Raw genomic sequence first — 56,548 nt, 5'->3', positions numbered from 1 at the left:
GTTCGCCGTCTTCGCCGGCGGTGACGGCCTCGGCTTCCGCAGCGGTGGTCTCGGCATCCTCTTCGGTGTCATCGGCATCATCCTGGGCGCCTGCTTCCTCGCCCTCGACTTCAAGCAGGTCGAGGACGGCGTGACCTACGGCGCGCCGCGCGAGGAGGCCTGGCTGGCCGCCTTCGGTCTCACCATGACCCTGGTGTGGATCTACCTGGAGATGCTGCGTCTGCTGTCGATCCTTCAGGGCGACGACTGACGCATCCCCGACTCGGGGGGAAGGGCCCGTCCGGCTTCGTGCCGGGCGGGCCCTTCCGCGTGTTCAGGCCCCCTCAGGGGGCGGCGGGTCGGAGGAGTCGGCGGGCCGCCCGCCGCAGGTCGTTCGCTCCTCGCACTCCTTCCCGTCACCGTGCCGAGGACCGCGCCCGTTGGCAGGGGGCCCGGGGCGGCGCGTAGGGTCGCGGGGTGCGTGATACGAGTGAACTGACCGCCGCCGTCGAGCGCTTCGCCGACCGGCTGCGGGCCGCCCCGCAGAGCCGTCTCCAACGGGGCGCGGCGGCCGAAGGACTTGCCCTGGCCCGGAAGCTCGCGGCGCGCGCGCAGCGCGTCGAGGACCCGGAGCGGGAGCCGAGGACCATGCCGGACGCGGGCGTCTTCACCGTGGCCGACCAGCTCGCCGTCGCCGGGAACGATCTGGCCGAAATCCTGCGAACGGCCCCTGCCGACTCCCGTGAGGGGGACCTGGCGGAGGCCGTGGAATGGGTACGTGAGGCGGCCGAGCGCTCGGGGCTCTAGCCGCCCGTGGGGGGCTTGCGGGGACGGTTCCGTGCCGTTGCCGGTCCGTCCTCGCCGGGGTCCTACAGGGACGCGATGACGCGGTCCGCCAGGATGTAGACGTTCTCCTCGTCCGTCTCGCCGTACGAGAAGGTCAGCGCGAAGGCGCCCGAGACGCCCGAACCGCCGAGCAGCACCGGCGTACGGCCGGCGCGCAGGGCCTCCGCCAGGCGCTCCGCGGTCTCGCGGTGGCCCGGGGTCATACAGAGCGTCGTGCCGTCCGCGAAGACGTACACGTCGAGCGTGCCGAGCGGGCCGGGGCGCACGTCGGTCAGCGCCGTGCGGGTGTCCGCCAGTTCCTCGAGGCGGGCCACGGTCCGCTCGTGGTCGGTGACGACGGGCGTCTGCACCGGCACGAAGTCCGGGTGCGAGGGGTGGCGGCGGCGGGCCGCGGCCAGCTCCGCGGAGTCCTCGGGGTACTCGTCGAAGGCGTCGAGCGGGTCGGCGCCGTCGAGCGCGGCGGCCTCCGCCTCCATGGCCTCCAGGGCCATCGCCTCCAGCCCGACGAAGTCGGCCTGGCGCGGCACGAAGAAGGCGCCGTCGTCGCCCGGGCCGCCGAGACCGCCGAGCAGGGACGGGGCGTCGGCCGCGTCCCGGGCCTCCTGCGCGGCCCAGAAGGCCCGCGCCTCGGCGAGCTCGCGCTCGCGCTCCTCGGCCAGCGCCTCCGCGACGGCGGCCCGTATCTCGGCGGCAGGCGTGGCGCGGGCGGCGGGAACGGTGATGCCGCGCCCGGCCGCCAGTTCGCTCCGCAGGGCGGTGACCTGCTTGCGGAGACCGTGGACGGCGTGCAGGGCGGCAGCGCCCACGGCCGTGGCAGCGGCCGTGGTCAGCAGCAGGGCAAGAGGCATGGCGCTCACTGACGTACTCCCGATTCCGAGTCGATCCCCCGACTTCCTACATCAGCTTGTCCTGAGGTGTGGCCCGCTGTCAGTGCATTACGTCACGAATTGGACAGGTATTTGTGCCGGGTGTTTAGTCCCGAAACCACTCTGACCTGGGAAAACGAACTCCCCCGGGACGTAGGTCACATCCTGGGGGAGATTCGGTCACGGCTCGGACGCGAGGCGGTTGACGGGGTCGCCCGTCGGATACTCCCGCAGCCCGGTCAGCAGGCGCGCTCGCTCAGCTCAGTCGCTCGGTCTTCTTGTCGCACTGAGCTGCGCCTCCGCTGCGGCTCAGCTCAGTCGCTCGATCACCATCGCCATGCCCTGGCCGCCGCCGACGCACATGGTCTCCAGGCCGAACTGCTTGTCGTGGAACTGCAGGCTGTTGATGAGCGTGCCGGTGATCCGGGCGCCCGTCATGCCGAAGGGGTGGCCGACGGCGATGGCGCCGCCGTTGACGTTCACCTTGTCCAGATCCAGACCCAGCTCCTGGTAGGAGGGGATGACCTGGGCGGCGAAGGCCTCGTTGATCTCGGCCAGGTCGATGTCGCCGATGGTCAGGCCGGCGCGCTTCAGGGCCTGCTTCGACGCCTCGACCGGGCCGAGGCCCATGATCTCGGGGGAGAGGCCGGAGACGCCGGTGGAGACGATCCGGGCCAGCGGGGTCAGGCCCAGCTCGGCGGCCTTGGTGTCCGACATGATCACGAGCGCCGCGGCGCCGTCGTTCAGCGGGCAGCAGTTGGCGGCGGTGACCAGCCCGTCGGGGCGGAAGACCGGCTTCAGGCCCTCCACGCCCTCCAGGGTGACGCCCGCGCGCGGGCCGTCGTCGGTGGAGACGACCGTGCCGTCCGGCAGCGTCACGGGGGTGATCTCGCGGGCCCAGAAGCCGTTCTTGATGGCCTGCTCGGCGAGGTTCTGCGACCGTACGCCGAACTCGTCCATCTCCCGGCGGCCGATGCCCTTGAGGCGGGCCAGGTTCTCCGCGGTCTGGCCCATGGAGATGTACGCGTCCGGCACGATGCCGTCCTCGCGCGGGTCGTGCCACGTCGCGCCCTCGGAGGCGGCGACCGCCGCGGTGCGGGCCTCGGCCTCGGCGAAGAACGGGTTGTGCGTGTCGGGCAGGGAGTCCGAGTTGCCCTTCACGAAGCGGGACACCATCTCGACGCCGGCCGAGATGAAGACGTCGCCCTCGCCCGCCTTGATCGCGTGCAGAGCCATCCGTGAGGTCTGGAGCGAGGAGGAGCAGTAGCGGGTGATCGTGCAGCCCGGGAGGTGGTCCATGCCCATCTCGACGGCCACGATCCGGCCCAGGTTGTTGCCCTGCTCGCCGCCGGGCAGACCGCAGCCCAGCATCAGGTCGTCGATGTCGCGCGGGTCCAGCTCCGGCACCTTCGCCAGCGCGGCCTGGACGATGGTCGCGGTGAGGTCGTCCGGCCGCAGGTCCTTGAGGGAGCCCTTGAAGGCCCGGCCGATGGGCGAACGGGCGGTCGAGACGATCACGGCTTCGGGCATCACGGCTCCATGAGGGTGCGGAGTGAGCGGACTGAAAGGGAAGTTACCCGTACGTACCGCATGGGGTCACCGGGCGGGGCATGTGATGCGGACCTCTTTTCTAAGCGCTCGCTCAGGCGAGGGGGGCGTCGGTGGCCGCGGGGCCCTCCGCCGGGACCGGCAGCCGACGCCTGCGGCGGTGCTTGAGCAGCGCCCACGGCGCCCGGGCGCCCGTCACCTCGGTGCCCGCCTCCCGGACCGCCTCGGCCGCCGCCTTCGCCACCGGCAGCACGTTCTCCCGGCGCTCCGGCTCGATCCGGTCGGTCTCCGGCCACACGCCGAGCACCGCGCACATCGTCGGCAGGACGGCCATCGCCGCCGTCGCGTACCCCTCCGCCGAGGGATGGAAGTTGTCCACCCCGAACATCTCGCGCGGATTCGCCGCGAACTCGGGCCCGAGGAGGTCCCCGAGCGACACCGTCCGCCCGCCCTGCTCGACCACCACGATCGTCTGCGCCGCCGCCAGCTGCCGGGAGGCCCGCCGGGCCAGCCAGCGCAGCGGCTGGTAGACCGGCTCGATCGTCCCCAGGTCGGGACAGGTCCCGACCACCACCTCCGCGCCGGCCGTCCGCAGCCGCCGCACCGCCGACGCCAGGAGCCGTACCGACTGGGTCGGTGGCATCCGGTGCGTCACGTCGTTCGCGCCGATCATGATCACGCACACGTCCGGCGGGCCCAGCGGCTGGGCGAGCAGCAGCGACACCTGCCGCTCCAGGTCGTCCGAGCGGGCACCGGAGAGCGCCACGTTCCGCAGGACCACCGGCCGCTCCGCCACCGCCGCGAGCCCCGAGGCGAGCAGCGCGCCCGGCGTCTGGCCCGAGCGGCGCACCCCCTGGCCCGCCGCCGTGGAATCACCCAGAAGGGCCAGCCGCAGCGGGTCGTCCGAGCCGAACGCCCTGCCGTACAGACCGTCCGCCCCCGGTGGCAGCGGGGCCGCCCCGCCGCCCACCGTCCGCTTCGCGAGCTGCACCTCGGCGACGAGGACCCCCACCGCGGCCACTCCCAGCAGCCCGATGCTCCCGCCCCCGTACGCCGCACCCGCCGCGATCCGCCGCGCCACCCTCGCCCTCGACATGGGGCCGTCACCTCCTTCAAGCCGTTCAGGGTCTAACTGCCCCGTAACCCGCTCCGACTACGCATACGCTGACCACACCATTACGGAGACCCCGGAGATTACGGTGCAATTCCACGACTCGATGATCAGCCTCGTCGGCAACACCCCGCTGGTGAAGCTCAACAACGTGACAGCGGGCATCCAGGCGACCGTCCTGGCCAAGGTCGAGTACTTCAACCCCGGAGGTTCGGTCAAGGACCGGATCGCCCTGCGCATGATCGAGGCGGCCGAGCAGAGCGGTGAGCTCAAGCCCGGCGGCACCATCGTCGAGCCCACGTCCGGCAACACCGGCGTCGGCCTGGCGATCGTGGCCCAGCAGAAGGGTTACAAGTGCATCTTCGTCTGCCCGGACAAGGTGTCGCTCGACAAGATCAACGTGCTGCGCGCGTACGGCGCGGAGGTCGTCGTCTGCCCCACCGCGGTCGACCCGGAGCACCCGGACTCCTACTACAACGTCTCGGACCGCCTCGTCCGTGAGACGCCCGGAGCCTGGAAGCCCGACCAGTACTCCAACCCGAACAACCCGCGCTCCCACTACGAGACCACCGGTCCCGAACTGTGGGAGCAGACGGAGGGGAAGATCACCCACTTCGTGGCGGGCGTCGGCACCGGCGGCACCATCTCCGGCACCGGCAACTACCTCAAGGAGGCCAGCGGCGGTTCCGTGCAGGTCGTCGGCGCCGACCCGGAGGGCTCGGTCTACTCCGGCGGCTCCGGGCGCCCGTACCTCGTCGAGGGCGTCGGCGAGGACTTCTGGCCCACCGCGTACGACCGGAACGTCACGGACCGGATCGTCGCCGTGTCCGACAAGGACTCCTTCCAGATGACCCGCCGCCTCGCCAAGGAGGAGGGCCTGCTCGTCGGCGGCTCCTGCGGCATGGCCGTCGTGGCCGCCCTGGAGGTCGCCAAGGACCTCGGCCCCGACGACGTCGTGGTCGTGCTGCTGCCGGACTCCGGCCGCGGCTACATGTCCAAGATCTTCAACGACGAGTGGATGGCCGACTACGGCTTCCTGGAGGACACCACCTCCGCCACCGTCGCGGACGTCCTGCGCCACAAGGAGGGCATCATGCCCTCCCTGGTCCACATGCACCCGGACGAGACCGTCGGCCAGGCCATCGAGGTGCTGCGCGAGTACGGCGTCTCCCAGATGCCCATCGTGAAGCCCGGCGCCGGCCACCCCGACGTCATGGCCGCGGAGGTCGTCGGCTCGGTCGTCGAGCGCGAGCTGCTCGACCACCTCTTCACCAAGCAGGCCTCCCTGGAGGACCCGCTGGAGCGCCACATGAGCGCGCCGCTGCCGCAGGTCGGCTCCGGCGAGCCCGTCGCCGACCTGATGGCCGTCCTCGGCGAGTCCGCCGACGCGGCGATCGTGCTGGTCGAGGGCAAGCCGACCGGTGTCGTCAGCCGCCAGGACCTGCTGGCCTTCCTGGCCAACGGCGGCGGGAAGTAGGACGCGGAGCGGGGTGCCGCGGGCGGCGCGGAGCCGTTCGTACAACTGGTACGGGCGCGACACGTACCCGCAGCACCCGCTTAACACGCGTCCGGCACATTGGTCCTTGTCGGCGTCAAGGACTTCCGGAGCGGCTCCCGGGTCTCCATCGACGCCGCGGACGCGGAGACCGGTTCTGACCCGGGCCCGCGTCCATCGCGGGGACCGCCGTCGTCCCGCCCCCCGGTTCCGGGGGTGCGGCGGTCCCCGCGCGACACTTCCCCGATGAGACCGAAGGCCCGGGTCCACCCGCCCCTGTGAGTGGGCTGGCCCTGGGTCCACCTGCCTGCATATCCTTATGCAGAGTCATCAGCGGGTGAATAGGTGGAGGGGGCGGCATGAGCGACAGCCCGGCCGGGCGGCTGCAGGCGCTCTTCGAGGGGCAGCGGCTGACGCCGACCCAACGGCGGATCGCGCACAGCATGGTGCGCCGCGCCGCCGACGTGCCCTTCCTGTCCAGCGTCGAACTCGCCGAACTCGCCGGGGTCAGCCAGCCCTCCGTCACCCGCTTCGCCGTCGCCCTCGGCTTCGACGGCTACCCTGCGCTCCGCCGCCATCTGCGCGAGGTCGCGCCCCCCGAGCCGGACGCCGGCGAGGGCCGGGACGAGACGCTCAACGAGTACCAGCAGGCCGTCCTCGCCGAGATCGAGAACCTCAGGCACCTCGCCGGACTGCTCGCCGACCCCGCCCCCGTCGAACGGGCCGGCCGGCTGCTCGCCCGCTCCCGCCCGCTGCCCGTCCTCGGACTGCGGGCCGCCTCCTCGCAGGCGCGCGGCTTCGCCTACTTCGCCGCGAAGGTGCACCCCGACGTCCGGCTCCTCGACGAGGGCGGATCGATGCTCACCGACCGCGTCGACGCGGCCGTACGGGCCGGGGCCACTGCCCTGCTGTGCTTCGCGCTGCCCCGGCACCCCCGGGAGGTCGTCGAGGCCCTGGAGTACGCGCGGGCGGCCGGGCTCACGGTCGTGACCGTCGCCGAGTCGGCGTTCGCGCCCGTCGCCGCCCACAGCGACCTGCTCATCCCGGCCGCCGTCGGCACCGGGCTCGCCTTCGACACCGCCTGCGCGCCGATGCTGCTCGGCCGGGTCCTTCTGGAGACCATGGCCGACGAACTCCCGGACGCACAGGCGCGCCTGGAGGAGTTCGACGCGAAGGCGGCGGCGCGTGGCCTGTTCGTCGAGTGACGAACAGGGCCGTCACAGCTCCAGTTCGGATTCGATCTTCTTGAGCTGGTGGCGGGCCATCGCCAGGTTGGCGCGGTCCTTCGACAGGGCCAGGTAGAGGAACAGGCCGTTGGTGCCGCGCCCCTTGAGCAGCCGGATCAGGTGGTACTGGCCGCCGAGGGTGATCAGGATGTCCTCGATCTCGTCGTTGAGGCCGAGCAGTTCCATCGCCCGGACCTTGGCCCGGACGACGTCGGTGTTGCCGGCCGCGGCGACGTTCAGGTCGAGCTCCTTGCCGCCGCCGATCGTGCCGAGCGCCATGCCGCTCGTGTAGTCGACGAGGGCCGCGCCGATCGCGCCGTCGATGGAGGCAGCTTCCTTGAGGGAGGTCTCGGTGTTCGCCATGGTCGTACTTCCTTTACGGGATCGATTTCCTAGCCGGTTCGGTTCAGGTCTTTGCGTTCCAGCGCGCCGTCGACGAGTTCGCCTATCCGGACGCTGGACCTCCGGGCCTCCAGATGGAGCCGGCCCACATTGATCCGGGGCTCCGCCAGCAGCGTCAGGACGGCCGAGCCGCCCGCCGCGTACGTGGCGACGTAACCGCTGTCCCCCCGTACGAGCAGCTCACGGAAGCGGCCCTGGCCCGTGCAGTCGGTCAGCCGCTGCCCGACGCCCAGCGCGGCGGCCGTCAGCGCGGCCACGCTCTCCGCCTCGCCGTCCACGGTGTCGTGGGCCAGGACGAGTCCGTCGGCGCTGGCCGCGAGCGCCCCGGTCAGCTGGGGCAGCCGGGCCCGCAGCCGTCTGAGCTCGCCGAGTACCTCGGCTTCTGCCGTCATGAGCTGTTTCCTTTCGGCGCGCAGGCGCAGGGCACGCCTCATCACAGGTGTGCCTCCAGGGCGTCACGGAGCCGGCGCAGCAGGGCGATGTCGGGGTCGGCCACCGGCAGAACCGGTAAGAGGGCCGGCGAGGGCTCGGGGCCGGTGTCGAGCGGGGTCTCGACGAGCCCGGCGGCGGCCAGCCGCCGTACGTCGAGGAGGGTGTGGAAGGCGGGCCGGCCGAGCAGCCGGGCCAGCTCCGCCGGGGTGCGCTCCCCGTCGGCGGCGGCGAGCAGGGCGCGCTGGCGGGCCCCCACCGTCTGCCCGGGGGCGGCGGGGCGCGGCACGACCGGGGCGGTGTCCACGGCGGCGTACGGCCAGACGGCGTCGAGGAGTTCGCGGCGGCGTACCGTCTCGCGCTCGACGGCCTCGGCGGACACCGGCCGCACCGTGCCGAACCAGTGCCCCACCCCGTACCGGAAGCGGGTCGGTCCGCTGGTGGGGGAGAGCGCGAAGAAGGCGGCGTCGAAGACGGCCCCGAGGTGGCAGATCTCCAGCTCGCCGTCGTGCAGCCGGCCGCTGTCGACGAGGAACCGGCCGACCGCGCGGTGCGCCCCGGCCCGGTCGACGGCCTCGTCCCAGCCCTCGCGGGGCAACCGGCCGCCGGTGGTCAGGAGCACGTCGACACCGGGGGACGCCGGGCTCTCGGCGTGCACCACCCGGCCGTCGACGAGATAGAGCGTGCCGTGGTCGCGGAGCAGCGCGCCGGTGGCCTTCTCGGCGGCGAGCCGGACCAGCATGGGGGAGACGGGGGTGGCGACCGCGCTCATCCGAGGACCAGCCTCTCGGCGATGTCGCGGAGCCGGATGCGGGCGAGGGCGAGGTTGCCGGTGTCGCGGTCGAGCCAGAGGTGCAGGAAGACGCTGCTGTCGAAGGAGGTCTCGACGAAGCGGAGCACGTGGTAGCCGGCCCGGGTGGTGACGATCAGGTCCTCGACGGGCGGCCCGGCGGAGGGGGTCTCGCCCTCGGCGACGAAGGAGTCGAACTCGGCGGCGGACCGGGCGAGTTCGGCGGTCTCCGCGGCCGTCGTCTCATGGTCCCCGACGGGGGATTCGCCCGCCGTCCCGAGGGCGAGTCCGCTGGTCCAGTCGACCAGGGAGGCACCGCGGGCACCCGGCAGGGTCATGGCCTCCGTCAGGCACTCGTCGATTCCGGGCACGCGGATTCCTCTCCCGATGCGGCGTGCGAACGTGCGGCAGTGACGGTGACGTTACTGAACGCAGCGCCCCCGGGGAGGTGTTCTGGCATTTTCCATCGGAACATGCCAGTCGTCGGTGGGAATGACCCGGAACCGGCCCGTCGGCCCCGGAACTCCACCGCCCGTGAGCAGGCCCGTCAGCTCCGGGACTCCACCGCCCGGGCGATCTCGGACAGGTCCTTGGCGAGCGCCCTGGCCACGGCCTTCGCGCCGAAGCGGGCCATCAGCCGGCCGAGGACGCCGGGGGTGCGGCCGGCGGAGGGCGTGGCGGAGAAGGTCATCCGCAGGGTGGTGGCCCCGGTCCCGTCCGGCGTGAGGGTCAGCTCGGAGACGTAGCGCATGCCGTGCGAGTCGGCGACCGTGACGTACCGGTCGGGCGGCTCGGACTCGGTCACGGTCATCTCCTCCGTGGCCTCCTTGCCCAGCATCCGCCGGGTCTCGCGCCAGCGCGTGCCCACCCCGAAGCCGCCCTCGGTGAGGACCTCGACCTTCTCGACGCCCGAGAGGACGCGGGGCATCTCCGGCAGGTCGGTGATCGACTCCCAGACCCGCCCGGGGGAGGCGGCGACCCGGCGCTCGACGACGACGGAGGTGGTGCCGGTAGCGGTTCCAGTCATGGTTCCCATGCAAACCGGGGCGGGGACGGGGCGCTACCCGACGGGCGGGATCCGGGTCCGGACCGGCCGGGGCCGGAGGTGCCTGCCCCCGCCCCCCGCTACCGCACCAGCGCGTCCGCCTCCCCGCCGCCCGACTCGGCGACGATCTCCGTGAGCGTCTGCGGCTTCCGTACGGTCGCGAAGGTGACCGCCCCGTCCTCCGCCACCGTGAAGCCGTGCACGCCGGGCCGGGGCAGGCTGTTGTACGCGTAGTGGTGCGCGAAGTAGTACGCGCCGGTGTCCGGGACGGCCACCACGTCGCCGGGCCGCAGCGGGGGCAGGGCCCGGCCGGTGGCGAGCAGGTCCCCGGCGAAGCAGGCGGGGCCCGCCACGTCCTGGACGACCTCCTCCCCGGTGCGGGGCCGGCCCTCGGAGTCGTACGCGAGGACGCGCAGCGGCCAGGCCTCGGGGGCGTAGACCGTACGGGTGGCCAGCTGGACGCCCGCGTGGGTGACGGCGATCGGCCGGCCCCCGGAGGTCTTGGTGTACTCCACCCGGGCGAGGACGGTGCCGTGCTTGGCGAGCAGCGAGCGCCCGAACTCGGTGACGAGCCGGTAGCGGCCGTCGAAGAGCCCGGGGACGGTGCCGGCGAGCAGCCGGGCGTACTCCGCGTACGTCGGGGTCTCCTCGTCGGAGGTGAAGTTCACCGGCAGCCCGCCGCCGATGTCGAGGGTGTCGATCTGCCGCCGGCCGGCCGCGCGGTTGATCTCCTCGGCGAGCGCGTACGCCTCTCCGACCCCCTCGGCCATCAGGGCGAGCGGTACGCCCTGGGAGCCGGTGTGGGTGTGCAGCCGGGTCAGCCAGGGCCGCTCCAGATATGCCTGGACGACGGTCTTGCGGGCGCCCTCGTCGCGGAGCGCCACACCGAACTTGGAGGTGGCGGTCGCGGTCGAGAGCGCCCCGATGGAACCGGCTCCGACCTGCGGGTTCACCCGGAGGCCCAGGGGCGAGGCGGTGGGCGCGGAGGCGACGAGCGCGTCCAGCCTGGCCAGCTCCTGGAGGTTGTCGGCGTTGACGGCGATGCCGAGGGCGAGGGCCTGGCGCAGCTCGGCCGGGGTCTTCGCGGGGGAGTCGAGCACGGTGTGGCCGGGCGGGATCCCGGCGGCGCGCGCGAGGGCGAGTTCGCCGGGGCTGGCGACCTCGACGCCGAGCCCGGCCTCGTGCAGCAGGCGCAGGACGGGGACGAGGGGGCAGGCCTTGACGGCGAAGGCGTGCAGGACGTGGGCGTCGGTGACGGCGGCGAAGGCGCTGGTCAGGGCGGTGGCGGAGGCGCGGATGCCAGCGGTGTCGAGCAGTGCGACGACCGGTTCTGCGGGGGAGAGGAGTCCTTGATCGACGGTGGCTCGGACGGCGAGATCGCGACGGGAGGAGGCCATGAGGCCCATCCCATCACCCCGACTCGCGGGGGTGTGGGGCATCGCCCTGTTGACTACAACTATTCATAGCGCCAGGATGTGAATATCTAAACGACATCCGAGGAGGCACCCCCATGTCAGGACCCCGCCCCGTACGAGCCGCCCGCGGTACGGAACTGAGCGCCCTGGGATGGCAGCAGGAAGCCGCCCTCCGGATGCTCCAGAACAACCTCGACCCCGAGGTCGCCGAGCACCCCGACAAGCTCGTCGTCTACGGCGGCACCGGCAAGGCCGCCCGCGACTGGCGCTCCTTCGACGCCATGGTCCGCACCCTGCGCACCCTCAAGCAGGACGAGACGATGCTCGTCCAGTCCGGCCGCCCGGTCGGCGTCATGCAGACCCACGAGTGGGCCCCGCGCGTCCTCCTCGCCAACTCCAACCTGGTCGGCGACTGGGCCAACTGGGAGGAGTTCCGCCGCCTGGAGCACCTCGGCCTCACCATGTACGGCCAGATGACCGCCGGCTCCTGGATCTACATCGGCACCCAGGGCATCCTCCAGGGCACCTACGAGACCTTCGCCGCCGTCGCCGCGAAGAAGTTCGACGGCACCCTGGCCGGGACGATCACCCTCACCGCCGGCCTCGGCGGCATGGGCGGCGCCCAGCCCCTCGCCGTGACGATGAACGACGGCGTCGCCATCTGTATCGACGTCGACCCGCGCGCCATCGAGCGCCGCATCGAGCACCGCTACCTGGACGTCAGGGCCGACAACCTGGCCCACGCGCTCCAGCTCGCCACCGAGGCCCGCGACGCCCGCCGCCCGCTCTCCATCGGCCTCCTCGGCAACGCCGCCGAGCTGCTCCCGCGGATGCTCGCCGAGGGCGCCCCGATCGACATCGTGACCGACCAGACCTCGGCCCACGACCCGCTCGCCTACCTCCCGGTCGGCGTCGCCTTCGACGACATGGCCGACGCGGCGGCGAAGGACCCGGCCGGGTTCACCCAGCGCTCGCGCGAGTCGATGGCCAAGCACGTCGAGGCCATGGTCGGCTTCATGGACGCGGGCGCCGAGGTCTTCGACTACGGCAACTCGATCCGCGGCGAGGCCCAGCTCGCGGGCTACGACCGCGCGTTCGCCTTCCCCGGCTTCGTCCCCGCGTACATCCGCCCGCTGTTCTGCGAGGGCAAGGGCCCGTTCCGCTGGGCCGCCCTCTCCGGCGAGGCCTCGGACATCCACAAGACCGACAAGGCGCTCCTCGACCTCTTCCCGGAGAACGAGTCGCTGCACCGCTGGATCAAGATGGCCGGCGAGCGCGTCCACTTCCAGGGCCTCCCCGCCCGCATCTGCTGGCTCGGCCAGGGCGAGCGCGACAAGGCCGGCGACATGTTCAACGACATGGTCGGCGACGGCACCCTCGCCGCGCCCCTCGCCATCGGCCGCGACCACCTCGACTGCGGCTCCGTCGCCTCCCCGTACCGCGAGACCGAGGCCATGCTCGACGGCTCCGACGCCATCGCGGACTGGCCGCTGCTCAACGCCATGGTGAACGTCGCCTCCGGCGCCTCCTGGGTCTCCATCCACCACGGCGGCGGCGTCGGCATGGGCCGCTCCATCCACGCCGGCCAGGTCTCGGTCGCCGACGGCACCGAGCTCGCCGGCGAGAAGATCCGCCGCGTGCTGACGAACGACCCCGGCATGGGCGTCATCCGCCACGTCGACGCGGGCTACGACATCGCCGAGCGGGTCGCCGACGAGAAGGGCGTCCGCGTCCCGATGCGCGAGGGCTCCGACGAAGAGGCCTCGGCGTGAGCGACAGCTTCCACGCCATGTGGCGGTCGCTGCGGCCCATCGGCCGCAGCGCCGCCTCGGGCGGCTACCGCCGCTACGCCTGGACCGAGGCCGACGCCGACTGCCGGCTCTGGTTCCGGATGCAGGCCGAGGCCCGCCGCCTGGACGTCGAGACCGACCGCAACGGCAACCAGTGGGCCTGGCTCGGCGACCCCACCGCGGGCGATGCCGTCGTCACCGGCTCCCACCTGGACTCCGTCCCCGACGGCGGCGCCTACGACGGCCCCCTCGGTGTCGTCTCCTCCTTCGCCGCGCTCGACGAACTCCGCTCCCGCGGCGTCTCGTTCAAGCGCCCCCTCGCCATCGTCAACTTCGGCGACGAGGAGGGCGCCCGCTTCGGCCTCGCCTGCGTCGGCTCCCGCCTCACCGCCGGACGGCTGACGAAGGAGCAGGCGTACGAGCTCCGCGACGCCACCGGCACCAGCCTCCCGCAGGCCATGGAGGCGGCCGGGTACGACCCCTCGGGGATCGGCCCGGACCCCGAACGGCTCGCCCGCGTCGGCGCCTTCGTCGAACTCCACGTCGAGCAGGGCCGCGCCCTCGACCTGTCCGGCGACCCCGTCGGCATCGCCTCCTCCATCTGGCCGCACGGCCGCTGGCGGTACGACTTCGCGGGCGAGGCCAACCACGCCGGCACCACCCGTCTTGTCGACCGCCGCGACCCGATGCTCACCTACGCGGAGACGGTCCTCACCGCCCGCCGCGAGGCCGAGCTGGCCGGCGCCGTCGCCACCTTCGGCAAGATCGCCGTCGAGCCCAACGGCGTCAACGCCATCCCCTCCCTGGTCCGCGGCTGGCTCGACGCCCGCGCCGCCGACCAGGACTCCCTGGACACCGTGATCGCGGGCATCGAGAAGGCCGCCCAGGAGCACGCCACCCGGCAGGGCATCGACCTCACCGTCGTACGGGAGTCCTTCACACCCGTCGTGGAGTTCTCGCACGCCCTGCGCGACGAGCTGTCCCGGATCCTCGGGACGACCGGCAAGGTCCCCGTCCTCGGCACGGGCGCGGGCCACGACGCGGGTATTTTGTCCGAATCGATCCCGACCGCCATGCTGTTCGTACGGAACCCCACCGGCGTCTCGCACTCCCCGGCCGAGTCCGCGGCCGAGGACGACTGCGTGGCCGGGGTCCTCGCACTCGCCGACGTACTGGAGGAGCTGGCGTGCCGCTGACGACGTACTGGCTGGAACACGCCTGGCTCGACACGAACGTCGAGCCGGGCGTGGCCCTGGACGTGCTGGACGGCCGCATCACCGCCGTACGGACGGGAGTGGAGGCGCCTCCGCCGGGCGCCGTCGCCCTCCGCGGCCTGACGGTCCCCGGCCTCGCCAACGCCCACTCGCATGCCTTCCACCGCGCCCTGCGCGGCACCGTCCAGGTCGGCTCCGGCACCTTCTGGACCTGGCGCGAAGTCATGTACAACGTCGCCCAGCGCCTCACCCCCGACAGCTACTTCGCGCTCGCCCGCGCGGTGTACGCGGAGATGGCGCTCGCCGGCATCACCGCCGTCGGAGAGTTCCACTACCTCCACCACGCGCCCGGCGGCGCCCCCTACGCCGACCCCAACGCCATGGGCGAGGCGCTCATCGCGGCGGCCGGGGAGGCGGGCATCCGCATCACCCTCCTCGACACCGCGTACCTCTCCTCCGGCTTCGGCGCCGCCCCCGAGCGGCACCAGCTCCGCTTCACCGACGGCACGGCGGAGAAGTGGGCGGAGCGCGTCTCGGCCCTCAAGGACCGGGACGGCGTACGCGTCGGAGCGGCGATCCACTCCGTACGGGCGGTCCCGGCCGACCAGCTGTCCACGGTGGCCCGCTGGGCGGAGGACCGCGGGGCCCCCCTCCACGTCCACCTCTCGGAGCAGACCGCCGAGAACGACGCCTGCCTCGCCGCCCACGGCCGCACCCCGACGCAGCTCCTCGCGGACCACGGGGTGCTCGGCGCGCGCACGACGGGCGTCCACAACACCCATATGACGGACGCCGACATCGCCCTGATCGGCTCGACGGCCACCGGCACCTGTATGTGCCCCACGACCGAACGCGACCTCGCGGACGGCATCGGCCCGGCGGTCGCCCTCCAGCGCGCCGGTTCCCCTCTCTCCCTCGGCAGCGACAGCCACGCGGTCATCGACCTGTTCGAAGAGGCGCGGGCGATGGAGCTGAACGAGCGGCTGCGCACCCGCACCCGGGGCCACTGGACGGCGGCGGCACTCCTCCGCGCGGCGACGGCGGACGGCCACGCGGCCCTCGGCTGGACGGACGCGGGCGCCCTGGGACAGGGAGCCCTGGCCGACTTCACGACGATCGCACTGGACACGGTGCGAACGGCGGGCCCGGTACCGCGCCTGGCGGCGGAGACAGCGGTCTTCGCGGCGACGGCGGCGGACGTCCACCACGTGGTGGTGGCCGGCCGGGTCGTGGTCAGGGACGGCACCCACGTGAACGTACCGAACGCGGGCGAGGCCCTGGCGACGGCGATCGCCACCTTGAGGACCTAGGACCCAGGGCCTGTCACGGTCGGTTGTGGGCATGCGTTCCGCGGGGCGGAACGGGTGGGCACAGCCGGCCACCGGCCCGCACCCGAACGCCCGCCCCTCCCACCGGAGAGCACCATGACGACGCTCATCACGAACATCGCCACCCTCGTCACCAACGACCCGACCCTGGGGGACGGCTCCCCCCTGGGCCTGATCAAGGACGCGGCACTGGTCCTGGAGGGCGAGCGGGTCATCTGGGCGGGCCCGGCGGCACAGGCCCCCGCCGCCGACGAGTCCATGGACGCGGCCGGCCGAGCCGTGATCCCCGGCTTCGTCGACTCCCACTCCCACCTCGTCTTCGCGGGCGACCGCACCGCCGAGTTCAACGCCCGCATGTCAGGCCAGGCCTACGCCGCGGGCGGCATCCGTACGACGGTCGCGGCGACGCGCGCGGCTTCCGACGAGGCCCTGTCGGCGAACGTCGCCCGCTACCTCCGCGAAGCCCTCCGCCAGGGCACGACCACCTTCGAGACCAAGTCCGGCTACGGCCTGACGGTCGAGGACGAGGCCCGCGCCCTCCGTATCGCCGCCGAGCACACCGACGAGGTGACGTACCTCGGCGCGCACATCGTCTCCCCGGACTACGCGGACGACCCGGCCGCGTACGTGGAGCTGGTGACGGGCGAGATGCTGGAGGCCTGCGCACCGTACGCCCGCTGGGTGGACGTCTTCTGCGAGAAGGGCGCGTTCGACGGCGACCAGGCCCGCGCGATCCTGACGGCCGGCAAGGCGAAGGGCCTCCACCCCCGGGTGCACGCCAACCAGCTGACGTACGGCCCCGGTGTCCAGCTGGCGGTGGAGCTGGACGCGGCGAGCGCGGACCACTGCACGCACCTGACGGACGCCGACGTGGACGCGCTGGCGAACGGTTCGACGGTCGCGACGCTCCTGCCGGGGGCGGAGTTCTCCACCAGGGCGGAGTGGCCGGACGCCCGCCGGCTCCTGGACGCGGGCGTGACGGTGGCCCTGTCCACGGACTGCAACCCGGGCTCGTCGTTCACGTCCTCCGTCCCGTTCTGCATCGCCCTGGCGGTACGGGACATGGGCATGACGCCGGACGAGGCGGTGTGGTCGGCCACGGCGGGCGGCGCGGCGGCCCTGCGCCGCACGGACGTGGGCCGCCTGACGCCCGGCGCCCGCGCGGACCTCACGTTCCTGGACGCCCCGTCGCACGTCCACCTGGCGTACCGGCCGGGGGTCCCGCTGGTGACGGAGGTCTGGCGGGCGGGTGTGCGCGTGGTCTGAGTGATCGTCCTGGGCTCCGGTTCATGGGCGACCTGTGCCTCGCGGCTGCGCGGCCACGGGACCGCCGTAGGGCCGTACCGCCCGACCGGGCCCGGGATATCCTGACAATCCATGGAAGCCACCACAGCTCTATGGTCCTTCGCCCTCGTCGTAGGGCTCCTCACCCTCACCCCCGGTCTCGACACGGCGCTGGTCCTCCGCACATCGGCCGTGGGCCATCGCGCGCGGGCCTGGGGCGTCGTCCTCGGCATCCAGACCGGCACGCTGCTGTGGGGCGTGCTCACGTCCCTGGGCGTGACGGCGCTTCTCACCGCCTCCCAGCTGGCGTACGACATCCTGCGCTGGGCGGGCGCCGCGTACCTGGTGTGGATCGGCGTCCAGATGCTCCGCAACACCTTCCGCGGCCTCCCGGCGACGGACGGCGCGGAGGGCGAGGGGCCGACGGACCGCGACTCGCTGGCGGCCGGCTGGCGCCAGGGGACGCTGACGAACCTCCTGAACCCGAAGGTCGGCGCGTTCTACGTGGCGGTCCTGCCGCAGTTCCTCCCGGCGGGCGGCGACCACTTCACGATGGGCCTCCTCCTCACCAGCGAACACATCGTCCTGGGCCTCCTCTGGTCCACGGTCCTGATCGCCTTCGCCCGCCTCCTCCGCGACCAACTCCGCAAGCCCCGGGCCCGCCGCTGCCTGGACCGCCTGACGGGCACGGTCATCGCGGCCTTCGGCGTCCGCCTGGCCCTCTCGAACTGACGCGGCAAGCGACCGGGACCGGTCAGGACCCGTGGCTCAGGACGTTGATCACACGGCCGTCCGGGTCGCGGGTGAAGAAGCGTCGGACGCCCCAGGGTTCGTCGGTCAGGGGGTGCACGATCTCGGCGCCCGTAGCGAGGACCGCCGCGTAGGCCGCGTCCACGTCGTCGACCTCCACGCTCAGATCGGGGACGACCGGGGCCGTCAGGTCGTGGGTCATCAGACTGATCTGGGCCGTGGGGGAGGACGGCGAGGCGAGGGTGGTGATCCAGCCGTGGTCCATCACCGGCTCGAAACCGAGCAGCCCGTAGAACACCCGGTTCTCCTCCGGCGCAGAGGTACGAAGATTGGGCACGGCCCGCCGGACAGTCATCGGGGGCTCCCGTACGTCAGCAGCGGTTCGTAGGGCCGGTTCTCGCCGACGGCCCTCAGCAGTGGTCCCATGGCCGCACCCTAAGTCAGCGGAACTCGTGGACGACCTCGATCCCGCCCACGACGTGCGCGTCGACCTCGTTCCTCACCAGCGTCTCCGCCCTCCCCAGTGCCCCCACCTCCTCCTCCGTCAGGTGTGGGTCCGCCGCCCGGCGGGTCCGGGCCTCTGCGAGGTGGGGGAGTGCCGTCGCTCCCACCCGGGAGACCAGCGCCGCCAGGCCCGCCCGTGCGCCCTGGGCGTACGGTGCCGGTGACACCGCCACCTCCGCCAGGATCAGCGCCGACATCGCGTGGTCCAGGCCCGGCGCGCCCCCCTCCTCCGCCGTCTCCCAGTCCGAGCCCTCCGCGCCCAGCACCTCCGGGACCGGATAGCCGCAGCGGGCCAGCCGGGTCATCACCTCCGCCTCCCGCGTCGCGTCCCCGCCCTCCCGGTACCGCCGCAGCACCCGCGCCCCGTCCAGCGCGTACACATCCGCCGTCCTGCCCCGCCCGACGATCTCCAACTCGCCCACCCCTCCGCCCCCTTGGCCAACCGCTCCCCGCCGTGTCCGTTCCTTCACGGATCGGCCACGGAATGACCGAGTATCCCTGCCCCGGAGCGTTGCGGACGGGTAGCGTCCTGTCCTGGCGGGACTCAGGGGGAGACCGGGGGGTCGGCAAGGTGAGCGCTGTCCGCATGCGGGTCGTCAGGCCGGAGGAGCTGAGCGCCCGCGAGATCGACGCCTGGCGCGAGCTGCGCGCCAAGTCCGGGGCGCCCGCGAATCCGTTCATGGAACCCGAGTTCACCCAGGCCGTCGCCGCCGTCCGGCCCCGTTCCCGCGTCGCCGTCTGGTCGGAGGACGACGAACCCGTCGGCTTCTTCCCTTACGAGAAGGGGCCCTTGGGCCAGGGCCGCGCCATCGGCTTCGGCGTGTCCGACGCCCAGGGTGCCGTCCTCCGGGCCGGTCTGCGGCCCGGCGCCCGGCCCCTGCTCCGCCACTGCGGCCTCGCCGGCTGGGAGTTCGACAACCTGGAGTCCGGCCAGCCCGTCTTCGAGGGCGCCGCCGTCGAGGAGTTCGCCTCGCCCGTGATCGACGTCGGCGAGGGCTACGCCGCGTACGAGGCCCTGCTGCGCGTCCAGTCCCCCAAGTTCCTCCGGACCACCCTCGCCAAGGAGCGCCGCCTCGGCCGCCGGGCCGACGGAGACGTCCGTTTCGTCTTCGACGAGCGCGACCCGGCGGCCCTGCGCACCCTCATGGAGTGGAAGTCCGCCCAGTACCGCAGGACCGGCCGCCGAGACCGCTTCGCCAAGGCATGGATCAGCACCCTCGTCCGCCGCCTCCACGAACTCCGCACGCCCGGCTGCTCCGGCGTCCTCTCCGTGCTCTACACGGGCCCGCGCCCCGTCGCCGCCCACTTCGGACTGCGGTCCGCGACCGTCCTGTCCTGCTGGTTCCCCTCCTACGACCCCGAGTTCGCCAAGTACTCGCCCGGCCTCGTCCTCCATCTGCGGATGGCCGAGGCCGCCGCCGCGGCCGGGATCGGCATGCTGGACCTCGGGCGTGGCGACGCCGAGTACAAGAACGCGCTCAAGACCGGGGAGCTGACCGTGTACGAGGGCGCCGTCGTCCGCCCCGGCGTACGCGCCGCGCTCCACTGGGTGGCACGCGAGCCCTCCCGCCGGGCCCACAGCTTCGTCCGCGACCGCCCGGAACTCGCGGCCCGGGGCCGCGCCACCCTGAACCGTGTCGCCCGGCTGCGGGGCAGCCGTTAACGGCGGGGCGGGGGCCGGGGCCGGGACAAGGGCTTCGGCTGGGGCCTGGGCCGCCGCTGCCTCCACCCCCGTCGCCCTCGCCCTCGCCGTCCGTCCGTCGAGAGACCCCCGATGAGCCTCCCCGCCCCCCGGCCGATCTCCGTCGCCGAGCTCGACCTCGACGCGCCCGACGGCGGCGGCCCCGCCCTCCGGCCCGCTCCCGGCGGGCCGCCCGTCGTGCCCGGTGACGTCTACGCGCTCGTACGGCTCCGGGGGCGGCCCGTCGCCACCGTCATCGGCGCCTACGCCGCCGGCGAGAACCCCGCCGAGGTACTCGCCGCCCTCGCCCGGCGGCGCCTCGCGGACGCCGGACCACCCCGTACCGACGCCGAACGCCTCGCCGCCTCCCACCCGGACGGCGGCCCCACGGAGCCCGCTCCCCGCGCCGCGACCGCCCGCCCCGCAGCGACCACTCCCCGCACCGCCCGCCCCGCAGCGCCCGCTTCTCACCCCGTGGCCCCCCGCCCCGTGCGCCCCGCGCAGGCCGCCCCCCGCCTGTCCGTCGTCCTCGCCACCCGTGAGCGCCCCCGCTCCCTCGCCCGTGCGCTCGACTCGCTGCTCGCGCAGGACCATCCCGACCACGAGCTGATCGTCGTCGACAACGCGCCCCGCACCTCCGGCACCCACGACCTCGTCACCCGGAAGTACTCCGGCCGCGTCCGGTACGTCCGTGAGGACACCCCCGGTCTCGCCGTCGCCCACAACACCGGTCTCGCCGCCGCCCGCGGCGCCGTCGTCGCCTTCACCGACGACGACGTCATCGCCGACCCGCACTGGCTGACCGCCCTCGCCGAGCCCTTCGCCACCGACCCCGGGCTCGGCTGTGTCACCGGTCTGATCCTGCCCGCCAGGCTGCGGACCCCCGCCCAGATCCTCCTGGAGTCCCACGGCGGCTTCGCCAAGGGCTTCGCCCCCCGGCTGTACGACCCCGCCCGGCCGCCCGCCGACGAACCGCTCTTCCCGTTCACCGCGGGCAGTTTCGGGTCCGGCGCCAACATGGCCTTCCGTACCGAGGCGCTCCGGCGGGCCGGCGGCTTCGATCCGGCGACCGGCACCGGGACCCCGGCGAAGGGCGGCGACGACCTGTACGCCTTCGTCGCCGTCCTCACCGCCGGGTTCCGGCTCCGCTACACCGCCGACGCCCTCGTCTGGCACCACCACCGCGACACCTGGCAGGACCTGCGCAACCAGGCGTACGGATACGGGGCCGGGCTCACCGCGTACCTCACCGCGACCCTGGTCCGCAGCCCCCGCCTGCTGCCCGCGCTGCTCGCCCGGCTGCCACGCGGCCTCGCGTACGCCCGGACGATGACCGCCCAGCGCGGCGGGACGGGCGGCGGGACCGGCGAGGGCACCGGCCGAACCGTCACCGGTGTCCCCGGCGAGCACCGCGCCCACCACCACCCCTGGCCCGCCGCCCTCTCCCGGCTGGAGCGGCGCGGCATGCTGTACGGCCCGATCGGATACGCGAAGGCCCGCATACGGACCCGGCGCGGGAAGGCGACCCCATGACGAACGCACCCGGCCGCACCCGGATACCCCTCCCCACCCGGATACCCGTCCTCCTCTATCACGCCGTGATGGAGGACCCGGCGGAGTGGATCGCCGAATTCACCGTCACGCCAAGGGAGTTCGCCTCCCAGCTCGACGCGATCGTCGCCGCCGGGCGTACCGCGATCACCGTCGGCGCGCTCGCCGCGCACTTCGCCACCGGTGCCCCGCTGCCGCCCCGGCCCGTCGTCCTCACCTTCGACGACGGCTTCGCCGACCTCGTCGGGCCGACCGCCGAGGCACTCGCCTCCCGGGGGCTGCCGGCCACCGCGTACCTGACCACCGGGGCCATCACCCCCGGCCGGCCCTGTCTGCTGCCGCCCGCGCCGATGATGACGCTCGCGCAGGCGCCGCGACTGGAGGGGTACGGGATGGAGGTCGGCGGCCACACGGTCACGCATCCGCAGCTCGACACCCTCGCCCCGGGGGCGCTCCGCCGTGAACTGCGGGACTCCAAGGCGGTGTTGGAGGACGTCCTCGGGCACGAGGTGCTGCACCTGGCCTATCCGCACGGCTACAACAGTCCGGCGGTGCGGCGGGCCGCGGCGGCGGCCGGGTACACCTCGGCGGTCGCCGTCCGGCACGCCCTCAGTTCCGGCGCCGACGAGATCTACCGCATCGCCCGGCTCATCCTGCGCCGGAGCCACACGGTCGCGGACGTCGAGCGGTGGATGGAGGGGCGGGGCGCGAAGGCGGCGCCGTACCCGGACTCGCTGCCCACGGTCGGCTGGCGGATGTACCGCAGGGCCCGCGCCCTGATCAAGGGGCCGGAGTTCGCCGGCTGAGTGGGAAGTATGGCAACTCCGGTGATCCATCCGTGAGTTGATAGTCCGAACAGAACCGAAGTACCTTCCTGTACTTCGCCGAAGGGGACAGTCCGTGGGGGAAGAGGCCGTGCAGCGTCAGGGGCCCGCACCGGAGACCGGGAAGGGCGTACCGCCGCAGCCCACAGGAGGCGAGCCCACCGGCGGCGAGCCGGCCGGCCGCGAGCGGACCCGCCGCAAGCCCACCGCCCGCGAGTCGGCGGTCCCGGAGTCGCCCGGCCGCCCACCCCGCCCCACCCGCACGCGCGGCCGAGCCGCCGCCGCCCTCCGCTCGCCCGGTGCCCTCAACCTGCTCCCCCTGCTCCTCGCCGCCGCGCTCTGGCTCTGGGCGCTGCCCCGGATCGACTTCCGGCACATCGCGGAGTTCGGCCTCCTCGACCGCTTCCCGCTGACCTTCTACGCCGCTCTCGCCGTCCTGACCGGCGGCTTCGTCCTCACCCTGCGCCGGGCGGGCACCGCCCCGCTCTGGCCCGCCACCTACTGCGCGGCCATGCTGTTCGCCCTCAAGGCGCCGCCCGCGATCCTCTACGACACCGTCCGCTACGCCTGGGCGTCCAAGCACGACGCCATCATCAGCAGGATGCTCGCCGAGGGCGGCATCCACCCCGGGGCCGAGCTGACGGGCGGCATGTCCGCGTACGACCAGTGGCCCGGCTTCTTCTCCCTCGACGCGGCCCTCGTACGCGCCTTCGGCGTGGACGCCGCCGCCTCCTTCATCAACTGGGCGCCGGTCGCGCTCGGCCTGCTGCTGGTGCCCGTCCTCATCCTGATCTACCGCACGTTCAGCGACGACTGGCGGCTCGTGTGGACCGGGGTGTGGATCTTCCAGCTGGCGAACTGGGTCGGCCAGGACTACCTGTCCCCGCAGGGCTTCTCGTACCTGCTCTACCTCACCGTCTTCGCCGTCGTCGTCCGGCACTTCGTGCTGCCCGGCTTGGCGGGCACGCTGCGCGACCGGGGCACCCTCGACCCGGCGGCCTCCGCCGTCCCGCCGCCCACGACGACCCGGCAGCGGGCCGTCGCCGTGGTGATCCTGCTGCCGCTGATCGCCACCATCAACGCCAGCCACCAGCTGACCCCGATCATGCTGTGCGCCACCCTCTTCGCCCTCTGCCTCACCCGCCGCTACCGCAACATCGGGCTGCTCGTCACCACCGGCCTGGTCATGCTCGCCTGGAACCTCACGATGGGCCGCGAGCTGTTCCTCACCACCCTCGGGACCCTCCGCGAGAAGGCCGGCGACCTGCTCGGCAACTCCCGCCCCGGCTTCGCGGGCGACCCCACAGGACCCGGGCCCGAACTCGTCGGCGACGCCAACATCCTGATGGTCCTGGCCCTCGGCGGGCTCGCCGTCGCCGCCGTCCTGCTCCGCCGCAGACTCGTCCGCAGCGCCCTGCCGCTGCTGCTCGCCGCCGCCGCGCCCCTGCCGATGTTCGCCGTCAACGACTACGGCGGCGAGATGATCTTCCGGGTCTACCTCTTCGGGCTCCCCGGCGCCGCCTTCTTCGCCGCCGCCGCGCTCGTCCCCGCCGCCGGGGCCGCGAGCCGCGCCGCCGTGACCGCCCGCCGGGCGATGTTCGTCGCGCTGCCCGTCACCCTCGTCGCCATGCTCGCCGGCTTCCTGCCCTCGTACTACGGCAAGGAGGGCATGCACTACGCGCCGCCCGCCGAGACCGCGCTCACCCGCCGCGCCTTCGACCGGGCGCCCGAGGGCTCCCTCATCCTCGCGGCGACCGGCGCGTTCCCCGACTCGTACTACCGCTACGACCGGTACGTGCGCTGGTTCTTCACCGAGCAGGAGGTCGACGAGAACCTCCGGATGCTGAAGGACCCGGCGGGCTACCTGGCCGGCGGCATCCCGCAGGACTGCCCGGCGTACGTGATCCTCACCCGCACCCAGGGCGAGGCCGTCATCGGCGAGGGCTACCTCCCCGAGGGCGGCTTCGACAGCCTCAAGGCCGCGCTCAAGCGCTCCCCGCTCTTCCAGGTCGTCGAGGAGAACACGTACGGCGTCGTCCTCCGCTACCGGCCCACCACCGGCGGCTGAACGTCCATCCACCCCCGGACCCCACGTACGAGGAGCAGGTACGCCATGGCTCTCCCCCGCCCGACCCCGCGAGTCCAGCGCCGAGCCGCCCTCGCGGCCTCCGGATGGGTCGCGCTCGCGGCGACCGCCCTCCCCGGCGGCTCCCCGCTGCGCTGGATCCCCGTCCTCGCCTTCGTCGCGCTCGGGCCCGGCCTCGCGCTGCTGCTCCCGCAGCCGACCGGACTGCGCCCCGGCGCCCGTCTGGAGGCGCTGGCGCTCGCCGCGCCCGTCAGCCTGTCCGTGGCCACCCTCGTCGCGACCACGCTGTTCCTCGGCAGGTCCTTCTCGCTCATCGTCTTCATGGGGGTCCTCGCCCTCTTCGTGAGCGTCGCCGCCGTCCTGCCCGGAGTGCCGCTCCCGGCCGCCACGCGCGGCGCCGTCGAACGCGAGGGAGCCAAGTCCTCCCGTACGCACGCGCGTAGGTCCCGTTTCCGCGCGCGAGGAGCCGGCGGCGGGGCCGGGTGACCGCGAGGGCCGGGCACGGCGGTCAGCTCGCCGGGCGCCGGAGCACGCGTCAACCGCCTCAGCCCCGGCCGCCCGACGTCAGGCCGCGGAACGCGCACACCGCCATCGTGCCCCCCGCCAGGCCCAGGAAGAGCGGCAGCGGTGCGGCGGCGAAGGCCTGCTGACCCGCCCAGCCCGCCCAGACGAGCACCCACACCACCCCGGCCGTGACCCGGGAGCCCACCCCGACCACCCGCAGGAGCAGCGCCACCAGGAGCAGGCTCAACGCCTGGAGCGCCACCGGCGTCACCGCCCGCTCCAGGCCCTCGCCCAGGAGTACGGCGCCGGGCCCGCCCGCCTCGGCCGGACGCAGACCGAGCAGCGGTGGCGCGGTGTGCAGGGCCAGGAAGGTGGCGAGCAGCACCATCCCCGCGAACACCGGCCGGAAGACCCGCAGCGCGACGGCCGCGCCCTGGAGGGCGACGAGCAGCAGCCCGGCGGCGAGGGTGACCGGCGGCAGCGCGGTCAGCAGCCCGGTGCCGGAGAGCCGCTCCACGCTCAGCTCGCCGGAGCGGACGAGGGGAAACCAGAACAACCCGACGGCCAGTCCGAGCACGGCCCACAGCCAGAGCGCCGGGCCGGGGGCGGGCCCCCGCCGGGTGGCCGTCCGGCCCGGAGCGTCCTCCGGGCCGTTGGGGGACGGCTCGGTCCGGCCTGAGGCGTCCGCCCCGCTCGGCGACGCCGCCCCCTCCGGCCGGGATACGAACACCGGGATGCCGAACGCCGGCGTCACCGAGTCGTGCGCGCCCCGCAGATAGGCGCTCTCCCGCGCCCAGTTGGTGCCGTAGCCGACCTCGGCGCGCGGCTTCGACCGTACGGCCTCCGGGGCGCGGGGCGCGGGTGCCCGGCCCTGGAGGGCCGCCCGCAGGCCCGGTGCCGAGACCGCCGCCATCAGCGTCATGGACGCCAGGACGGCGACCCCCGCGCCCGCGATGCCCACCCGGCCGAGGAGCAGCGCGGCGCTGCCGAGCACCAGGACGCACATGGCGCCCTGGAGCAGGGCGAGCACGCCCGTACGGCCCTGGACGCGCAGCACCCCTATGTACAGCTCGACCGCGACCCGGGGGAGCGCGGCGGCGGCCAGCAGCCGGAGCACGGCCGTGCCGTGTTCGGCGTAGTCCGGGCCGAACGGCGCGAGGATCACCGGCGCGAGGACGAGGAGGACCAGGACCACCGGGACGAGCAGGAGTGCCATCCGGCGCAGCGCGCCCCTGACCCCCTCGGCGAGGGACTCGGGGCTGTGGGAGGCGTGCGCGGTGAGCGACGAGGCCATGTTGATGGCCATGAACTCCATCGTGCCGCCGACGGTGTAGGCCGTGTAGAAGAAGGCGTTGTGGGCGGCGTCGAAACGGACGGCGACCATCACCGGCAGCAGGTTGATCATCGCGAGGCTGAAGAGCGCGCCGACGGAGTCCCCGGCCATGAACCGGCCGATCTCGCGCAGGCCGGGCGGTTCGCGGTCCCGGTCGGCGCGGGCCTGCCGGGGGATGAGCCGCCGGAAGACGAGCCAGGCGAGCGGCACCACGGACAGGGCGATCGCCGCCGACCAGGACACGAAGACGCCGAGCACCGGCAGGGCGGCGGCGAGGACGACGAGCAGGACGAGCTTGCCGAGCGAGAAGACGGCGTTGCCGACGGGGACCCAGACCGCCCGTCTCAGCCCGGTGAGGACGCCGTCCTGGAGGGTGAGCAGGGCCCAGCCGACGCAGGAGGCGGTGAAGAACAGGCCGGCGGAGAGGGTGCCGAGAGGGGCGTACGTGGGCCCCCACCAGTCCAGGGTGAGCAGGAAGACCCCGCAGGCGACGGCGACGACCACCGTGCTGACCAGGTACACGCGCAGGACGAGCGGTCCGGTGGCGCGGCCGGCCCGGGGCACGTACCGGACGACGGCGCCGATCATCGTGGTCGCGGTGAGGGAGGCGAGGAGGCGCTGCGCGGCGATGGCGGCGGAGCCCTGGCCGACGGCCTCCTCCGAGTAGTAGCGGGCGGCGACCAGCCAGAAGCCGAGGCCGAGGGCGGCGGAGACGCCGGTGGAGAGCATGAGGGCGTAGGCGTTGCGGAACATGGAGCTCTCGTCGGAAGGACCCGAGCCGTGACCGTCCGTACCGCCGCGGTCCGGGCCGTGGCCGCCCGTGCCGTGACCGCTCGCGCCGGGGTCACCCGTACCGCCGCCGTCCGCGCCGTGGCCGCCCGTGCCTCCGTCGTCCCTGCCGTGGCCGCCCGGATCCGCGTCCGCCCCCCGCTCCCCGTCCCGCAGCCGCACCGTGTCGGTCACCTCGCGCCTCCGGGGGGCTTTGAGGGCCCGGCCGGGCGGATGCCCGCGGCGCGCAGCGCGGCGAGGGACTCGTCGGCGCGGCGCGGGTCCACCGGCAGGGCGTGCCGGGCGAACCAGGCGGCCGGTTCCGGTGCGGGGGACGGCTCGGTGAAGACCTCGCCCGCGTAGTGGTCGAGCGGAGGGTCGTAGAGGTAGCCGGTGGTGATCCGGCGCCGGGCGAGCGCGGCGACGGCCGCGTCCCGGTCGTCGACGAGCAGCGGCACCCGGAACAGCGGCTGGACCTCCTCGCGACTTCCCCCGTGGCCCCCGCCGTACTCGGTGGCGAGGAGGCGCTCCGTGCCCGCCCGGTGGGCGTCGAGCACGCCGTCGAGGCCGGCCAGTCTGCGGGTGGTGCGGCGGAGGCGGCCGGGGCCCGGCCGGAGCCGGTAGTCGTGCATGTCGACCCGGACCCAGGAGTGGAAGGGGTCGAGGGCGGGCGCGGCCGGCAGGGCCTGCTTCAGCGCGTCGGCGCGGAGCGGCATCCGGATCTCCGGCCGCTCCTCCAGGCCGAGCCGCCGCAGCGTCGCGCGGGCCGCCCCGACCAGGCGCAGCCCGCGCACGGTGGCCTCGGCGTACGGCCGTACCAGGTGGGCGAGTTCGGCGGAGGTACGGGTCGGGTGCAGCAACGCGTCCCGGGCGGCGGCGAGTTCCCCGCGCAGGGCCGGGTCGGCGAGGGTGAGGAAGCCGCCGGTCTTGGCGGCGGTGTGCTTGGAGAGGCTGAACACGGAGGCCTCGCCGTACGTGCCGACCGGGCGCCCGCCGACGGTGGAGCCGATGGCGTGGGCGGCGTCCTCGATCAGCGGGATGCCGAGCCGGTCGCACCGCTCGCGCAGCTCGGGCGCCGGGTCGGGGTTCCCGTACAGATTGGTGGTGAGGACGGCGGAGAGGTCCCGCCAGACCGTCCCGGGCACGGCGGACGGGTCGACGGAGCCGTCGCGCGGGTCGAGCGGTGCCTGTACGGGGCGGAGCCCGGCGGCGAGGACGACGAAGAGGATGACGTCGTCGTTGACCGGTGACATCAGGACCCGGCCGCCGGGCCGGCACCAGTGGCGCAGCGCGAGATAGAGGCCGAAGCGGCACGACGGCACGTAGAGGCACTCCCGGCCCCCTAGCCGGCGGCGCATGCGGTCTTCCAGTTCCGCGTACGCAGAAACCATGTGATTCCCCCCTGAACCCCGGGCTCGGTCCGGTCCGGTCCGGACGGCCCGTCGACCGGCCCTGTCGATCCGGCCCCGTCAACCGGCCCGTCGGCACGGCCCGTCGGCACGGCCCTCCGATCACGCGGAAGGGCCCGTCCGGGTCGGAAGACCGTGAACGGGCCCTTTCCACAGCCATTTTGGCGGCTCGGGGGAGGCGATGGAGGTCATTCCTCCAGAGTGAGTCCCCGGCGCAGCCTGGCGAGGGTGCGGGCGAGCAGCCGGGACACGTGCATCTGCGAGATGCCCAGCTCCGTGCCGATCTCCGACTGGGTCATGCCGGAGACGAAGCGGAGGGAGAGGATGTGCCGCTCGCGGGCGGGCAGCGAGGCGATCATCGGCTTGAGGGAGGCGATGTACTCGATCCCGGTGAGCCCGTGGTCCTCGTAGCCGAGCCGGTCGGCGAGCGTGGCCTCACCACCGCCGCCGTCCTCCTCGTCGGGCTGGGCGTCGAGCGAGCTGGCGGTGTACGCGTTGCTCGCGGCCATGCCCTCGACGACCTCCTCGGGCGAGATGCCGAGCTCCTCGGCCAGTTCGGCCACGGTCGGGGAGCGGTCGAGGCGCTGGGAGAGGGCGTCGCCCGCCCTGGCGAGGTCGAGCCGGAGCTCCTGGAGCCGGCGGGGTACGTGCACGGACCAGGAGGTGTCGCGGAAGAAGCGCTTGATCTCGCCGATGATGGTCGGCATCGCGAAGGTGGGGAACTCGACGCCGCGGGTCAGCTCGAAGCGGTCGATCGCCTTGATCAGGCCGATGGTGCCGACCTGGACGATGTCCTCCATCGGCTCGCTGCGGGTGCCGAACCGGGCGGCGGCGAACTTCACCAGGGCCAGGTTGAGTTCGACGAGGGTGTTGCGGACGTACGCGTGGTCGTGGGTGCCCTCCTCCAGCTCGGCGAGCCGGGCGAACAGCTGCTTCGACAGAGCGCGCGCGTCGACCGGTCCGATGCGGTCGAGGGGCTGGTCGACGAGCTGTTCCGGGAGCTGGAACGCATGATCGGGGGAGTGGGTGGGCAGGCGGCCGAGCGGAACTGCTGCCGACGGCGCGTCGGGGGTACGCGGGGCGTCGAGCCGGGGTGACATGAGTCTCCTTCTGGGGTCTTCTGCTGCGGTTTGCGGCGCCTCCGAAGCCGGTCGTGTCGGGTGTTCTCTACTAGCCCTACCTGCTCGGCGGGGAAGGTCGCAAGTATCGACAATTCGCTTTGTCCTGGTTTGTGGTGGCCCTTGTGTGCACGGGAGGGCGGCCCGCTTGTAGGGTTCGAGGCACGTCAGTCGGCATCCGCGAGAGCGAGAAGAGGCACGGCCATGGACCGCCAGCACATCGGGAGCGCGCCGCCCGCGCGGTTGCGGGTCGAGGTCCGGACCGTGGGTGCGAGCGAAGTCCTCGCGCCGGCGGGTGAGCTCGATCACCACACCGCCGAGCTGCTGCGCGTCCCCCTGGACGACGCGCTCGACGCGGGTCGGGCGCGGCTCGTCGTGGACTGCTCGGGTCTGGACTTCTGCGACTCCACCGGACTCAACGTGCTGCTCGGCGCCCGGCTGCGGGCGGAGGCCGCCGGTGGCGGGGTCCATCTGGTGGCGATGCGGCCCGCGGTGGCCCGGGTGTTCCACATCACGGGCGCGGAGGTCGTCTTCACCGTGCACGAGACACTCGCCACGGCCCTTCCCGGCTGAGCCCCGCACGCCGGAGCCGGGGCGCGCCCGCCCCGGCCCGCCCCGAACGCCCCGCACGTCCGTCCCTCTGTTCCGTGTCTGTCCCGTCTCTGTCCCGTCGATCGGTGAGGTGAAGCGCTGATGGACCAAGCTTCCGACGTCCGTACGCTCGCCCTCGGCGAGACCAGCGGCACCGTGCCGCTCGCCCGCGACTTCACGCGGACCGCGCTCCACGAGTGGGGCTGGCTGCCGGCCGCCACCGCCGACCGCAGGGCCGCCGCCGAGGACGTCCTGCTCGTCGTCTCCGAGCTGGTCACCAACGCCTGTCTGCACGCCGAGGGCCCCGAGCGGCTGCGCGTCCTGCGCCAGGCCAAGGTGCTGCGCCTCGAAGTCACCGACCGGGGCGCCGGACAGCCCGCGCCCCGCACCCCGCACCGGTCGGGCCGGCCCGGCGGCCACGGGATGTTCATCGTGCAGCGCCTCTGCCTCGACTGGGGCATCGAGCGCACCCCGGGCGCCCCGGGGAAGACGGTCTGGGCCGAACTCGCGGCTCCCGCCTAGGACTTTCCCGCGAGCGGCACCCTCCGCTCGCGGCCCCCGCCGGGGGTTTTCCCGTGAGCGCTCCCCTTCGCTCGCGGCCCCCGCCCCGCCCTCGGGGCGTCTCCTGGGGACTTTCACAACTCCGCACGTTCCCCTGCCTTCCCTCCTCATGGCCTCAGGCGTACCTTGACGCCCAATCTGAAAGACCGTCAGGTTCCGTTGCGGTGAGGGGTGTTCGGGGTGTCCAAGGTGCCGAACCGGAGGAGAACGGCCGCCGCGCTCACGGCTGCGGCAGCGGTGACGGGCGCGGCCGTGCTGGCCGCCGCCCCGGCGGCCCACGCGGCCGTCGTCGACGTCAGCTACGCCTGCGAGACCAAGATCGGGCCCAAGAGCGCCGTCTCGCCCGTCGACATCAAGGCCGTCAAGAGCGGCAGCGCGTACACGATCACCATGTCGTTCGAGAAGGGCGTCTCCGACAGCCCCGTCGAACTTCCCAAGGGCGTCATGACCCCGCGCGCCGAACTCGTCCTCGGCGGCGCCGACTCCGGCACCGTCAAGGTCAAGGGAACGCCGAACACGGCCGCCATCCCGCCCGACACCCCCATCAGCATCGGCACCCTGACCGGCACGTACACGCCGAAGAAGAACGGCAAGGTCACCTTCACGGCCGGGACGCTCACCGTGCACGCCCTCGGCATGGACGCCGCCGTCTGCACCGCCAAGAACGGCCCGAAGCCGTCGCTGGAACTCGACGTCACCGGCGTCTCCGGCGGCTCCGACACCCCGCCGCCGCCCGCCGACGACTCCGGGGACACCGCGGCGACCGGCGACACCGGCGGCCAGCTGCCCAAGACCGGCCCCCTCGACTCCGCCATGGCCCTCGGCACCCTCGGCGGCACCGTCCTGCTGACCGGCGCCGCCGGAGTCCTCTGGCTCAGCCGGCGCACGGCACGTTGATGCGGACGGCGGCACGCTCCGGGCTCGTGGCCGCCGCGACCGCCCTCTGCGGCGTGGTCGCGGCGGCTCCCCCCGGAGCCCAGGCCTGGACGGCGGCGCCCGCCGCCGGCCGGCCGTACGCCTATCTGGAGGGCCCGGCGGGGAGCGTCCTCCAGGACACCCTGTCGGTGACCAACCCGGGCGCCCGGCCGCTCACCGTACGGCTCAGCGGCCGGGGCGCACCCGTCTCCTTCGCCGCCCCGACCGTGACCGTGCCCGCGAGGACCCGGGCGGACGTGCCCTTCGCCGTGACCGTCACCGCCGACCTCCCGCCCGGCGAACACCGGGGCACGGTACGGGCCTCCGCGGCCGGCCGTGAGGTCCGCGTCGACCTGCGGCTCCGGGTCAGCGGCCCCCACCTCGCCGCGCTCACCGTCGAGGACGTCAGCGTCGACACCGACACCGGCGCCCTCCGCTACACCCTGGTCAACCGGGGCAGCACGGTCCTCGCCCCGCGCCTCGCCGTCCGCGCCGACGGCCTCCTCGGCACCGTCCTCGACCGGCCGGAGCGCGCCCTGCCGCTCACCCTCCGCCCCGGCGAGCGGGCCACCCGCACCGAAACCTGGCCCGACCCGCCCGCCCTCGACTCCGTCACCGTCCGGCTGACCGCCACCGCCCCGGGCGCCGCGTCCGCCACCGCCCGTACCGAGGCCTCCTTCGCCTCGGGCCCGGCGCTCACCGGCGCGGCCGGCCTGCTCCTCGCGGCGGGCGGCGGCGGATACGCGGTACGGCGACGCGTCGGGTCCCGTACCCCACGAGCCTCGGCGGGAGCGACACCATGAGGACCATCCGTACGGCAGCCGCCCTCCTCGCGGCCCTTGCCCTCGCGCTGCTGCCCCTCGCGCCCGCGACGGCGGCCCCCACCCCCGTCGTCGAGCTCTCCCAGGCCGAGGGCGGCAAGGGCGGCGAGATCACCGTCAGCGGCAGCGGCTGGCAGCCGGGCTCGCTGCTCATGCTCCTGATCTGCGGCCAGGGCTCGCCCGGCACCGGCGTCATCGGCGGCACCAACTCCTGCGCCAACACCGAGGGCCGGGCCGCCACGGTCGACGCCAGGGGCGCGTTCAGCGCGAAGCTCCCCGTCACCGAACCGCCCAAGCCCTGCCCCTGCGTCGTGCACGTGGCCGGGGTCACCGGCCGGCAGGACGCCGTTGACCGGGCGTTCACGGTCGCCGGGCACCCCACCGCCCCGCTCCCCGAACCCTCGGGCGACGGGCGGCTCGCCGTCCTCGCCGCCGTGCGCCTCGACGGCTCCAGCGGCCTCCTCGTCTGGTTCGGGGCGCCGCCGTCCCGGGAGATCGTCTTCACCGTCGGCAACCTCGGCTCCGCGCCCGTCAAGGACCCCGTCTTCCAGGTCGGCACCAGCCACGGCGTCTTCACCCCGCAGTACGAGGAACGCCAGTGGCGCGGCACCGTCGCCCCCGGCAAGAAGGCCCTCGTACGGCTCCCCGTCGAACTCCCGGCGGGCGCGCACGGCGACTACCAGGTGTCCGTGAAGTACGGGGAGAAGGTCCTCGTCGAGCAGCCGTGGGGCGTCGGGCGGCCGTGGGGCGTGACGCTCTTCTGGCTGCTGCTCGCCTTTGTCGTACCGGCCGCCCTGTTCCGGATCGGGATGGCGGTGGTGGACCGCAACCGGCCTGCCCGCCCCGCCCGGCCCGCACACGCCACCACCGGCCCCGGCCGGCCCGCCCGGACCCGGTCCCGGGCCGCGGGCCGCCGCCGCACACGTACCCCCGAGTCCGTACGACCGGACCCGGGGGACGGAGAACCCACCGCGGTCCTGCCGTGGTTCAGTCCTGACTCCGCACCGTCAGCCCCAGAGAGCAGCCCGACGACGACGAAGGGAAATGCGTGAACACGCAACGGAGGATGAGCGCGGCCGGAGTCGCGCTGATGCTCGGCGGCGCGGGGATCCTGATTTCCGCCGGTCCCGCGCAGGCCGCCGAGGTCTCGTACAAGACGGAGTGCATCCCGCCGGCCATCTCCGGGCTTCCGCCCGTGCAGGGCACCACCAAGGTGCTCATCACGGCGCCGGCGGAGGCCAAGGTCGGCGACGAGGTCGAGATCGTCTGGAAGACGGTCCAGGCCGCCTCGAAGAACCCCGACGTGCTCGACCTCGGCCAGGACACGGTCAAGCCGACCGGTGTCCTCACCGTGGGCGGCGCGGCGAGCGGCACCGTCGCGATGGAGGGGACCCGGACGAACCCGCCGGTCCCCAAGAACAGTCCGATGCCGCTGTCCGAGATGAAGGGGAAGCTGAAGCTGACCAAGGCGGGCGAGATCACGCTCACGCCCGACAAGTACACGATCAACGTGTCCAAGCCGCTGTCCACGGACACGAAGTGCACGCCGAAGGAGGCGGTGCGGGCCGCCGCGACCATCAAGGTCACGGACGGCGGGGGCTCCACGACGACCTCGGGCGGCTCGACGGCGACCTCGGGCGGTACGACCTCCGGCGGCTCGACCTCGGGCGGTACGACCTCCGGGGGTTCCACCAGCTCCACCGGTGGCGGCTCCAGCAACACCGGCGGCTCGGCCACCAGCTCCTCCGGCGGGACGGGCGGCTCCTCCGGCTCCGGCTCCTCCGGCGGCTCCTCCAGTGGCGGCGGTGGCGGGCAGACCGACTTCCCCGGCACGGAGGTCTCCGTCGGCTTCACCTGCCAGGCCCCCGGCCCGGCCGACATCAAGTCCAAGGTCACCATCAGCGCCAAGAAGAACGGCGGCGCCTACGACCTCACCGTGAAGACGGCCAAGGGCGTCATGGACAGCCCCGCCCCGCTGCCCGCGGGGGCGCTCAAGTCCTCCATGGCGATCAAGATCGGCGGAGCGGACAGCGGCACGGTGAAGGTCACCGGCCCCGCCAACACCACCGCCCTCAAGATCGGCGACCCGGTGAACCTGGCCGACATGAAGGGCACGTACCGGCCCGGCGCGACCGGCAAGGCCACCCTCAGCCCCGGTCCGCTGACCATCGACGTCACGCTCGGCAGCGCGAAGATGCAGATCCCCTGCCAGCTCAAGGGTGCCGTGAAGGCCTCCCTCGAACTGGACACCAGCAAGCAGGCGGGCGGCGTGTCCGGCGGCTCCGGCAGCGGTGACTCCGGCGGCGGCACGAGCACCGCGTCCGGCGGCTCCTCCGGCGAGAACCTCGCCCAGACCGGCGCCGAGGACGACGGCGCCCTGCGTGCCCTCGCCCTCGTCGGCGGCACGGTGATCCTGCTCGGCGGCGCGGTGTTCGCCTTCACCCCGTGGGCGCGGCTCAGGCGCTGACGACGGCGGAACGTCGCCGGAAGACGGCGGAGGGCCGCCGCACCGGATCGGTGCGGCGGCCCTCACGGCCGTACGGGGTACGGGTGCGTCAGTGGACGCTGCCCATGAGCCCCTGGACCTTCTTGCGGTACATGTAGATCGCGAAGCCCGCCAGGACGGCCAATGAGGCTTCCATCGCGATGATCCCCGTCCCGTTCAGGTCGACGCCCGCGAGCGAGAGCAGACCCGTGGTGCAGTCACCGGCGGTGACGGCGAGGAACCAGACGCCCATCATCTGGGAGGCGTACTTCTGCGGCGCCATCTTCGTGGTGACGGAGAGGCCGACGGGGGAGAGGCACAGCTCACCGATGGTCTGGATCATGTAGATCGAGACGAGCCACATCGGGGAGACCTTGGTGCCGTCGCCCGCCATGTTCATCGGGACGATGAAGACGAAGAAGGACGCGCCCACCAGGACCAGACCCATCGTGAACTTCACGATGGTGTTCGGCTCCTGGTTCTTACGGGCCAGCCACAGCCACAGCCACGCGAAGACCGGGGCCAGCGCCATCACGAAGAGCGGGTTGAGCGACTGGTACCAGGTGGCCGGGAAGCCGAAGCCGAAGACGGTGTCGGAGGTCTTGCCGTCGGCGAACAGGGACAGCGTGGAGCCACCCTGGTCGTAGATCATCCAGAAGACGGCGGCGGCGACGAAGAACCAGATGTAGCCGGTCATCTTCGACTGCTCGGTCTTGTCGAGGTCCTTGTCGCGCTTGATGCGGACCAGGACGGCGACCGGGATGATCAGGCCGGCGAGGGTGATCGGGACGAGCGCCCAGTTCAGGGTGTACACGCCGAGCGCGACGACGACGCCGTAGAACGCCGCGGCCAGCACGACGACGAGCGCGACCTTGACCAGGACGCTCTTCCGCTCCTCCGTGGAGAGCGGGTTCGGGACGACGTTGCTCCTCGGGCTGAGGTGCTTCGTGCCGAAGAGGAACTGGACCAGACCCAGACCCATGCCGACCGCGGCGAGGGCGAAGCCCAGGTGCCAGTTGACCTTCTCGCCGACGGTGCCGACCACGAACGGCGCCACGAAGGCACCCAGGTTGATGCCGATGTAGAAGAGCGTGAAGCCACCGTCACGGCGCGGGTCGTCCGGGCCGTTGTAGAGGTGGCCGACCATCGTGGAGATGTTGGCCTTGAGCAGACCCGAGCCCGCGGCGACCAGCGCCAGGCCGACGAAGAACATCGCCTGACCGGGGAGGGCCAGCGAGGCGTGACCGGCCATGATGACGAAACCGGCGATGGCGACCGTCTTGCGGGCACCCCAGACGCGGTCGCCGAACCAGCCACCGGGCATGGCCATCAGGTAGACCATCGACACGTAGACCGAGTAGATGGCCGTGGCCGTGGCCGCGGTCATCGCAAGGCCGCCGCCCTGGGTGCCGGTCGCGGCGTCCGCGCCGCCGGAGACCAGGTAGAGGACCAGAAGAGCCCTCATGCCGTAGTAGGAGAAACGCTCCCACATCTCGGTCATGAAGAGAGTGGCCAGACCACGGGGGTGGCCGAAGAACGTCTTCTCGGAACCAGAGGTTCCGCTCGAAGCCGTCGTCAGGCTGGACGCCATGTCGATCCTTGCTCTGTCGGGACGCACGCCTTGTGAGCGTGATGCGCCCGGTGGGGGAGGCCGGCACCGGCGGAGCCGCACAGGACTCCACCGGGATCCACGCCCCGGGAGACGCGTCTACGCGTCCCGGAACCCGGCCCACAGGTCATTCACCGTCTCCAAGATCGGCGGGGCCGACCTCACGCAGAAGAGGACCTCGGCGCGCGAAGCTGGCCAAAGGTCCCCGATTACCGCTACAGACGTCGAGACACCATACGACATGACACTGCCGGATATGGAAGGACTTGAGAGATGGATCACAGGCGATAGCGCAACCGCACAAGGTCATTCGAAGGTCACACGCAAGATGCCCACAAGATCTCCAGGGGACCTCCGGGGCGGGCGTATCCAGCCCCGGCCCGGCACCCGCGCGGACTACCATCACTCCATGACCCGTGTACTGCTCGCCGAGGACGACGCCTCCATCTCGGAACCGCTGGCCCGCGCCCTGCGGAGAGAGGGGTACGAGGTCGAGGTCCGCGAGGACGGCCCCACCGCCCTCGACGCCGGACTCCAGGGCGGAGTGGACCTGGTCGTGCTCGACCTGGGACTCCCCGGCATGGACGGACTCGAAGTCGCCCGACGGCTGCGCGCCGAGGGACACACGGTCCCGATCCTGGTGCTCACCGCGCGCGCCGACGAGGTCGACACCGTCGTCGGGCTCGACGCGGGCGCCGACGACTACGTCACCAAGCCCTTCCGGCTCGCCGAACTCCTCGCCCGCGTCCGGGCCCTCCTCCGGCGCGGCGCCACCGAGCCCGCCGCCGCTCCCACGACCCACGGGGTGCGGATCGACGTCGAGTCGCACCGCGCCTGGATGGGCGACGAGGAGCTCCAGCTGACGGCCAAGGAGTTCGACCTGCTCCGGGTCCTGGTCCGGGACGCCGGCCGGGTCGTCACCCGCGACCAGCTGATGCGCGAGGTCTGGGACACCACCTGGTGGTCCTCCACCAAGACCCTCGACATGCACATCTCCTGGCTGCGCAAGAAGCTCGGCGACGACGCGGCGAACCCCCGCTACATCGCCACCGTCCGAGGCGTCGGCTTCCGCTTCGAGAAGAGCTGACGCTTCGAGAAGAGCCGACACCCCCCGCCCCCGGAGAGCACCGTGCGCCGCCGTCTCATCAACTCCACGCTCGCCGTGGTGCTCGTCGTCGTCGCCGTCTTCGGCGTCTCCCTGGTCATCGTCGAGACCCGGACCATCGCCGGCAGCGCCCAGGAGAGCGTGGATCTGGAGGCGCTGCGGATCGTCTCCATCGTCGACAGCCGGCTCATCGGCGGCGAGCCGGTCAACCCGGACATCCTCGCCGAGCAGAGCGGCGCCAAGCGGTACGCCCAGATCCGCATCCCCGGCCGCGACACCATCGAGATCGGCACCCGCCCGGACGGCGACGTCATCCGCGGCCTCGCCGAGGGCGAGCGCGGCGAGACCGTCGTCGTCGAGGAGTCCCGCTCCGCCGTCACCGCCGAGGTCGGCCGCACACTCATGATCATCGGCGCGGTCGCACTGCTCGCCGTCGTCGCCGCCGTCCTCCTCGCCGTACGCCAGGCCAACCGGCTGACCTCCCCGCTCACCGACCTCGCCGAGACCGCCGAACGCCTCGGCTCCGGCGACCCGCGCCCCCGGCACAAGCGGTACGGGGTCCCCGAGCTCGACCGGGTCGCGGACGTCCTCGACGCCTCCGCCGAGCGCATCGCCCGGATGCTCACCGCCGAGCGCCGGCTCGCCGCCGACGCCTCGCACCAGCTCCGCACGCCCCTCACCGCGCTCTCCATGCGCCTGGAGGAGGTCGCCCTCGCCGACGACCTGGACACGGTCAAGGAGGAGGCGACGATCGCGCTCACCCAGGTCGAGCGGCTCACCGACGTCGTCGAGCGGCTGCTGACCAACTCCAGGGACCCCCGTACGGGCTCCGCCGTCGCCTTCGACCTCGACGAGGTCATCAAGCAGCAGATCGAGGAGTGGCGGCCGGCCTACCGCAGCGCCGGACGGGCCATCGTCCACTCGGGCAAGCAGGGGATGCGCGCGGTCGGCACCCCGGGCGCGGTCGCCCAGGTCCTCGCCGCCCTCATCGAGAACTCGCTCATGCACGGCGGCGGCACGGTCGCCCTGCGCACCCGGGTCACCGGCAACCAGTCGGTGATCGAGGTCACCGACGAGGGGCCGGGCGTCCCCGCCGACCTCGGTGCGCGGATCTTCGAGCGGGCCGTCAGCGGCCGCAGCTCCACGGGCATCGGGCTGGCCGTCGCCCGGGACCTCGCGGAGGCGGACGGCGGCCGTCTGGAGCTGCTCCAGCAGCATCCGCCGGTCTTCGCGCTGTTCCTGGGCCGGGAGGTCCGCAGCGTCTCGGGGACGCCCCGGGAGCGCCCCGTACGGTGAACGCCCGGACCTGAGGCGGCGGCGGGCGAAGCCTCTATATTCGCGCGCGGGCCACCGGCGCCAGGCCGGCCATCAGCAGCAGCGCGCCGATCGGCAGCAGGTCGAGATCGGCGGCGAAGAGCACGAAGCCCAGGAGGACCAGCAGGGGACTCCAGGCGGGCAGCAGCCGCGGCTCGGCGGCCACCAGCATGACCAGCAGGGTGAGCAGGCCCAGCTGGAACGCGAGCGGGCCGACCGACTCCAGCGGTTCGGGCAGGGGCGCCGCACCGTCCAGGTCCGCGAACAGATCGCCGAGTATCACCCAGAGGAAGCAGGCGGCGCCGAAGAGGCCGGCCGCCGTGGCCGTGTTCGCGAGGAGGCGTCCGCGCCCGGTGGTGACGGGGACGAGCCGGCGCAGTCCGACCGTCACCACGCCGAAGAGCACGAAGCCGACGAGGAACAGGGCGTGGCCGAGGTTCCAGGCGAGCCCGGGACCGTGCTCCCCGTCCAGCCCGTCGACGAGTCGCAGCAGTCCGTACAGCCCCACCAGGAGCGGAGCGATGAGGGCGGGACTCTTCACGCCCAAGCGTCGGGAGGTCATACGAGAAGCCTCACAGGCCCCCGCCCCCCGGCCTATCGGGGACGGCCCCCACCCGACCCGGGAATCCGTCCCGTAGGGGACCCGCCGCCCCGAGCCGTCGGACCCGCCCCGAGCTGTCGGACCCGCCCCGAAGCCTCGGACCGCCGGAGGCGCCGGACCGCCCCGAGCCGTCTCAGACAAGCCGCCTCAGACCCGGTTCGGCAGCCGTCGGCTCGCCTGCCGCGGCGCCTGCTCCAGGAAGGATTCGGCGGTCTGCACCGCCTCCTTCGCCGGCAGCGCGCGGAACACCCATGTGCGGTAGGACCAGAAGCGGAAGAGGGTCCCGATCCCGATGCCGAAGAACTTGAAGAAGTTGCTCGCCAGCGGGCCGTCCCAGCCGAAGCCGTACGTCGCCGCGTAGAGCACGCCGTTCTCGATGACCATGCCGACCACGCTGAACAGCAGGAACAGCGACAGTTCCTTGGTCCGCCCCGACTTCTCCCGGTCGCGGTACGTGAAGTAGCGGAACCCGATGTAGTTGAAGACGATCGCGACCACGGTGGCGATCAGGCTGGCTCGGACCATCGGGATGTCGGTGTAGTGGCGCACCAGGTTGAAGACGCCGAGGTTGACGAGGACGCCGAGGCCGCCGACCAGACCGAACTTGGCGACCTCCCGGGCGAGCCGGTCGAGTCGCGTGCGAAGCGCACCGGGTTCACTCATGGTGATGGCTCTGTCCCGTCCGTCCGGATGACGTCCGGGTGACGTCAACCCAACCATGCTAACCAGCCCCTCCGTCACCCGCCCGGGTACCTGGGAATCCACGGAGGAACCCTTCCCCACCTGGGCCCCTCTTGTGCCAAGACACAGCCGGACGAGTGTTCCCCGATGGTGCGGATACCCTAAGAGGGTGACGTTCCCCGTAGTAGGCATGGTCGGCGGCGGTCAGCTCGCGCGTATGACCCACGAGGCGGGCATCCCCCTCGGTATCAAGTTCAAGCTCCTCAGCGACACCCCGCAGGACTCCGCGGCCCAGGTGGTGAGCGAGGTCGTCATCGGCGACTACCGCGACCTGGCTACGCTGCGTGACTTTGCGCGCGGATGTGACGTGATCACCTTCGATCACGAGCACGTCCCCACCGAGCACCTGCGGGCCCTCGAAGCGGACGGCGTCCCCGTCCGCCCGGGTCCCGACGCGCTGGTGCACGCCCAGGACAAGGGGGTGATGCGCGCGAAGCTCGACGAGATCGGCGCACCCAGCCCCCGGCACCGCATCGTGGCGGACCCCGAGGACGCGGCGGCCTTCGCCGCCGAGGTCGGGGGCTTCCCGATCATCCTCAAGACCGTGCGCGGCGGCTACGACGGCAAGGGCGTCTGGTTCGTCCGTACGCCCGAGGACGCCAGGGACCCCTTCCTCGCGGGCGTCCAGGTCCTCGCCGAGGAGAAGGTCGACTTCGTCCGCGAGCTCGCGGCGAACATCGTCCGCTCCCCGCACGGCCAGGCCGTGGCGTACCCGGTCGTGGAGTCCCGTCAGGTCGACGGCGTCTGCGACACGGTGATCGCGCCCGCGCCGGACCTCGACGACGCGCTGGCCGGGCAGGCGCAGGAGCTGGCGCTGCGGATCGCCAAGGAGCTGGGCGTCGTCGGCCATCTGGCCGTCGAGCTGTTCCAGACCACGGACGGCCGCATCCTCGTCAACGAACTGGCGATGCGCCCGCACAACTCCGGCCACTGGACCCAGGACGGGGCGGTCACCTCGCAGTTCGCCAACCACGTCCGTGCGGTTCTCGACCTGCCCCTCGGCGATCCGCGCCCGCGCGCGACGTGGACCGTGATGTGCAATGTCCTGGGCGGCGACTACCCGGACATGTACTCCGCGTATCTGCACTGCATGGCCAGGGACCCGCAGCTCAAGATCCACATGTATGGCAAGGACGTGAAGCCCGGCCGCAAGGTGGGGCACGTCAACACCTACGGCGACGATCTGGACGACGTGCTGGAGCGCGCGCGCCACGCCGCCGGCTATCTGCGAGGAACGATCACCGAGTGAGCAGCACGAGCCCCGCCACGAGCCCCGCCACCGACACCGCCCCCGTGATCGGCATCGTCATGGGATCCGACTCCGACTGGCCCGTCATGGAGGCCGCCGCGCAGGCCCTGGACGAGTTCGGTATCCCGTACGAGGTCGATGTCGTCTCCGCCCACCGGATGCCGCGCGAGATGATCGCGTACGGCGAGGAGGCGGCGGGCCGCGGCCTCAAGGCGATCATCGCGGGCGCGGGCGGCGCCGCCCACCTGCCGGGCATGCTCGCCTCCGTCACCCCGCTGCCCGTCATCGGGGTGCCGGTGCCGCTGAAGTACCTCGACGGCATGGACTCGCTGCTCTCCATCGTGCAGATGCCGGCCGGCGTCCCCGTCGCCACGGTCTCCGTCGGCGGCGCCCGCAACGCCGGCCTGCTCGCCGCCCGGATCCTCGCCGCGCACGACCCCGAACTGCTCGCCCGGATGCGTGAGTTCCAGCAGGAGCTGAACGACCAGGCGACCGAGAAGGGCAAGCGGCTGCGGGCCAGGGTCGAGGGCGCCGAGTCCTTCGGATTCGCCAAGTGAGCGCCGCGGAGCGGCTGGAGGAGGCCCGCGCCCTGCTCGCGGGCCACCCCGTCGTCGACGGTCACAACGACCTGCCGTGGGCGCTGCGCGAGCACGTGCGCTACGACCTCGACAAGCTGGACGTGGGCGCGGACCAGACCGGTGTGCTCCACACCGACCTCGCCCGGCTGCGGGCCGGTGGCGTCGGCGCCCAGTTCTGGTCGGTGTACGTGCCCTGCCGGCTGACCGGCGACGACGCGGTCAGCGCCACCCTGGAGCAGATCGACATCGTCGACCAGCTCCTGGAGCGGTACGCGGCCGACCTGGCCCCCGCGCTGACCGCCGACGACATGGAGGCGGCCCGCGAGGAGGGCCGTATCGCCTCCCTGAAGGGCGCCGAGGGCGGCCACTCGATCAACAACTCCCTCGCCACCCTGCGCGCGCTGCACACCCTCGGCGTGCGCTACATGACGCTCACGCACAACGACAACAACGACTGGGCGGACTCGGCGACCGACGAGCCCGGCGTCGGCGGGCTCTCCGCCTTCGGCCGCGCGGTCGTCCGCGAGATGAACCGCTCCGGCATGCTCGTCGACCTCTCGCACGTCGCCGCCACCACCATGCGGGCCGCGCTCGACGCCACGGCGGCGCCGGTGATCTTCTCGCACTCCTCCGCCCTGGCGGTCTGCGACCACCCGAGGAACATCCCGGACGACGTCCTGGAGCGGCTGCCCGCCAACGGCGGCGTCGCGATGGCCACCTTCGTGCCCAAGTTCATCCTGCCCGCCGCCGTCGACTGGACCGCGCGGGCGGACGACAACCTCAGGGCGCACGGCTTCGACCACCTCGACACCACCGCCGAGGCGATGAAGCTGCACCGTGCCTTCGAGGAGGCGAACCCCCGCCCGATCGCCACCGCCGCGACGGTCGCCGACCACCTCGACCACATGCGCGAGGCCGCCGGCATCGACCACATCGGCATCGGCGGCGACTACGACGGGACGGCCTTCACCCCGGCCGGGCTCGACGACGTCGCCGGCTACCCGAACCTGGTCGCCGAGCTGCTGCACCGAGGCTGGTCGCAGCCGGACCTCGCCAAGCTGACCTGGTCCAACGCGGTCCGTTTGCTCCGTGACGCGGAGGCCGTCTCGCGCGATCTGACGAGCCGTACGGCCCCGTCGAACGCGACGCTCGACGCCCTGGACTCCCCGGCCGTCCCGCAGGCCTGACGACCCCTACGGGGCCTGCCGGGCCTTCACCCGGACGGCCCAAGTCCGCCGCGCTCCCCGCAGGGGGCCGGTGGCACGGTGGACGGTACCGCCCCGCCGCACTCGGCGGGGCGGTACCGCATCACACAGGGCGCTGCGCGAGACGGAGTTCCTCTCCCGCACGAACCGCATCAGGCCGGCGGCGGCCTGACCGCGGGACGAGGGAAGCAGGACGAGAAGGAGGGGCGCACCCGACCGGGGTGCGCCCCTCCTTCTCCGTGCGTACGCCTCAGGCGCGCGGCCGGCCCATCGCGCGGTACGTCCAGCCCGCCGCCCGCCAGCGCTCCGCGTCGAGCGCGTTGCGGCCGTCCAGGATCACCCGCGAGGAGGCCGCATCGGCCAGCTCCGCCGGGTCGAGCTCACGGAACTCGCGCCACTCGGTCAGGTGCAGCACCACGTCCGCCCCGCGTACGGCCTCCAGGGCCGAGTCCGCGTACCCCAGGGTCGGGAAGACGCGCCGGGCGTTGTCCATGCCCTTCGGGTCGTAGACGGTGACCTGGCCGCCCTGGAGGTGTATCTGACCGGCCACGTTCAGCGCGGGGGAGTCGCGGACGTCGTCCGAGTCCGGCTTGAAGGTGGCGCCGAGGACGGCGACCCGGCGGCCCAGGAAGGAGTTCCCGCCCAGCACCTCGCGGGTCATCTCCACCATCTGGCCGCGCCGCCGCATGTTGATCGAGTCGATCTCGCGGAGGAAGGTCAGGGCCTGGTCGGCGCCCAGTTCGCCCGCGCGGGCCATGAAGGCCCGGATGTCCTTGGGCAGGCAGCCGCCACCGAAGCCGATGCCGGCCCGCAGGAACTTGGCGCCGATCCGGTCGTCGTGGCCGATGGCCTCGGCCAGCTTGGCGACGTCGCCGCCGGCGGCCTCGCACACCTCGGCCATCGCGTTGATGAAGGAGATCTTCGTGGCGAGGAAGGAGTTCGCGGCGGTCTTCACCAGTTCGGCCGTCGGGAAGTCGGTCACCACGAACGGCGAGCCCGCGCCGACGGGGACCGCGTACACCTCGCGCAGTGTCTTCTCGGCCCGCTCGCCGCGCACGCCGACGACGATTCGGTCGGGGCGCAGGGTGTCCTGCACGGCGAATCCCTCGCGCAGGAACTCGGGGTTCCAGGCCAGCTCCACACCCTCCGGCAGCAGGCCCGCGAGCCGTTCGGCCGAGCCGACGGGCACGGTCGACTTGCCGACGACCAGGGCCCCTTCGCGTACGACCCCGGCGAGGGAGGTGAAGGCGGCGTCCACGTAGCTCATGTCGCAGGCGTACTCGCCGTGCTTCTGCGGGGTGTTCACACAGACGAAGTGCACGTCGCCGAATGCGCCGACCTCCTCCCAGGAGGTGGTGAAGCGGAGCCGGCCGCTCGATCCCTCGATGCCGGCCACGTGCTTCGCGAGGAGTTCCTCGAGACCGGGCTCGTACATCGGGACCCGGCCGGAGGAGAGCAGCTCGATCTTCTCGGGGACGACGTCCAGGCCGAGCACCTCGAAGCCCAGTTCCGCCATGGCCGCGGCGTGGGTGGCGCCGAGGTAGCCGGTACCGATCACGGTGATCTTGAGGGCCATGCGGGTCTCCAGTGACGTCGGGCGGAATGCCTGCCCGAGCATAGTCGTGCCCTGGCCCGGGGCCCGGACACGCCCTACCCTTTGGGTTACTTAACGGTAGTTAGCAAGCGTGGGAGTGGATGAGCATGGCGGGTTCTGCCGATTTCGACCTGTATCGGCCCTCCGAGGAGCACGACATGCTCCGGGAGTCGGTGCGTGCGCTGGCGGAGGCGAAGATCGCGCCGTTCGCGGCGGCGGTGGACGAGGAGGGCCGGTTCCCGCAGGAGGCCCTGGACGCGCTGGTCGCCAACGACCTGCACGCCGTGCACGTCCCCGAGGCCTACGGCGGCGCGGGCGCGGACGCGCTGGCGACGGTGATCGTGATCGAGGAGGTCGCGCGCGCGTGCGGCTCGTCCTCGCTGATCCCGGCCGTGAACAAGCTGGGCTCGCTGCCGGTGATCCTGTCCGGCTCGGAGGAGCTCAAGCGCAAGTACCTCGGCCCGCTGGCCAAGGGCGACGCGATGTTCTCCTACGCCCTGTCCGAGCCCGACGCGGGCTCCGACGCCGCCGGGATGAAGACCCGCGCGGTGCGCGACGGGGACTTCTGGGTCCTCAACGGCGTCAAGCGGTGGATCACCAACGCCGGCGTCTCGGAGTACTACACCGTGATGGCCGTCACCGACCCCGACAAGCGGTCCAAGGGCATCAGCGCCTTCGTCGTGGAGAAGTCCGACGAGGGCGTCTCCTTCGGCGCCCCGGAGAAGAAGCTCGGCATCAAGGGCTCCCCGACCCGCGAGGTCTACCTCGACAACGTCCGCATCCCCGCCGACCGCATGATCGGCGCCGAGGGCACCGGCTTCGCCACCGCCATGAAGACCCTCGACCACACCCGCGTCACCATCGCCGCCCAGGCCATCGGCATCGCCCAGGGCGCCCTGGACTACGCCAAGGGCTACGTCAGGGAACGCAAGCAGTTCGGCAAGCCCATCGCCGACTTCCAGGGCGTCCAGTTCATGCTCGCCGACATGGCCATGAAGCTCGAAGCCGCCCGCCAGCTCACCTACGCCGCCGCCGCCAGGTCCGAGCGCGTGTCCGCCGGAGGCGAGAAGGAAGACCTCACCTTCTTCGGCGCCGCCGCGAAGTGCTTCGCCTCCGACGTCGCCATGGAGGTCACCATCGACGCCGTCCAGCTCCTCGGCGGCTACGGCTACACCCGCGACTACCCCGTCGAGCGCATGATGCGCGACGCCAAGATCACCCAGATCTACGAAGGCACCAACCAGGTCCAGCGCATCGTCATGGCCCGCAACCTCCCGTAACGGAGTACGGGAAAGGGGCGCCCTCCGACCGGAGAGCGCCCCTTTCCGCCGTCTGCTCAGCGGTCCGACTCGACCGTGACCTTCTCGTCGTTCTTGATCTGCTCGACGAGCTGCTTCACCTTCGGCATGTCCCACTTGAGGGAGTTCTGCGGCGCGCTGCCCGCGAGCGGCATGTTCATGGACTTGCCGTCGCCGCTGTTGATGCCCTTCATCGCGAAGAACATCTTGCCGAGGTCGTACAGCGACATGTCCTTGTCCACGATCAGCGTGTCCAGACCGGCGCCGAGCGTCGGGTAGAGCGCGAACGGGTTGAGGATCGTGCCCGGCGTCGCCGCCTGGTTGGCGAGGGCGGAGAGGAACTTCTGCTGGTTCTTCGTCCGCTGGAGGTCCGACTGCGCGAAGGCGTACCGGGTCCGGACGAAGGCCAGGGCCTGCTCGCCGTTGAGGGTCTGCGTGCCCGCCTGGAAGTCGGCGCCGGACTTCTTGTCCTTGAAGCCCTTGTCGATGTTCAGCTCGACACCGCCGAGCGCGTCCACGATGTTCGCGAAGCCGGCGAAGCCGATCTCGGCGTAGTGGTCGATGCGCAGGCCGGTGTTGAACTCGACGGTCCGTACGAGCAGTTCGGGGCCGTCCATCGCGTACGCCGCGTTCAGCTTGGAGCCGCCGCGGGCCGGGTACGTCTTGCCCGACTCGGAGCCGACGAAACTCGGGATCGTCACCCAGGAGTCACGGGGCAGCGAGACCATCGTGTTCCCGCTGGAGCAGGCCGCGAGGATCATCATCGAGTCGGTCCGCTTGCCCTCGGCGGAGCCGGTGTGCAGCTTCTTCTTGTCCTCGGCGGACATGCCCTCGCGGCTGTCCGAACCGACGATCAGATACGTGGTGCAGTCGCCCTCGGCCGGCCGCTCGATGACCTTGGACAGGTCGACCTCGTTGCGCATCTGCGAGCTGGCCCAGGCGTAGGTGCCGATGCCCCAGGCGAGGACGGCCACGACGAGGACGATCGAGCCGATCTTGATGCGCTTGCGCCAGTCCGGAGCGGGACGCCCGGGACCGCCGGCGCCGGGGCCCGGCGCGTACTGCGGGGGCACGGAGCCGTGCCCTCCGCCCTGCTGGCCGCCGTAGACCTGGCCCGAGCTGTAACCGGAGTCGTAGCCCGCGCCCTGAGCCTGGGTGAAGTTCGGGTTGTAACCCTGCCCCTGACCCTGGTCGTACCCCTGGTTCCGACCCTGACCCTGGTCGTACCCCTGGCGCGGCGGCTGCTGCGGAACCTGAGGGCGCTGCGGGCGCTGCACATGGCTCATGCGGCGAGGTCCCTCGGGCTGGGAGTTCGCGTTGCCACGGCCGTAGCCGCCGTCTTCGGGCCAGTCATTCATGTGGACCAGTGTGCCGGGCAGGGCTTTCCGGGCGACAGTCCGGGTGGAAGATAGGACCGGTGCTGTTGCCAAGCTGATGCAAAAGGGACCGAACGGCGACCGCCCCAGGACCCGGCATATGGTGGAGGGCATGACAGATCAGGGCGATATCGCGGGCAAGCCCACCTCCGCCTCCCGCACCACCCTCAGCCACATCATGACGAGCCACGACACCAACCTCCTCGGTACGGTGCACGGCGGCGTGATCATGAAGCTGGTGGACGACGCGGCGGGCGCCGTCGCGGGCCGCCACTCGGGCGGGCCGGCCGTGACCGCCTCGATGGACGAGATGGTCTTCCTGGAGCCGGTCCGCGTCGGCGACCTGCTGCATGTGAAGGCCCAGGTCAACTGGACCGGCCGGTCCTCCATGGAGGTCGGCGTACGCGTCCTGGCCGAGCGCTGGAACGAGTCCACGCCCGCCACCCAGGTCGGCTCCGCGTACCTCGTCTTCGCCGCCGTCGACGCGGACGGCAAGCCGCGGCAGGTCCCCCAGGTCCTCCCGGAGACGGAGCAGGACAAGCGCCGCAACCAGGAGGCCCAGATCCGCCGCACCCACCGCCTGGCCCGCCGCCAGGCGATCAAGGAACTGCGCGAGCGCCGGGCGGCCGAGGGCTACGAGGACTGACGGGCCCGAAAGGGACCGACAGCTCAGGGGCTCACGCTCACGGACACACCACCCGGTCCCCAGTGACCGCCTCGAACGGCCCCGTGCGCCCCGCGTCCTCCGCCCGGACCGCCCGTACCCCCTTGTAGTCCGCGCCCACCGTCACCCGCAGCGTCCCGCCCCGGCCCGCCACCGCCCGGAGCTCCGCCCCCGGCAGGGCCGCCGCGAGGGACTTCGCCGAGCGGTCCCAGCGCGGGTCGTACTCGACGAGCGTCCGCACCCGCTCCTGCCCGGCCCCGGTCATCGGGCTCCGGGTGGTGTCGAAACCGGTGCCGCGCAGCGCGTCGTCCACCTTGCGGCCGAGCCCGTCCGTCCGGGTCCCGTTGTAGACCTGCACGCGGACCGTGCGCGGCGCCACGTCCACCACGACCGCCTTCGGGGCCTTCGAGGAGGACGCGGGCTCGGCCGCGGCCAGCGGGCGGTCGTCGCGGAGCGCCTGGAACAGCTTCTGTGCCTTCGCCGCGTCCCACTTCACCGTCGAGCCGATGCCCTTCACGGGGAAGCTCATGTCCCCGATCGGCACGGAAACGAACTCCGAGGACGCCGGGGTGAAGCCGTGCATCGCCTTGGCGAGGGCGAGCAACTGGTCCGTACCGAACTCCTCGTCGGCCCGCACCGAACTCAGCAGCGTCGTGGCCACCTCGCGGAACCGCACCGGGTTGAGCAGCACCCCGCCGCTGGTCGTCCGCTCGATCAGCGCGGCGAGGAAGCGCTGCTGCCGCTGCATCCGCCCGATGTCGGCGGCCCCGTCGATGTGCCGGGAGCGTACGTACTGGAGGGCCTGGCCGCCGTCCAGCTCATGGGTGCCGGCGGGCAGGTCGAGCCCGGTGTACGAGTCCTTCAGCGGCCGGGTCGTACAGATCTGCACCCCGCCGACCGCGTCCACGGTCCGCATGAAGCTGGTGAAGTCGACCTCCAGATAGTGGTCGATCTTGACGCCGGTCATGGACTCGACGGTCCGTACGGTCAGCGCCGGCCCGCCCTCGGCGTACGCCGCGTTCAGCTTCACCGGATGGGCGTGGTGCTTCTTCCCGGTGGTCAGGTCGGTGTGCTCGGGCATCTCGGCGTACGAGTCACGGGGCAGGCTCACCACGCTCGCCCGCTCCCGGTCCCCGGAGATGTGCACGAGCATCACGGTGTCGGTGCAGTGGCAGGGAGCGCCGCCGAGCCGGTACTTCGCCTTCTCCTCGGGGGTGATCCGGTCGCGGCCGTCGGTGCCGACGACGAGCACGTTCATCCCGTTCCCGCCCTGCGGCCGGTTCTTCATGTCCTTGAAGGGGTCGACCCGGGTGATCCCGGTGTCCAGACCGGTGACCACGGCATGCCCGATCCCGCCGGCGGCGAGCACCGTCACGGAGAGCGCCGTCGCCATCCGCATCCCCCATGGGGGGCGCCTGCGCCGCCGACGGACCGGTACGCGGCGGGCGACGGGCCGGGGAAGGGGCGTGCGGGGCGGTGCGGGCACGGACGGACACCTCCGCGGGTGTGACAAAGGGAACCGTGAGAACCGTAGGCCCATACGATCAGCACCACCCGTGCGGCGCGCTCGCTGTCCCCCGTTCGCGGTAACGTGGCGGGCAATAATGCCGTCTCCGGGGGACGACCCCCGAACCCCCGAGGAACCATGCGCCCCGTCTCCGTGATCATGCCGGTCCTCAACGAGGAGCGGTACCTGCGCACCTCCGTTCGTCACATCCTGGAGCAGGAGTACGACGGTGAGATGGAGGTGGTGATCGCGCTCGGGCCGTCCACGGACCGCACCGACGAGATCGCCGCCGAGCTCGTCCGCGAAGACCCCCGCGTCCATACGGTGCCGAACCCGACGGGCCGTACGCCCGCCGCCCTCAACGCCGCGATCAAGGCCTCGCGTCACCCGATCGTGGTACGCGTCGACGGCCACGGCATGCTCTCCCCGAACTACATCGCCACCGCCGTCCGGCTCCTGGAGGAGACCGGCGCGCAGAACGTCGGCGGTGTGATGCACGCCGAGGGCGAGAACGCCTGGGAGGACGCGGTCGCCGCCGCGATGACCTCGAAGATCGGCGTCGGCAACGCGGCCTTCCACACGGGAGGCGGGGCGGGCCCGGCGGAAACGGTCTATCTGGGCGTCTTCCGCCGCGAGGCCCTCGAACAGCAGGGCGGCTACAACGTCGAGTTCATCCGCGCCCAGGACTGGGAGCTGAACTTCCGCATCCGCGAGGCCGGCGGCCTGATCTGGTTCTCGCCGGAGCTGCGCGTCCAGTACCGCCCGAGGCCCTCGGTGAAGGCCCTCGCCAAGCAGTACAAGGACTACGGCCGTTGGCGGCACGTGGTGGCCCGCTACCACCAGGGCTCCATCAACCTCCGCTATCTGGCCCCGCCGGTCGCCGTCTGCGCGATCGCCGCCGGCCTGGTCGTGGGCGCCGTCCTCACCCCGCTCGGCTTCGTGATCCCGGCGGGCTACCTCGCCGCGATCACGGCCGGCTCGCTCCCCGCGGGCAAGGGCCTCCCGCTGAAGGCCCGCCTCCAGATCCCGGTGGCCCTGGCGACGATGCACATGTCCTGGGGCTACGGCTTCCTGACGAGCCCCCGCTCCCTGGCGAAGCGCGTCATCGCGAGCCGCCGCCCGGCGGTACGAGCGGGCGAGACCGAGACGGTCTGAGCCCCCGCGCACGAGCTGCGAAACGGCGACGGCCGGACCCCGAGGGGTCCGGCCGTCGCCGTGTGCGGGGGAGGAGCGGTCAGCTCTTCCCGTCCCACTGGTAGACCGAGTAGACGTCCATGCAGGACGACTTGTCGTCGGCGCCGTCGGGCAGATCGCCCGCGACCGTCGTCGGCCTCTTGAACGTGTTGCCCTCGCGCCAGTCCGATCCGATGACGAGCGTGAGGCCCTGCGCCTCGGCGGAGGCGTGGACGGCCGAGTCCGGCAGCCCGAGCGCCTTGGCCACCGACAGGGCGTTCGCCTTGCCCTGGTCGCCGTCCGCCTTGGGGTAGCTGAGCAGGGTGTCCTTGCGGCCGCTGCCCTTCTTGAAGGACTCGGCCCGGGTGAAGCCCTTGCCCCGGAGGACCTCGGTGATCGTGCGGGCGCGGCCCTCCGTGGCGGCCTGGCCGTCGCCGTCGGTGCCGTTCACGACGGTCACGGCGAGGGAACCGGGGGCCTCCGCAGGCGTCTTGGGCTTCGCGGAGGCGGTCGCCTTCGGCTTGGCGGCCTTGCCTCCGTTCTTGTCGAGGGCGACGTCGTCACGGAGCATCGTCCACATCTTGTCGGCCGACGCCGGGACCATCTCCAGCCACGCGTCCTTGTTCGCCGGATAGGCCACCGTCGGGACCGTCGCCGTCGTGAGGCGGTCGATCTTCACGTTCTTGAGCTGCATCGACAGGTCGAAGAGCTTCTTCACGCTCTTGAGCTCGTCGGAGACCTGAAGCGCGCTCGTGGCGGTCTCGGCCAGCCCCGTGAGCCGCCCGGTGTCGGTCCACGCGTTCTGGCTCTGGAGCTTCTTCATCATGCCGTTGAGGTACATGTGCTGGGCCTTGGCGCGGTTCTGATCGCTGCCGAACGCGTGCCGGGTCCGCAGCCACTGGAGGGCCTGCGTGCCCTGGACATCGGTGGTGCCCTTCTTCAGCTTCAGCCCGGAGCCGCCCTTGACCCTGGCGGTGGACTTGTCGTACACGCCGGTCTTGACGCAGACGGGGACGCCGCCGACCTCGTCTGCCATCGCCACCACGCCGGCGAAGTCGACCATCAGCCAGTGGTCGATGTAGACCCCGGTGATGCTCTCCCAGGTGGTGAGGGTGCAGCCGGGGCCGCCGCGCTGGAGGCTCTCGTTGATCGGCCGGTTGGTCGTGGCGGCGAAGGTCTCGCCGTTCTTGTCCTTGCACTCCGGGATCGGGACGACCGTGTCACGGGGTATGGAGACGATCGAGGCGTTCTCGCGGTCCGCCGAGACGTGCAGCAGCATCTGCACGTCGGCGAGCGGCTTGCGGTCCTTGTCGTTCCGGCCGCCGCCCAGGGCGATGTTCTTCTCGTCCGCCCGGCTGTCCGAGCCGATCAGCAGGATGTTCAGCGGGGTGTCGCCCAGCGCGTTCGGCGCCGCCTTCTTCACGCCGCTCTCGCCGCCGGCCCGTCCGCCGCTGCGGATGTTGCTGTTGAGGTGCTCGTAGTACAGGTATCCGGCGCCGGCCGTGCCGAGTATCAGCACCGACATCGTGATCGCCACCCAGCGCAGCACCTTGCGCTTGCCGGCCTTCTTGGCGCGCCGGGAGCCGCCGCGGCGGTGGCCCGCCCGGCTGTCGGCCTCGCTCGCCCCGCCACCGGCCGCCGCGCCGCGCCTGCGTTCGGCGCGGGTCGGCGTGCCGGCCGCCTCGGACTCGTCGGGCGTCTCGCCGCCGGCGCCGGTGGCCTCACCGGCGCCGTACAGCTCGTCGTCCCAGCCCAGTTCACGGGCGCGCGGAACACGTCCCCGTGTTCCCTCCCCACGCACGCTGTTCTGTCCCACCCCAGGTCCCCTCGTCAGTCAGAAACGCGCCAGGACCCGGTGTTTCCGGGTCACTTGGCGCACACCTGCTTGTCAGCTTCTACCTTTTCGACGTCCGGCGCCTTCACCGGGCCGTTGACGGGCACCCCCGCGCCCTTGAAGTCGGCACCGAGGACGAGCGTCATGGGCTCGCGTACTCCGGCGTCCTGCGTGCCCGGCTTGAGCGCCGTGGCCGGCAGACCCATCATGTCCGCGAGCTTGCGGGCCTGATCGGCCTGGTTCGGTGCGTAGGTGAGCGTGGTCTTCGCCGCCTTCTCGGGGGCGTTGCTCTTGTTGGTGGAGCGGTTGACGCCCTGCTCGTTCTGCAGCCAGTTGATGGTCGACTGGGCCGCGCCCCGGATGCCGCTGCCGTTGTAGACGTCGACGCGCACGGCGGAGGCCTCGGCGCGCGTCCCCTGGAGGAGCTTCGCCTGGGCCTGCGCCTGGGCGTTCTTGGCGTTCTGCTCCTTCTTCTTCACCTCGGTGAGCGACACGTCGGCCTGGAGCGCGGCGAAGAGCTGCGGTGCCTGCGTCGGATTCGGCACCACGGTGATGGGCTTGGGCTCGTCGGGGTTGTCGATGACCGGGAGCGTCGCGAAGGAGATGTTCTTCGTGTCGATCCCGGCCAGCTCCTTGGCCATGTCCTCCAGCTTGCCGAGGGACCCTATGCCCTTGTCGACGGTGAGCGCGCTCGTCGCCGCCTCGGCGAGGTCGTACAGCTTCGTCGGGCTGGTGAGCGTCTCGTTCGACTTCATCTGCCGGATCATCGAGCCGAGGAACTGCTGCTGGACCTTGATCCGGTCGAGGTCGCTCTTGTTGCCGAAGCTGGAGCGGGTACGGACGAAGGCGAGCGCCTTCTCGCCCTCGATGACCGATTCGCCGGCCGGCAGCTTCAGGTGCGACTTCGGGTCGTCGACGGGCTTCTCGACGCAGACCTTCACGCCGCCGACGGCGGTGGTCAGTTCCTTGACGGCGTTGAAGTCGACCATCATGAAGTGGTCGACGGTCAGGCCGGTCAGTTCCTTGACGGTGCGCATGGTGCAGCCGGGGTCGCGACCGCCCTGGCCGAGGCTCACGTTGAAACGGGCCTTCTCCTGGCCGGGGATGGTGAGGATGCTCCCGTCGCTCTGCCGCGACTGGCACTCGGGGATCGTCGTCATCAGGTCGCGCGGGATGGAGAGCGCCGTGGCGTTCGTCCGGTCCTTGGAGACGTGGAAGAGGATCGTGGTGTCCGCGTGGCCGGGGCTGTCCTTGTCGCCGTAGCCGGCGTTGCCCTCGCCGGTCCGCTTGTCGGTGCCGATGATCAGGACGTTGAAGGCCTCGCCCTTGCGGAAGCCCTTGCTCTCGTTGCCGATGGGGTCGATGACCGCGATGTTGCCGTCGAGCTTGTTGTAGAGCAGGTACGCCCCGGTCGCGCCGCCGATGAGGACGAGGGCCATCGTGCCGCCCGTCCACAGCAGGACCTTCTTCTTGCGGGACGCGCCCTGCTTGCGCTTGCGGCGGCTCGCGGGGGGCTGTTGCCCTTCGCCGTCCTGGTCGGCGAGCCGGCGGCGGCGCTGGCCGGGGACGGGCACCTCGACCGGGGTTTCGGCCGGGGTGGGCGCGGGTACGGGTGCGGCGGATCTACGGGTGGCGGACGGAGCCCGCGACTGCCCAGCGGAGTGGTCCAGTCGCAGTTCGTAGTTGCCCGTTCGCGGGTTGAGGACCCACTGGTCGGCGGGGTCGATCTCGTCCGCCCGTCCACGGCTGTGCGCGTCCACGGTTACTCGAGTCCTCCGTCGGTGCCACGCGGGGCGCCTCCCCCGCAGGGCGCCGCTCTCTCGGTCGTTCGATCCTTGGTGAGTGCGACCACGCGGTCGGGGTGCACCGGATCGCGTCACACTATCGGCCCAGTTCAGCGTGGGGCGACGCGCGTGACAAATTCCACGCCCCTTACAACCGGGCAATTTGCTCAAACCTCATCCCTCCCCACCCTCCCCTTGGTTCGCCCTTTACCCATGCCCTCCGCGACCCCCTCTAGGAGCACACACCTTCCGCCGCGCTCCGCCCCGTGAACGTCGGGGTCGCGGCGGGCGTCGGGGTGTCCGCGTCGTCCGGTTTCCCGTCCGAGCCCGGCTTCTTCTCGCCGCCCGGCGTCACCACTACGGGCTTGTCCTCCCGTAGCTGCTTGAAGAGTTGACTCGCCGCAGGCTGTACCAGTTCATCCCGGTTCGCGTCGTATCGGTAGGAGCGGCGCGGCACCGTGAGGAACTGCACCTTCTCCGTCGGGATCGCCCGCATCGAGCGCGCCAGGTCGTACAGGTCCCGCAGCGAGTCGAGCCCGGGGTCCGTGGTGAGGGACTTGGTGGCCGCGTCCAGAACCGGATAGAGCTTCGTCGGGTTCAGCAGCACCCCGTCGCTCTGCACCTTGTTGACGAGGGCGCCGAGGAACTGCTGCTGGCGGTCCATGCGTTCGGTGTCGCTGCCGTCGCCGATCGACTTCCTGGCCCGTACGAATCCGAGGGCCTGCTCGCCGTGGAGCGTCTGACGCCCCGCGGGCAGCTTCAGCTTCGCGTCCGGGTCGTTCACCGGCTCCTTGAGGCAGACCTCGACCCCGTCGACCGCGTCCACCATCTTCTTGAAGCCCCGGAAGTCGATCACCATGTGGTGGTCCACCCGGATCCCGGTCAGCTTCTCGACGGTACGGATCGAGCAGGCCGCACCGCCGAACTCGAAGGCCCAGTTGAACTGCGCGAACTGCTCCCGGGTCCGCGTCCCGTCGGGCTTGCGGCAGCTCGGGATCGTCACCATCAGGTCGCGGGGGAGGGAGACGGCGGTCGCGCTCGTCTTCCCCGCCGCGAGGTGCAGCAGGATCGTCGTGTCGGAGCGCTGGGTGCCCACGTCCTTGCCGTACTTGCGGTTCCCGTCCCCCGACCGGGTGTCCGAACCGATGAGCAGGATGTTCCGGGCGGCGGACGTGCCCGCCGGCGGGCGCTCCTTCTCGTACTTCCGCAGTTCGGTCTCGGCGGTGGTGTCCGTGGTGATGTTGCCGTCGAGCTTCCGGTAGAACCACCAGCCGACCCCGGCGGCGGCCAGCACCGCGAACGAGACGCCGAGCGCGGTCCACCGCAGCCAGTGGCGTCGGCGCGGCGCCTCCGGAGCACCGGGCGCCGCGTCCTCCGTTGCCGGGGGATCCGGTTCGGCGGGCGTGCCCGCGCGGTCCGTCACGTCTGAGTCCGTCCTTCATGGCGTCGGCGGCGCGCCGGGCGGCCGCCGGTCGTAGAAGGAGACGGCCGAACCCGAGGCATGGTTGTGCGGAAGGAGGCGACTCCTCCCGGCCGATCATGTACCGGACGGGGCACACGGACGCGGGAACTCGGCGCGGCGCTAGGCCGAACGAGGGGGTGAACCGGCGCCCGGGTGCGCGGTGGCTTGTGCCGGAGGCGGCGGGCGGCCGGGCCGGCTCAGAGAGCCGAGTGGGTCACCCGCTCGCTCTCCACCCGCTTCTCCAGGCCCTCGGGCGCGAGCCGGTCCAGATTCCGGCACAGGACCACCGACCCGCCCGCCGCGAGGGGTGCGTACAGACCGGCCGAGAGCCCCTCCCAGTCCCCGTACCCGAGTCCCGAGAGCAGTCGCGAGCCGGCGGTCAGGCCGAGCGTCGCCGCGTCCGCGTGCGCCCGCTCGACGAGCCCCGCGCCGTCGCGCTCCGTACCGTCGACGACGAGGGCCGGAGCGCCCGGATCGACCGGTACGAACGGGGCGAAGCGGTCGCCCTGGCTCGGCACCTCGACCGCGTAGTCCGCGTACCCGGCGGGCGCCACGGGGAACCGGCGGCCCAGCGGTGCCAGGGAGAGCGCGATCCGCTCCCCGGAACAGGCGAGGCCCGCCTCCAGCGTGTCGGGACCCGCGACGACGAGGTCCGCGTCCGCCGGGTCGCCGCCGATCTCCACGGTCACCCCGGCGGAGGAGCAGGCCAGCAGCCAGACGGCCGTCTGCCAGTGCGCCGGCAGCAGCAGCGCCAGCCGGTCGCCCGGCTCGGCGGACAGTTCGCC

52 protein-coding genes (2 of these 52 only partly in view) are annotated in these 56,548 nt (G+C 72.5%); 28 read left to right on the top strand and 24 right to left on the bottom strand.

The features are described 5' to 3' along the window. Together V4Y03_RS12880 and V4Y03_RS12875 are read left to right on the top strand one after the other, a co-directional pair. On the top strand, positions 1-250 hold the final stretch of the coding sequence (locus V4Y03_RS12880; RefSeq protein ID WP_317873930.1) for a Bax inhibitor-1/YccA family protein. Its footprint begins 653 nt before the window's first position; 250 of the gene's 903 nt are visible here — the last part of the coding sequence; its start codon lies beyond the left edge, outside the window; the stop codon is at positions 248-250. Positions 251-456: 206 nt separating this feature from the next. After that, complete coding sequence (locus V4Y03_RS12875) at positions 457-786, top strand: hypothetical protein (protein WP_317873931.1); 330 nt, start codon at positions 457-459, stop codon at positions 784-786. A gap of 62 nt (positions 787-848) precedes the next feature. On the opposite strand, the gene V4Y03_RS12870 is transcribed toward V4Y03_RS12875, so the two are convergent. The 3 genes from V4Y03_RS12870 to V4Y03_RS12860 form a co-directional block, all read right to left on the bottom strand. Further along, positions 849-1,682 carry a hypothetical protein gene (locus V4Y03_RS12870; protein ID WP_317873932.1) on the bottom strand — a complete coding sequence of 278 codons (834 nt, stop codon included), beginning with the start codon at positions 1,680-1,682 and terminating at the stop codon, positions 849-851. 318 nt (positions 1,683-2,000) lie between these two features. Further along, positions 2,001-3,221: an acetyl-CoA C-acetyltransferase gene (locus V4Y03_RS12865; RefSeq protein ID WP_056554053.1), complete on the bottom strand. Its 1,221-nt coding sequence runs from the start codon at positions 3,219-3,221 to the stop codon at positions 2,001-2,003. Between the two features lie 112 nt (positions 3,222-3,333). Next, positions 3,334-4,335, bottom strand: coding sequence for an SGNH/GDSL hydrolase family protein (locus V4Y03_RS12860; protein ID WP_442809549.1), 1,002 nt, complete (start codon positions 4,333-4,335; stop codon positions 3,334-3,336). Positions 4,336-4,438: 103 nt separating this feature from the next. Between V4Y03_RS12860 and V4Y03_RS12855 the strand changes: the two genes are divergently transcribed. Further along, a complete protein-coding gene (locus V4Y03_RS12855) occupies positions 4,439-5,827 on the top strand; it encodes a cystathionine beta-synthase (RefSeq protein ID WP_317873934.1) in 1,389 nt (462 codons plus the stop codon). Positions 5,828-6,204: 377 nt separating this feature from the next. Continuing rightward, positions 6,205-7,050, top strand: coding sequence for a MurR/RpiR family transcriptional regulator (locus V4Y03_RS12850; RefSeq protein WP_332435006.1), 846 nt, complete (start codon positions 6,205-6,207; stop codon positions 7,048-7,050). Between the two features lie 12 nt (positions 7,051-7,062). On the opposite strand, the gene V4Y03_RS12845 is transcribed toward V4Y03_RS12850, so the two are convergent. The 6 genes from V4Y03_RS12845 to V4Y03_RS12820 all read right to left on the bottom strand — a co-directional run bounded on the left by V4Y03_RS12845 (position 7,063) and on the right by V4Y03_RS12820 (position 11,134). Next, positions 7,063-7,434 carry a hypothetical protein gene (locus V4Y03_RS12845; RefSeq protein ID WP_332435005.1) on the bottom strand — a complete coding sequence of 124 codons (372 nt, stop codon included), beginning with the start codon at positions 7,432-7,434 and terminating at the stop codon, positions 7,063-7,065. A gap of 29 nt (positions 7,435-7,463) precedes the next feature. Further along, complete coding sequence (locus V4Y03_RS12840) at positions 7,464-7,907, bottom strand: roadblock/LC7 domain-containing protein (RefSeq protein WP_317873937.1); 444 nt, start codon at positions 7,905-7,907, stop codon at positions 7,464-7,466. Then, positions 7,907-8,674 (bottom strand): transcriptional regulator, encoded by a 768-nt coding sequence (locus V4Y03_RS12835; protein WP_332435004.1) that lies wholly within the window; start codon positions 8,672-8,674, stop codon positions 7,907-7,909. Before V4Y03_RS12835 ends, V4Y03_RS12840 begins: the two co-directional genes overlap by 1 nt. After that, positions 8,671-9,063 (bottom strand): hypothetical protein, encoded by a 393-nt coding sequence (locus tag V4Y03_RS12830; protein ID WP_317876615.1) that lies wholly within the window; start codon positions 9,061-9,063, stop codon positions 8,671-8,673. Before V4Y03_RS12830 ends, V4Y03_RS12835 begins: the two co-directional genes overlap by 4 nt. 176 nt (positions 9,064-9,239) lie before the next feature. Then, complete coding sequence (locus V4Y03_RS12825; protein ID WP_332435003.1) at positions 9,240-9,719, bottom strand: SRPBCC family protein; 480 nt, start codon at positions 9,717-9,719, stop codon at positions 9,240-9,242. A gap of 98 nt (positions 9,720-9,817) precedes the next feature. Further along, on the bottom strand, positions 9,818-11,134 hold the full coding sequence (locus tag V4Y03_RS12820) for a diaminopimelate decarboxylase (RefSeq protein ID WP_443079781.1): 1,317 nt from the start codon (positions 11,132-11,134) through the stop codon (positions 9,818-9,820). A 113-nt stretch (positions 11,135-11,247) separates the two neighbouring features. On the opposite strand from V4Y03_RS12820, the gene hutU reads away from it, so the two are divergent. The 5 genes from hutU (at position 11,248) to V4Y03_RS12795 (ending at position 17,500) form a co-directional block, all read left to right on the top strand. Continuing rightward, positions 11,248-12,924: a urocanate hydratase gene (gene hutU / locus V4Y03_RS12815; RefSeq protein WP_317876618.1), complete on the top strand. Its 1,677-nt coding sequence runs from the start codon at positions 11,248-11,250 to the stop codon at positions 12,922-12,924. Positions 12,925-12,941: 17 nt separating this feature from the next. Further along, positions 12,942-14,138 carry an allantoate amidohydrolase gene (locus V4Y03_RS12810; protein ID WP_317876625.1) on the top strand — a complete coding sequence of 399 codons (1,197 nt, stop codon included), beginning with the start codon at positions 12,942-12,944 and terminating at the stop codon, positions 14,136-14,138. After that, positions 14,129-15,466: a formimidoylglutamate deiminase gene (locus V4Y03_RS12805; RefSeq protein WP_332435001.1), complete on the top strand. Its 1,338-nt coding sequence runs from the start codon at positions 14,129-14,131 to the stop codon at positions 15,464-15,466. Before V4Y03_RS12810 ends, V4Y03_RS12805 begins: the two co-directional genes overlap by 10 nt. Before the next feature lie 114 nt (positions 15,467-15,580). Continuing rightward, positions 15,581-16,750, top strand: a complete 1,170-nt coding sequence (gene hutI / locus V4Y03_RS12800) for an imidazolonepropionase (RefSeq protein WP_332435000.1) — start codon at positions 15,581-15,583, stop codon at positions 16,748-16,750. Positions 16,751-16,861: 111 nt separating this feature from the next. Then, a complete protein-coding gene (locus V4Y03_RS12795; protein ID WP_332434999.1) occupies positions 16,862-17,500 on the top strand; it encodes a LysE family translocator in 639 nt (212 codons plus the stop codon). A 22-nt stretch (positions 17,501-17,522) separates the two neighbouring features. Here V4Y03_RS12795 and V4Y03_RS12790 read toward each other — a convergent pair whose 3' ends face one another. Next, positions 17,523-17,873, bottom strand: coding sequence for a VOC family protein (locus V4Y03_RS12790; protein ID WP_332434997.1), 351 nt, complete (start codon positions 17,871-17,873; stop codon positions 17,523-17,525). An 85-nt stretch (positions 17,874-17,958) separates the two neighbouring features. Further along, complete coding sequence (locus V4Y03_RS12785) at positions 17,959-18,444, bottom strand: hypothetical protein (protein ID WP_332434996.1); 486 nt, start codon at positions 18,442-18,444, stop codon at positions 17,959-17,961. Between the two features lie 164 nt (positions 18,445-18,608). Here V4Y03_RS12785 and V4Y03_RS12780 point away from each other — a divergent pair, with 164 nt between their 5' ends. The 5 genes from V4Y03_RS12780 (at position 18,609) to V4Y03_RS12760 (ending at position 24,650) form a co-directional block, all read left to right on the top strand. Further along, positions 18,609-19,685, top strand: coding sequence for a GNAT family N-acetyltransferase (locus V4Y03_RS12780; protein ID WP_332437166.1), 1,077 nt, complete (start codon positions 18,609-18,611; stop codon positions 19,683-19,685). 111 nt (positions 19,686-19,796) lie between these two features. Beyond that, positions 19,797-21,236 (top strand): glycosyltransferase, encoded by a 1,440-nt coding sequence (locus V4Y03_RS12775; RefSeq protein ID WP_332434995.1) that lies wholly within the window; start codon positions 19,797-19,799, stop codon positions 21,234-21,236. Beyond that, entirely contained in the window at positions 21,233-22,060 is an 828-nt protein-coding gene (locus V4Y03_RS12770; protein ID WP_332434994.1) for a polysaccharide deacetylase family protein, read from the top strand. Before V4Y03_RS12775 ends, V4Y03_RS12770 begins: the two co-directional genes overlap by 4 nt. Before the next feature lie 94 nt (positions 22,061-22,154). Beyond that, positions 22,155-24,146: a hypothetical protein gene (locus V4Y03_RS12765; protein WP_332434993.1), complete on the top strand. Its 1,992-nt coding sequence runs from the start codon at positions 22,155-22,157 to the stop codon at positions 24,144-24,146. Positions 24,147-24,191: 45 nt separating this feature from the next. Then, complete coding sequence (locus tag V4Y03_RS12760; RefSeq protein WP_332434992.1) at positions 24,192-24,650, top strand: hypothetical protein; 459 nt, start codon at positions 24,192-24,194, stop codon at positions 24,648-24,650. Between the two features lie 58 nt (positions 24,651-24,708). On the opposite strand, the gene V4Y03_RS12755 is transcribed toward V4Y03_RS12760, so the two are convergent. The 3 genes from V4Y03_RS12755 to V4Y03_RS12745 form a co-directional block, all read right to left on the bottom strand. Beyond that, positions 24,709-26,964, bottom strand: coding sequence for a lipopolysaccharide biosynthesis protein (locus V4Y03_RS12755; RefSeq protein WP_332434991.1), 2,256 nt, complete (start codon positions 26,962-26,964; stop codon positions 24,709-24,711). Next, complete coding sequence (locus V4Y03_RS12750; protein ID WP_332434990.1) at positions 26,961-28,160, bottom strand: DegT/DnrJ/EryC1/StrS family aminotransferase; 1,200 nt, start codon at positions 28,158-28,160, stop codon at positions 26,961-26,963. Before V4Y03_RS12750 ends, V4Y03_RS12755 begins: the two co-directional genes overlap by 4 nt. 206 nt (positions 28,161-28,366) lie before the next feature. Next, complete coding sequence (locus tag V4Y03_RS12745) at positions 28,367-29,278, bottom strand: RNA polymerase sigma factor SigF (RefSeq protein WP_317875961.1); 912 nt, start codon at positions 29,276-29,278, stop codon at positions 28,367-28,369. 222 nt (positions 29,279-29,500) lie between these two features. On the opposite strand from V4Y03_RS12745, the gene V4Y03_RS12740 reads away from it, so the two are divergent. The 6 genes from V4Y03_RS12740 (at position 29,501) to V4Y03_RS12715 (ending at position 34,651) form a co-directional block, all read left to right on the top strand. Continuing rightward, a complete protein-coding gene (locus V4Y03_RS12740; RefSeq protein ID WP_332434989.1) occupies positions 29,501-29,869 on the top strand; it encodes an STAS domain-containing protein in 369 nt (122 codons plus the stop codon). A gap of 120 nt (positions 29,870-29,989) precedes the next feature. Next, the gene (locus V4Y03_RS12735; protein WP_317875963.1) at positions 29,990-30,409 is read left to right on the top strand and encodes an ATP-binding protein; all 420 of its coding nucleotides are present in this window, start codon (positions 29,990-29,992) and stop codon (positions 30,407-30,409) included. Positions 30,410-30,637: 228 nt separating this feature from the next. After that, positions 30,638-31,345, top strand: coding sequence for a peptidase (locus V4Y03_RS12730; protein WP_317875965.1), 708 nt, complete (start codon positions 30,638-30,640; stop codon positions 31,343-31,345). A 26-nt stretch (positions 31,346-31,371) separates the two neighbouring features. Continuing rightward, complete coding sequence (locus V4Y03_RS12725) at positions 31,372-32,166, top strand: COG1470 family protein (RefSeq protein WP_332434988.1); 795 nt, start codon at positions 31,372-31,374, stop codon at positions 32,164-32,166. Beyond that, positions 32,163-33,236, top strand: coding sequence for a hypothetical protein (locus V4Y03_RS12720; protein ID WP_332434987.1), 1,074 nt, complete (start codon positions 32,163-32,165; stop codon positions 33,234-33,236). Before V4Y03_RS12725 ends, V4Y03_RS12720 begins: the two co-directional genes overlap by 4 nt. 14 nt (positions 33,237-33,250) lie before the next feature. Continuing rightward, positions 33,251-34,651 carry a hypothetical protein gene (locus tag V4Y03_RS12715; protein ID WP_332437165.1) on the top strand — a complete coding sequence of 467 codons (1,401 nt, stop codon included), beginning with the start codon at positions 33,251-33,253 and terminating at the stop codon, positions 34,649-34,651. An 88-nt stretch (positions 34,652-34,739) separates the two neighbouring features. Here V4Y03_RS12715 and V4Y03_RS12710 read toward each other — a convergent pair whose 3' ends face one another. After that, on the bottom strand, positions 34,740-36,260 hold the full coding sequence (locus tag V4Y03_RS12710; protein WP_317876259.1) for a peptide MFS transporter: 1,521 nt from the start codon (positions 36,258-36,260) through the stop codon (positions 34,740-34,742). A gap of 427 nt (positions 36,261-36,687) precedes the next feature. On the opposite strand from V4Y03_RS12710, the gene V4Y03_RS12705 reads away from it, so the two are divergent. Both V4Y03_RS12705 and V4Y03_RS12700 read left to right on the top strand, forming a co-directional pair. Continuing rightward, the gene (locus tag V4Y03_RS12705) at positions 36,688-37,365 is read left to right on the top strand and encodes a response regulator transcription factor (RefSeq protein WP_132916780.1); all 678 of its coding nucleotides are present in this window, start codon (positions 36,688-36,690) and stop codon (positions 37,363-37,365) included. 42 nt (positions 37,366-37,407) lie between these two features. Beyond that, complete coding sequence (locus tag V4Y03_RS12700; protein ID WP_317876258.1) at positions 37,408-38,679, top strand: ATP-binding protein; 1,272 nt, start codon at positions 37,408-37,410, stop codon at positions 38,677-38,679. Positions 38,680-38,713: 34 nt separating this feature from the next. Here V4Y03_RS12700 and V4Y03_RS12695 read toward each other — a convergent pair whose 3' ends face one another. Continuing rightward, entirely contained in the window at positions 38,714-39,259 is a 546-nt protein-coding gene (locus tag V4Y03_RS12695) for a hypothetical protein (protein ID WP_332434986.1), read from the bottom strand. 186 nt (positions 39,260-39,445) lie between these two features. Beyond that, positions 39,446-39,961 carry a GtrA family protein gene (locus tag V4Y03_RS12690; protein WP_332434985.1) on the bottom strand — a complete coding sequence of 172 codons (516 nt, stop codon included), beginning with the start codon at positions 39,959-39,961 and terminating at the stop codon, positions 39,446-39,448. A gap of 187 nt (positions 39,962-40,148) precedes the next feature. Here V4Y03_RS12690 and V4Y03_RS12685 point away from each other — a divergent pair, with 187 nt between their 5' ends. From V4Y03_RS12685 to V4Y03_RS12675, 3 genes are read left to right on the top strand one after another with little or no spacing between them, the layout of a single operon-like run. Continuing rightward, entirely contained in the window at positions 40,149-41,288 is a 1,140-nt protein-coding gene (locus V4Y03_RS12685) for a 5-(carboxyamino)imidazole ribonucleotide synthase (protein ID WP_332434984.1), read from the top strand. Positions 41,289-41,347: 59 nt separating this feature from the next. Next, positions 41,348-41,845: a 5-(carboxyamino)imidazole ribonucleotide mutase gene (purE, locus tag V4Y03_RS12680; protein WP_317876262.1), complete on the top strand. Its 498-nt coding sequence runs from the start codon at positions 41,348-41,350 to the stop codon at positions 41,843-41,845. Next, positions 41,842-43,053 carry a dipeptidase gene (locus tag V4Y03_RS12675; RefSeq protein WP_332434983.1) on the top strand — a complete coding sequence of 404 codons (1,212 nt, stop codon included), beginning with the start codon at positions 41,842-41,844 and terminating at the stop codon, positions 43,051-43,053. Before purE ends, V4Y03_RS12675 begins: the two co-directional genes overlap by 4 nt. Positions 43,054-43,321: 268 nt before the next feature. On the opposite strand, the gene V4Y03_RS12670 is transcribed toward V4Y03_RS12675, so the two are convergent. Continuing rightward, entirely contained in the window at positions 43,322-44,647 is a 1,326-nt protein-coding gene (locus tag V4Y03_RS12670) for a UDP-glucose dehydrogenase family protein (protein ID WP_317876253.1), read from the bottom strand. Positions 44,648-44,772: 125 nt separating this feature from the next. On the opposite strand from V4Y03_RS12670, the gene V4Y03_RS12665 reads away from it, so the two are divergent. Beyond that, positions 44,773-45,945: an acyl-CoA dehydrogenase family protein gene (locus tag V4Y03_RS12665; protein WP_332434982.1), complete on the top strand. Its 1,173-nt coding sequence runs from the start codon at positions 44,773-44,775 to the stop codon at positions 45,943-45,945. A 56-nt stretch (positions 45,946-46,001) separates the two neighbouring features. On the opposite strand, the gene V4Y03_RS12660 is transcribed toward V4Y03_RS12665, so the two are convergent. Next, the gene (locus V4Y03_RS12660) at positions 46,002-47,321 is read right to left on the bottom strand and encodes an LCP family protein (protein ID WP_332434981.1); all 1,320 of its coding nucleotides are present in this window, start codon (positions 47,319-47,321) and stop codon (positions 46,002-46,004) included. A 130-nt stretch (positions 47,322-47,451) separates the two neighbouring features. Between V4Y03_RS12660 and V4Y03_RS12655 the strand changes: the two genes are divergently transcribed. Then, complete coding sequence (locus V4Y03_RS12655; protein WP_317877820.1) at positions 47,452-47,985, top strand: acyl-CoA thioesterase; 534 nt, start codon at positions 47,452-47,454, stop codon at positions 47,983-47,985. Between the two features lie 37 nt (positions 47,986-48,022). Here V4Y03_RS12655 and V4Y03_RS12650 read toward each other — a convergent pair whose 3' ends face one another. Next, positions 48,023-49,543, bottom strand: coding sequence for an LCP family protein (locus V4Y03_RS12650; RefSeq protein ID WP_443079780.1), 1,521 nt, complete (start codon positions 49,541-49,543; stop codon positions 48,023-48,025). A gap of 105 nt (positions 49,544-49,648) precedes the next feature. Between V4Y03_RS12650 and V4Y03_RS12645 the strand changes: the two genes are divergently transcribed. Then, positions 49,649-50,665, top strand: coding sequence for a glycosyltransferase family 2 protein (locus V4Y03_RS12645; protein WP_332434980.1), 1,017 nt, complete (start codon positions 49,649-49,651; stop codon positions 50,663-50,665). A gap of 79 nt (positions 50,666-50,744) precedes the next feature. Here the strand turns inward: V4Y03_RS12645 and V4Y03_RS12640 are convergent, their stop codons facing one another. The 4 genes from V4Y03_RS12640 to V4Y03_RS12625 all read right to left on the bottom strand — a co-directional run. Continuing rightward, on the bottom strand, positions 50,745-52,499 hold the full coding sequence (locus tag V4Y03_RS12640; protein WP_443079779.1) for an LCP family protein: 1,755 nt from the start codon (positions 52,497-52,499) through the stop codon (positions 50,745-50,747). 50 nt (positions 52,500-52,549) lie between these two features. Next, a complete protein-coding gene (locus tag V4Y03_RS12635; RefSeq protein ID WP_332434979.1) occupies positions 52,550-54,277 on the bottom strand; it encodes an LCP family protein in 1,728 nt (575 codons plus the stop codon). Positions 54,278-54,533: 256 nt separating this feature from the next. Next, positions 54,534-55,724, bottom strand: a complete 1,191-nt coding sequence (locus V4Y03_RS12630) for an LCP family protein (RefSeq protein ID WP_317878175.1) — start codon at positions 55,722-55,724, stop codon at positions 54,534-54,536. Positions 55,725-55,960: 236 nt separating this feature from the next. Further along, on the bottom strand, positions 55,961-56,548 hold the 3' portion of the coding sequence (locus V4Y03_RS12625) for a TIGR03089 family protein (protein ID WP_317878174.1). It continues 165 nt past the right edge of the window; only the last 588 of its 753 coding nucleotides appear in the window; its start codon lies off the right edge, out of view — the gene reads right to left on this strand; the stop codon is at positions 55,961-55,963.

Source organism: Streptomyces sp. P9-A4 (assembly GCF_036634195.1).
Taxonomy (GTDB): domain Bacteria; phylum Actinomycetota; class Actinomycetes; order Streptomycetales; family Streptomycetaceae; genus Streptomyces.
Note: the sequence above shows the minus strand (reverse complement) of the source record. Positions and strands in the feature narration are given on the sequence as shown.

Excerpts from the sequence above, each read along its gene's own strand:
- V4Y03_RS12770 (WP_332434994.1), top strand. The coding sequence starts at position 21,233 with ATGACGAACGCACCCGGCCGCACCCGGATACCCCTCCCCACCCGGATA.
- V4Y03_RS12845 (WP_332435005.1), bottom strand. The coding sequence starts at position 7,434 with ATGGCGAACACCGAGACCTCCCTCAAGGAAGCTGCCTCCATCGACGGC.
- V4Y03_RS12745 (WP_317875961.1), bottom strand. The coding sequence starts at position 29,278 with ATGTCACCCCGGCTCGACGCCCCGCGTACCCCCGACGCGCCGTCGGCA.
- hutU (WP_317876618.1), top strand. The coding sequence starts at position 11,248 with ATGTCAGGACCCCGCCCCGTACGAGCCGCCCGCGGTACGGAACTGAGC.
- V4Y03_RS12780 (WP_332437166.1), top strand. The coding sequence starts at position 18,609 with ATGCGGGTCGTCAGGCCGGAGGAGCTGAGCGCCCGCGAGATCGACGCC.
- V4Y03_RS12735 (WP_317875963.1), top strand. The coding sequence starts at position 29,990 with ATGGACCAAGCTTCCGACGTCCGTACGCTCGCCCTCGGCGAGACCAGC.
- V4Y03_RS12790 (WP_332434997.1), bottom strand. The coding sequence starts at position 17,873 with ATGACTGTCCGGCGGGCCGTGCCCAATCTTCGTACCTCTGCGCCGGAG.
- V4Y03_RS12835 (WP_332435004.1), bottom strand. The coding sequence starts at position 8,674 with ATGAGCGCGGTCGCCACCCCCGTCTCCCCCATGCTGGTCCGGCTCGCC.
- V4Y03_RS12850 (WP_332435006.1), top strand. The coding sequence starts at position 6,205 with ATGAGCGACAGCCCGGCCGGGCGGCTGCAGGCGCTCTTCGAGGGGCAG.
- V4Y03_RS12710 (WP_317876259.1), bottom strand. The coding sequence starts at position 36,260 with ATGGCGTCCAGCCTGACGACGGCTTCGAGCGGAACCTCTGGTTCCGAG.
- V4Y03_RS12825 (WP_332435003.1), bottom strand. The coding sequence starts at position 9,719 with ATGACTGGAACCGCTACCGGCACCACCTCCGTCGTCGTCGAGCGCCGG.
- V4Y03_RS12750 (WP_332434990.1), bottom strand. The coding sequence starts at position 28,160 with ATGGTTTCTGCGTACGCGGAACTGGAAGACCGCATGCGCCGCCGGCTA.
- V4Y03_RS12695 (WP_332434986.1), bottom strand. The coding sequence starts at position 39,259 with ATGACCTCCCGACGCTTGGGCGTGAAGAGTCCCGCCCTCATCGCTCCG.
- V4Y03_RS12840 (WP_317873937.1), bottom strand. The coding sequence starts at position 7,907 with ATGAGGCGTGCCCTGCGCCTGCGCGCCGAAAGGAAACAGCTCATGACG.
- V4Y03_RS12820 (WP_443079781.1), bottom strand. The coding sequence starts at position 11,134 with ATGGCCTCCTCCCGTCGCGATCTCGCCGTCCGAGCCACCGTCGATCAA.
- hutI (WP_332435000.1), top strand. The coding sequence starts at position 15,581 with ATGACGACGCTCATCACGAACATCGCCACCCTCGTCACCAACGACCCG.
- V4Y03_RS12670 (WP_317876253.1), bottom strand. The coding sequence starts at position 44,647 with ATGGCCCTCAAGATCACCGTGATCGGTACCGGCTACCTCGGCGCCACC.
- V4Y03_RS12860 (WP_442809549.1), bottom strand. The coding sequence starts at position 4,335 with ATGTCGAGGGCGAGGGTGGCGCGGCGGATCGCGGCGGGTGCGGCGTAC.
- V4Y03_RS12715 (WP_332437165.1), top strand. The coding sequence starts at position 33,251 with ATGAGCGCGGCCGGAGTCGCGCTGATGCTCGGCGGCGCGGGGATCCTG.
- V4Y03_RS12665 (WP_332434982.1), top strand. The coding sequence starts at position 44,773 with ATGGCGGGTTCTGCCGATTTCGACCTGTATCGGCCCTCCGAGGAGCAC.
- V4Y03_RS12650 (WP_443079780.1), bottom strand. The coding sequence starts at position 49,543 with ATGGGCCTACGGTTCTCACGGTTCCCTTTGTCACACCCGCGGAGGTGT.
- V4Y03_RS12760 (WP_332434992.1), top strand. The coding sequence starts at position 24,192 with ATGGCTCTCCCCCGCCCGACCCCGCGAGTCCAGCGCCGAGCCGCCCTC.
- V4Y03_RS12690 (WP_332434985.1), bottom strand. The coding sequence starts at position 39,961 with ATGAGTGAACCCGGTGCGCTTCGCACGCGACTCGACCGGCTCGCCCGG.
- V4Y03_RS12645 (WP_332434980.1), top strand. The coding sequence starts at position 49,649 with ATGCGCCCCGTCTCCGTGATCATGCCGGTCCTCAACGAGGAGCGGTAC.
- V4Y03_RS12775 (WP_332434995.1), top strand. The coding sequence starts at position 19,797 with ATGAGCCTCCCCGCCCCCCGGCCGATCTCCGTCGCCGAGCTCGACCTC.
- V4Y03_RS12865 (WP_056554053.1), bottom strand. The coding sequence starts at position 3,221 with ATGCCCGAAGCCGTGATCGTCTCGACCGCCCGTTCGCCCATCGGCCGG.
- V4Y03_RS12720 (WP_332434987.1), top strand. The coding sequence starts at position 32,163 with ATGAGGACCATCCGTACGGCAGCCGCCCTCCTCGCGGCCCTTGCCCTC.
- V4Y03_RS12705 (WP_132916780.1), top strand. The coding sequence starts at position 36,688 with ATGACCCGTGTACTGCTCGCCGAGGACGACGCCTCCATCTCGGAACCG.
- V4Y03_RS12795 (WP_332434999.1), top strand. The coding sequence starts at position 16,862 with ATGGAAGCCACCACAGCTCTATGGTCCTTCGCCCTCGTCGTAGGGCTC.
- purE (WP_317876262.1), top strand. The coding sequence starts at position 41,348 with ATGGGATCCGACTCCGACTGGCCCGTCATGGAGGCCGCCGCGCAGGCC.
- V4Y03_RS12655 (WP_317877820.1), top strand. The coding sequence starts at position 47,452 with ATGACAGATCAGGGCGATATCGCGGGCAAGCCCACCTCCGCCTCCCGC.
- V4Y03_RS12810 (WP_317876625.1), top strand. The coding sequence starts at position 12,942 with ATGTGGCGGTCGCTGCGGCCCATCGGCCGCAGCGCCGCCTCGGGCGGC.
- V4Y03_RS12660 (WP_332434981.1), bottom strand. The coding sequence starts at position 47,321 with ATGAATGACTGGCCCGAAGACGGCGGCTACGGCCGTGGCAACGCGAAC.
- V4Y03_RS12740 (WP_332434989.1), top strand. The coding sequence starts at position 29,501 with ATGGACCGCCAGCACATCGGGAGCGCGCCGCCCGCGCGGTTGCGGGTC.